Below are 55,192 nucleotides of genomic sequence, written 5' to 3'. Positions count from 1 at the left end.
GACCTCGTCGCGGCGCGCCTGGTCGCGCAGTACCACGGGGCGGCGCGGGCCGACCGGCCAGCCCTTGGCGGTGCGCCGGGTGGAGGCCGCGACCTCCCACCCGCCGGCCGGGGTGTCCCAGCGGCCCTCGGGGACGGCGACCTCCAGCCGTACCGGGGCGCCCTCTCCCGCCTCGCCGTCGGCGCGCAGCAGCCGCGCGCCGAGCCCGCGCAGCACCTCGTCCCGCGCCTGCTCGAAGGGCACCCCGCCGTCGGATTCCCGCACCTCGACGCGCAGCCACCGGCCGCGCCCGTAGCCTTCGCTGACCGACCAGTTGAACAGCTCGCGCCCGGCCTCGTCGTAGAAGAAAAGCGGCTCGAACTCGACGAGCACGGAGCGCGGCCGGCGCCGTACCGGCCCGATCATGCGGCGGTCCTGCGACCGCAGCACCACGGCCTTGGCCCGGACGAACTCCTCGAGCCGGGCCGCCTCTTCGCGGACCGCGGCGGCCTCCTCCCCGGGGACGTCGCGGGCCCGGTCGGCGGTCAGCTGCGCCACGATCCGCAGATAGTGCACGACGGCGCGGAGCTCGGTGTAGGGGTCGCTGCCCTGGTAGAGCGCGCCGTGGCCGTCCCGCCAGGTGCGCAGCGTCCAGGCGCCGGACCCGTTGTAGGCGCCGTCGCGGTCCAGGGCGGCGCCGACCGCCTCCTCGACGACGAGCGGGTCGCGCGGGGCGGGCAGCCGGGCGAGCAGGTCCAGCGCCTGGAGGCGTTCCTGTACGCCCCACAGGCGGCCGCGGCCGGACATGATGGCGTGCTGGGCGTCGAACCAGGTGGGCCCGCCGCCGCGGCCGAGGTCCTGCCCGGCCCAGTGCCAGCGGTCGTGCGCGCTCATCAGCGCGTGGTACGGGTCGGGGCCCAGGCCCTCGGCGCCCGCCACCAGGTGCTCGGGGCCCAGCCCGCGCAGCGCGGTGACCGGCACCGCGAGCCCGAGGTGGTCCTGGCGGTGCGTGCCCTTGACGATGCCGACCACCTCGCCGCGGTCGCATTCGACGAGCGGGCCGCCGGAGGCGCCGGGCGTGACCCGTACATCGCTGCCGAACTGCAGGCCCCGGGCGTCCCGGGCGCCGAACCGGACGGCGATGAAGGCGTCGGCGGGTCCGGCCGGTCCCGCGGCCGCACCGTTGTCGCGACCCGACTCACGTAGTACGCGTTCCCGCGCAGCCTCCGTCGCCGCCTGCGGGGACGCCAGGTGCTCGTCGTGCCCCCGGAAGATGTACGCGTCCTCCAGGAGCGCGGCCGGCTGGTCGCTGACCCAGGCGCAGGGGTGCTCGACGGCCGGGTCGAGCAGGCGGATCAGCGCGAGATCGGGACGGGCGGCGGCGGGCCCGGCCTCCGGGGCGGGCCGGCTCAGGTCGTACTCCAGCCGCCCGGCGAGCACCCGGCCGCCGACGGCGACCCCCAGGACGCCGTCCGGGCCGGTCCCGCGGCGCCGTCCGTCGTGCGGCACGGGTACATGGGCGCAGGTCAGCACCCAGCCGGGGGCGATCAGCACCCCGCTCCCCCACAGCCGGGCCTCCCCGGTGCCGGGGGCGGCGCACAGCGCCACGGTCGTGCGCCCGGCATGTTCGAGCAGCTGCGCGTATGCGGTCCGGTCGCCTCGTGCGGGGGCCGGACCGTCCGGGGCCGCCATCAGCGGCCCGAATCATCCGGCTCCCGGCGGTCGGTCGCCCGGCCGGGGCGTCCGGGGTCCCGGTGCCCGGGCGGCGGCGGGCCGTCCTCGCGCCGCCAGGTCAGCGTGATGGCGAGGTTGGCCTTCGCCTCGCCGTCCGCGAGCAGGGCGACGGCCTTACCGGGCTTGGCCGAGACCTCCACGCCGAAGGTCACGCTGGTCTCGTGCGGGGCGACCCGTGCGGTGGCGTCGCGGACGCTGGCGGCGACCCCCGCGACGACCTCGCGCAGGCCCTCGACCCGGGCGCCGAGCGCGTCCCAGGTGCCGACGTCCTCGAATTCGCCGTCTGTATCGTCCATGCCGTCCCGGCCGCCGAGGCCTGGGGCGTCCAGCCGGGAGACCCGGGCCCAGATCCCCGTACCGTCGGGCAGCTCGATGTACTGCGCGCGATCCTGCATCACGGCCTCCTGCTCCCCCTGAGCGGCAATTCCCCATTGCCGCGGGACCGTTGACGGACGATCAGGCTAGCCCGGGAGCGGCTGTGGCGCGAGAGGTCCGTGAGCCTGCCTATCCTGGCCGGGAATGTCCCGTACCCCTGCATGACCCCTGGTGGAGAGCGCGTGTATTTCACTGACCGTGGCATCGAGGAGCTGGAGAGCCGGCGCGGCGAGGAGGAGGTCACCCTCGGCTGGGTGGCCGATCAGCTGCGCACCTTCGTCGATCTGAACCCGGACTTCGAGGTCCCGGTGGAGCGGCTGGCCACCTGGCTGGCGCGGCTGGACGACGAGGACGACGAGTGACGGCAGGGCCGGCCGCCGGCGCTTGACTTCCCCTTTCCGCGATATATCGTGTCTCTCGAAGACACGATATGTTGCGTTGCGCGGACCCCGTGTGCGCACCTAGCCAGGGGAGGCCCGGTATGTCATCCCGGACCGAGTGGTCGATCTCCGCACCGGACACGCTGGAATTCACCGAGCCGGTGAACGCCCTGAACGTGCGCACGGCGGGCGGCACCGTGAACGTCGTCGGCACCCCGGACGGCGGCCCGGCCCGCCTGGAGGTCAGCGAGATCGACGGCGAACCGCTGACCGTGACGTACGAGGACGGCACCCTGACCGTCGCGTACGACGACCTCCCCTGGAAGGGCTTCCTGAAGTTCCTGGACCGCAAGGGCTGGCGGCACCGGGCCGTGGTCTCGGTGACCGTCCCGGCCGCCGCCCGCGTCGAGGTCGGGGTGGTCGGCGCGAGCGCGGTGGTCTCCGGGATCTCCGGGCGTACGGATCTGCGCGGCGTCTCCGGCGACAGCACCCTGGTCGGACTGAGCGGCGCGGTACGCGCGGAGACCGTATCGGGGAGCATCGAGGCCCAGGGCGTCACCGGCGACCTGCGGTTCCACTCCGTCTCGGGCGATCTGACGATGATCGACGGCGGGGGCGGCGGGGTGCGCGCCGACTCCGTCAGCGGGGACATGACGCTGGACCTGGACCCCGTCGCCAAGGGCGCGGACATCCAGCTGACGACGGTCTCCGGCGAGATCGCCATCCGCCTGGCGGACCCGGCCGACGCCAGGGTCGAGGCCAACACCACGACCGGCTCGGTCGCCAATGCCTTCGACGACCTGCGGGTCAGCGGCTGGGGCCCCCGGCAGATCACCGGCACGCTGGGCGCGGGCACCGGCAAGCTCAAGGCCACCACCGTCTCCGGCAGCCTCGCCCTGCTGCGCCGCCCCGCCTTCGAGGACTCCCCCGCCGGCCCGTCCACCGAGAAGAAGGGGCTCTGAGCATGCCTCCCGTCTTCGCCCACGGCCGCCTGCGCCTCTACCTCCTCAAGCTGCTCGACGAGGCCCCGCGGCACGGCTACGAGATCATCCGCCTCCTGGAGGAGCGCTTCCAGGGCCTGTACGCCCCCTCCGCCGGCACGGTCTACCCGCGGCTGGCCAAGCTGGAGGCCGAGGGCCTGGTCACGCACGCTACCGAGGGCGGCCGCAAGGTGTACTCCCTCACCGGTGCCGGCCGGGCCGAACTCGCCGACCGGGGAGGCGAGCTGGCCGACCTCGAGCTGGAGATCCGGGAGTCGGTCGCCGCGCTGGCCTCCGACATCCGGGAGGACGTGAGCGGTTCGGCACGGGATCTGCGCCACGAGATGCGGCAGGCCGCGCAGCGGGCCCGCGCGGGGGCCGGTGCGAAGGGCGCCGCGGACGGCACCGGGCGGCCGTACCCCGACCCCTCGGACTACTTCGACGGCGCGTTCGGCGACAAGGAGTCCTGGCGGCAGGCCAAGGAGGAGTTCCGGCGCGCCAAGGAGGAGTGGAAGGAACAGGCCCGCCGGGCCAAGGAGGAGAGCCGCCGGGCCCGCCAGGACGCGCAGCGCGCCCGTAAGCAGGCCAAGGACGCGCAGGCGTTCGCGCGCGAGGAGGTCCAGCGGGTCATCCGGCGGGTCCAGGAGCAGGCCCAGGAGCACGTACGGTCCGGGGACTGGTCGGGGGCGGTGCGCGAGGCGCTGTCCGAGGTCTCGCGGGAGGTCGGCCGCTACACGGGCGGCGCCTGGCCGGGGGCCTCCGACGCGGGCACCCGGGCGACGGCCGAACGCGCCGGGGCAGCCGATGCAGCCGACGCGGCCGGGCAGGACGCCGCGGCCGGGGCACCCCCGGCACCGGACTGGGCGGCCGAACCGGCGACCGGCGACCCGGCCCGCGACTTCGACCGCCTCCTGGACCGCTTCCGCGACGACCTCCGGGACGCGGCCCGCGACCACGGCATCACACCCGACCAGCTGACGGAGTCCCGCCGGCGGCTGGCCACGACGGCGGCCCACATCGGCGCGCTGCTGCGCACGCCGCCGGGGTAGGCGGCGCCGGGGGATCGGGAAGGGGCAGGGTGGGGTGGAGTGGGGGCGCGGCCGAAACCCCCGCTGCCCAACCACCCGCCGATCACCCAGAGTTAATTATCTCAGCCGGGATTCACGGCGCGTAATCGGGGAATTCCTTTCATCGCATGGTTCTGCCGGGTTCACCGTGGCCAGGACCGCGGCCGGCGCTCCGTCAGCTGTGTCAACTTCCCTGTTCGCGCGCATCGTGAAGGCCCAGAGGTACAGCGATGTCGGATTACCTTTCGGTCGCCCGCCGGATGTGGCATCGGATCGAGCCGCTGCACGCCACCCTCTATTTCGCCCCCGAGGCCCGCCAGGTGGCCTCGGACCTCGGTTATGACGTCGCCTCGCGCTGGCCCAGCTATTTCGCCTGGCGGACGGCGCCGCTGGGCGCCGCCGGACCGGAGCTGGTGGCGGCGACGTACTACAGCTTCAGCCCGCGGCTGATCGCCCGTCATGTCCCGGGGATCTGGACCACCGCCGATCCCGCCAAGGTGCTGGACGCGCGGCTGCTCGCCATGGACCGCGCGCTGACCGCCCTGATCGGCGACCGGCTGACCGGCGGCCAGCTCGCCGAGGCGGCCCGGCTGGCGCGCCAGGCCGCCGAGAACGCCGGGCCCGCGGCCCGCCCGCTGGCCGCCGCCAACCGCGATCTGCCCTGGCCCGACGCGCCGCATCTGGTCCTCTGGCAGGCCGCGACGGTGCTGCGCGAACACCGCGGCGACGGCCATCTGGCGGCGCTGCTGACCTTCGGCCTCGACCCCTGCGAGTCACTGGTGTCCTTCGCCGCGATCGGCGCGGTGCCGGCCGCCGACTTCACGGGACGCGGCTGGACCGCCCAGGAGTGGAGCGAGGCCCGTCACCGCCTCGTCGCCCGCGGCTGTATGACACCGGACGGCGGCGCGACCGACCGCGGCCGCAAGGAGCGCCAGGCCATCGAGCAGATGACGGACCGCCTCGCCGCCGGGCCCTGGCGCGCCCTGGGCCACTGCCGCGCGGAGCGGCTCGCCCAGCTCCTCAGGCCCGTCCTGAGCGCGGCCTTCGAGGCGGGCTATCTGCCCCGGCACAACACCCTGGGGATCGGGACGGTGAAGGTGGGGTACCCCTGAGCCGGGGCCTCCACCGATAGCACCCCTGGCGATCGGCGTCCGCGGTGCGCCGGCAGAACCCCCGGCTCGCTTCGCGTACGCGGATGCGTACCTCGGTCTCCCCTTGACCTCAAGCGCGCTTGAGGAGCAACGCTGCCCGTATGAACGCGAACACGGACCGGCCCCGCCCCCTCCCCACCGCCGACTTCCCCGGCTCTCCCGGGTTTCCCGACTTTCGACGCCCCGACGCCGCAACCGCGCTGGTCAGCTCGTGGATCCTGCCGGATCCCGGGCTCGCCCGGCCGGCCGCCGAGGCGATCCTCGACGGATGGGAGCACCAGTCACGCCCGGAAGCAATGCTCTCGCTCAGCGTCTTCCTGAGCACCGACGGCGGCCATCTCCTCAACTACGCGCAGTGGACCGGCGACGACGCCCACCGGGCCTGGGCCCGCACCCGGCGTCCCGCGGCCATCGACCGGATCGACGAGGCGCTCCCGGGCATCCGGCGGCCGGGCCTGGTGCGCTACCGGCGCTATCGCAGCTACGTCCCCGACCACACCGGCGGGCCCGCCGGCCGCCGCCCCGCCCTCCTGGTCACCCCCGCCTTCGCCACCACCGGCCCCGACGTCCAGCGCGCCCTCGCCGACACCCTCGCCGACGAGCTGACGCGCGCGCAGGTGCCGGGCCTGCTCGGCGCACACCTCCATCTGAGCCAGGACGGCGGCCGGGTGCTCAACGTCGCGGAGTGGACCGGCCTGCCCGCGTGGGAGGCGTTCGTGGCGAGCGAGGCGTCGGCGCGGCTGCGGGCGGCGGTCGCGGCCATGGACGGGGTGACGGCCGCCCCGGCCGTCCCCGATGCGCCGAGGGTGCCGGGTGAGCCGGGTGGGCCGGGCGTGACGCACTACCGGCTGCACAGAAGCCTGGTCAACGTCCCGGCCGGGGATCGGGACGATGCCCCGGTCAAGAGCCCTGCCCGCAGCGCCCCTTCACCCCAGGAAGCCTGACGGACATGTCCTGCCCCGAGCCCCCGGTCGGCGCGGCCGGGCGCTGGGCCGACCCCAGGATGCGGTCGAGGTGGTAGTCGACCGTGCGCCGCACCTCGGCCAGGGTCCGGCGGCCGTGCAGGACGTCCATGCCGAGCCCCGTGACGCCGGAGACCAGCAGATCCGCCTCGCGCTCGGGGTCGGGGACGGGCGCGGTGCCGGGCTCCGGCGCCGCCTGCCGGATCAGGCCGGCGACCAGCTGCTCCAGCGACCGGTCGTTGTGCAAAAAGACCTCGGCGAGCGCAGGGTCGGTCAGGCTGCGCACGTAGTACGCGACGAAGACCCGCAGCGCCATGCGCCGTTGCCCGTCGAGCGGCAGGAACTCCCCGAGGACGGCCCTGAGGACCGCACGCGGATCGGCGGGGTCGGGGAGCCGCTCGACCCGGGCGCGGGCGCGCCGGTCGTTCTCCTCGTGCAGCAGCCGCAGTGCCTCGACGAGCAGCCGCTGTTTGCTGCCGAAGGTGTACTGCACCACGCGCAGCGACACCCCGGCCTCGGCGGCCACCTCGCGCATGCTCGCGGATTCCAGGCCGCGACCGGCCGCGATGCGCCAGACCGCCTCGGCGATCTCCCGACGGCGGCGGTCCGCCACGGGCCCGGCCGCGGCCGTGGACTCCGGGGGTGCCGTGGGCTCCCTGCGCTTGTCCGCCGCCCCCGTCCGCTCCTTCCGCCGCTGTCTGTACGCCTTGGCCTGGCAGCTTCGTGAGCAGTAGGCGGGCGGGCGCCCCCGCTCGGCCGCCGGGAGCGGCGCTGCGCAGACCCGGCACCCGTCGACCCTCTTTTCGTCACGCATGGATCCACCTTACCGCGCTACGAAAGCGTGACGAATATCAGAAATGCGCCTACAGGTCAAGGCAATTGCTCGATTCGGCACGGATTCATTGATACAGTCGTATCCATCGCACTGCACAGCAGTGCGCACACCGACGCGCACCCCAACGGGAGGATTCGATCGTGGACGAGGGCTGGTACCGGCTGCTGTCCGTCCTGACGGGCTTCATGGGCTTCTGGCAGGGGCCGATGGCGATCTTCTATCGGCTTACCCAGGACGACACCGGCACCCCGATGCGGGCCGCCAACTACCTTGGCAGTCCCTGGTGTTACATCGTCGCGGTGGCCGTCGCCGCGGTCTGCACCGCGCTGCTGGCCGTACTCGACAAGGGCCGCAAGAAGGCGCTGGCACGCGACGAGCCGTCCGCGGACCGGAGCGTCAGCGCCCGCTGAGCAAGATCAGCGCCGCCACCCCGTCCGTCCGCACCCGGGCACCCTGCCGCCCCCGGGGGCCGGTGAGCAGCGCCGCATCGAACCGCTCCAGCCGCACCCCGGACGTTCCCGGTGCGCTCAGGTCCGTACGCCCCTCCACGGCGACCACCAGAGCGTCGCCCGGCGGCACCTCCCGCGTCCCCCGCACCATCTCCACCCCGGCCCCCGCCCGCCCCTCCCGCACCATCACATTGAGGTTGACGACCGGACCGTCCAGCAGACGGGAATCGGTGTCGGCGCCGCCGGGGAAGGCGAATGGGCGGAACCGGTCCGGGAGGAGGCAGCGGGTGCCGTCCACGGTCAGCTCCAGGCCGCCGCCGTCGACGACCGTGAGGATGCGCCGGATGCCGGGCAGCGGGGAGTACGGCCCGTCCCGGGTCACCTCGGCCAGGCTCACCCGCCAGTCGAAGGTGTCCCAGCCGGCGCCGGGCGGATGGGCGGCGATCTCGCGGGTCACCCCGCCGCCGTTGCTCCAGGGCGTGGCGGCGCGCCCGCTCGCCCGCAGGATCCGCATCTCGCCCGCGCCGCCCATCCGTCCGCGTCCGTCCCCGCCTCAGACCGTCAGCACGATCTTGCCGAACAGGTCGCCCTGCGCCATCTTCTCGAAGCCCTCGCGCGCCCGGTCCAGCGGCAGCGTCGAGTCGATGACCGGGCGGATGCCCTTGGCCGCGCAGAAGCTGAGGAGGGAGGCGAGTTCTTCCTTGGTGCCCATGGTGGAGCCGACGACCTTCAGCTCCAGGAAGAAGATCCGGTTCAGCTCACCGTTCTTCGGGGTGAAGCCGCTGGTGGCGCCGGAAATGACGAGCACGCCGCCGGGCTTGAGGGACTTGACGGAGTGCGACCAGGTGGCGGCGCCGACCGTCTCGATGACCGCGTCCACGCGCTGCGGCAGCCGCTCGCCGCTCGCGAACACCCCCTCGGCGCCCAGCTCCAGCGCGCGCTTGCGCTTGGCGTCGTCGCGGCTGGTGGCGAAGACCCGCAGTCCGGCGGCGGCACCGAGCACGATGGCGGCGGTCGCCACACCGCCGCCCGCGCCCTGGACCAGAACGCTGTCCCCGGGCCGTACACCGGCGTTGGTGAAGAGCATCCGGTACGCGGTGAGCCAGGCGGTGGGCAGACAGGCGGCGTCCTCGAAGGAGAGCTCCTTGGGCTTGGGCAGGACGTTCCAGGCGGGGACGGTGACCTGTTCGGCGAAGGTGCCCTGGTAGCGCTCGGTGAGGATGGAACGGGGTTCGCCGGGGCCGACGCCGTGGCCGCTCTGGCCGATGACGGAGTGCAGGACGACCTCGTTGCCGTCCGCGTCGATGCCGGCGGCGTCGCAGCCGAGGATCATCGGCAGGGAGTCCTCGGTGATGCCGACCCCGCGCAGCGTCCACAGGTCGTGGTGGTTGAGCGAGGCGGCCTTGACGTTGACGGTGGTCCAGCCGGGGCGGGCCTCGGGGGCCGGGCGTTCGCCCAGTTCGAGGCCGTTGAGGGGCTGGTCGCGGTCGATGCGGGCGGCGTAGGCAGCAAACATGATCCCAACGTAGGCCGCGGACGGGTGCCGCGGTACCGCGTACGGGTGTGACACGCACCGCGCCCGCACCGTCACGCCGACGGGCCGGGCCCGCACCCTTCGCAGGTGCGGGCCCGGCCCGTCGGCGTACGCACGTCCGCCGGATCAGCGGCGGGCGACGCCCTCCGCGCGCGCGGCGGCGGCGACGGCGGCGGTGACGGCCGGCGCGACGCGCTCGTCGAACGGCGAGGGGATGACGCAGTCGGCGCTGAGCTCATCGGCGACGACGGCGGCCAGCGCCTCGGCGGCGGCGAGCTTCATGCCCTCGGTGATCTGCGAGGCGCGCACCTGCATGGCGCCCGCGAAGATACCGGGGAAGGCCAGCACGTTGTTGATCTGGTTCGGGTAGTCGCTGCGCCCGGTGGCGACCACGGCCGCGTACTTGTGCGCGACGTCCGGGTGGATCTCCGGGGTGGGGTTGGCCATCGCGAAGACGAACGAGTTCTTCGCCATCTTCGCCACCGCCTCCTCGGGCACCGTGCCGCCGGAGACGCCGATGAAGACGTCCGCTCCGTCCAGGGCGTCGGCCAGCGAACCGGTCAGCTTCGCCTTGTTGGTGAAGCCGGCCAGCTCGCGCTTGACGTCGGTGAGGTCGCCGCGGTCCGCCGAGACGATGCCCTTGCGGTCGCACACCGCGACATCGCCGATGCCCGCCTCGATGAGGATCTTGGCGATGGCGACACCGGCCGCACCCGCGCCCGAGATGACCGCGCGCAGCTGCCCCAGCGAGCGGTCGGTGAGCTTGGCGGCGTTCCGCAGCGCGGCCAGGGTGACGACGGCGGTGCCGTGCTGGTCGTCGTGGAAGACCGGGATGTCGAGGCGCTCTTTGAGCTTCTCCTCGATCTCGAAGCACCGGGGCGCCGAGATGTCCTCGAGGTTGACGCCGCCGAAGGACGGTGCCAGCCGGACGACGGTCTCCACGATCTCGTCGGCGTCGGTGGTGGCGAGCGCGATCGGAACCGCGTCCACGCCGCCGAACTGCTTGAAGAGGATGGCCTTGCCCTCCATGACGGGGAGCGAGGCCTCCGGGCCGATGTCGCCCAGGCCCAGCACCGCGGTGCCGTCCGTGACGACGGCCACGACCTGGGACTTCCAGGTGTAGTCGTGCACGAGCTCGGGATGCTCGGCGATGGCGCTGCACACCTTGGCGACGCCCGGTGTGTACGCGAGGGACAGGTCGTCCTTGTCCCGGACCGGCACGGTCGCCTGGACGGCCATCTTGCCGCCTCGGTGGAGCGCGAAGGCCGGATCGAAGAAGCCTTCGTCCGTGGCGCCCGTGGCGCCCTCCGAGCCCGCGTCCGCGCCCGTCGTGCTGTCGCTGCGAGGATTGACGATCTCCGCTGCCACTTGTTCCAACCCCTTATTTCTTCGCAAATCAGTTGAGGGTGACCACTCCCTGGTAAGGGGTGGGCGGGCACCGCGTCCGTTCCCTGCGCAGCGGATGCCCACCGCGCGGGGGGAGGATCGGACGCCGGGCGCGCCGCACACGCGCCCTGAGCCCCGGATGAGGGGTGTAACGAACCTTTCTACCCGACGGGCGCGGGCGCCGACGAGTCAGATTCATTACCCTCGAGTACAAGGATCCGACATTAGCCGCGAAACATCTAAAGACGCCGAAGTGCCACCGGGAGATGTCCGGATGACGAGACGGCGCAGGTCGGGAGCGGTCGGCGGCACGGACCGCCCGTACCGGTTCACCCTTGGGCCATCCGGGCCACACGCCGGACCCACTCGTCCGTTATCCGATTTTGACCTCCGTAGGAGTCCGAATACCGGATCACGGATGGCAGGATTCCGACGCAACCGAGGTCGCGACGCTCAAAGGTGTGTGCCCGACCCTCCCCCACCGGCCCGCGCCAGACGGACACTCCCATCCGCAGGAGGATCAGCATGACCGCAAGTACCACCCGCCGCCCGGCCGCCGGCAGGTCACGTACGGCCGTCGCCTCGGTGGCCGCGGTCGTCGCCTCGATGCTGGTGCTCAGCGCCTGCGGCGACCAGACCAATGAGGCCATCGCCCGGCGCGAGGCGCAGAAGAGCCGCAATGTGCACGCACCGCTGTTCAAGATGCTGCCCAAGGACGTGCAGGACAAGGGCTTCCTCCAGGTCGGCTCGGACATGACGTACAAGCCGGTGGAGTTCCGCACCAACGGGAAGATCGCGGGTATCGACCCGGATCTGGCGGCCGCGGTGAGCAAGGAGCTGGGCATCAAGCTCAACTTCAACAACGCCACCTTCGACACCCTCATGGGCGGCCTGAAGTCCGAGCGCTACGACATCGCGATGTCGGCGATGACGGACACCAAGGACCGCCAGGAGGGCATCGACAGCAGCACCGGCAAGAAGATCGGTGCGGGCGTCGACTTCGTCGACTACCTCAATGTCGGTGTCTCGCTCTACACACAGAAGGGCAAGACCCAGGGCATCGACGGCTGGGAGACGATGTGCGGCAAGAAGCTCGCCGTACAGCGCGGTACGGTCTCGCACGACCTGGCCAACGAGAAGTCCAAGGAGTGCAAGAAGCACGGCTCGGAGGCCATCTCCATCGAGGCGTTCGACAACGACTCCGAGGCCCAGACCCGGCTGCGCACCGGCGGTGTGGACGCCGTCTCCAGCGACTACCCCGTCGCCGCGTACGCGGTGAACGTCTCCGGCGGCGGCAAGGATTTCGAGATGGTCGGCGGCGCACCGCTCAAGGCCGCCCCGTACGGCGTCGCGGTGCCCAAGGGCCACGCGAAGCTGCGTGACGCGATCCGGGCCGCAGTGGAACGCACGATCAAGAACGGCACGTACGCCAAGGTCCTGAAGAAGTGGGACGTCAAGGATGCCGCGGTCAAGAAGGTGGAGCTCAATGGCGGCTCCTGAGCCGCACTCCGCACCGCCTCCGGTCCGCACCTCCCGCCACACGCTGAAAGGCAACACCCGTGTCAGTTGACGTCGACAAGTCGGCCCAGCCGCCGGCAGACGCCCCGCCGCCCCAGCCCGAGCCCATCAAGGCCATTCCGGTCCGTCATTACGGGCGCTGGGTCGCGGCCCTCGTCGTCATCGCGCTGCTCGCGGCGCTCGGCCGCGCCTTCGCCACCGGTGACGTGAACTGGAATGCGATCCCCCAGTACATGTTCAACGGGGACATCCTCAAGGGCCTGCGGAACACCCTGCTGATCACCGTGCTGTCGATGATCATCGGCGTGGTGGGCGGCGTGATCCTGGCCGTGATGCGCCAGTCCAAGAACCCGGTGACGTCCACCGTCTCGTGGTTCTACATCTGGTTCTTCCGCGGTACGCCCGTCTACGTCCAGCTGTTCCTGTGGTTCAACCTCGGCCTGGTCTTCCACTACATCGACATCATGCCGATCTACAAGGACGAGTGGTCGGACTTCATGACCCCGTTCCTGTGCGCGCTGCTGGGCCTCGGGCTCAACGAGGCGGCGTACATGGCGGAGATCTGCCGGGCCGGTCTGAACGCCGTCGACGAGGGCCAGACCGAGGCGGCGCACGCGCTGGGCATGAGCCACGGCAAGACGCTGCGCCGGATCATCGTGCCGCAGGCGATGCGGGTGATCGTGCCGCCGACCGGCAACGAGGTCATCAACATGCTCAAGACCTCGTCCCTGGTCGTCGCCGTCCAGTACTACGACCTGCTGCAGGCCGCGCAGAACGTCGGACGCGACTCCGGCGTCGTCGTCGAGATGTTGATCCTCGCCGCCGCCTGGTACCTGATCGCCACCACCGTGCTGAGCATCGGGCAGTACTACCTCGAGCGCTACTACGCCCGCGGCGCCAGCCGCCAGCTTCCGCCCACTCCGCTCCAGCGCCTGAGGGCAAAGCTGGCCGGCGGCCTCAACCGCGCCGGAGGTGCCGCATGACCACCAGCAAGCTCACCGAGAACACCGCCGGCGAGTCCGGCGGCCCGATGGTCAAGGCCGAGGGCGTCCACAAGTCCTACGGCGCGGCACACATCCTCAAGGGCATCGACCTGGAGGTGCAGCCGCGGGAGGTCTTCTGCCTGATCGGCCCGTCCGGTTCCGGCAAGTCGACGTTCCTGCGGTGCATCAACCACCTGGAGAAGATCAACGCGGGCCGGCTGTCCGTGGACGGTGAACTGGTCGGCTACCGCGAGCACAAGGGCAAGCTGTACGAGCTGCGCGACAAGGAGGTCGCCGCCCGGCGCCGGGACATCGGCATGGTCTTCCAGCGCTTCAACCTCTTCCCGCACATGACGGCGATCGAGAACGTCATGGAGGCGCCGGTTCAGGTCAAGGGCGAGTCCAAGGCGAGCGCCCGGGAGCGCGCGGCCAAGCTGCTGGACCGGGTCGGCCTGGCCGACAAGGCCGGCAACTACCCCTCGCAGCTCTCCGGCGGCCAGCAGCAGCGGGTGGCGATCGCCCGCGCCCTGGCCATGGAGCCGAAGCTGATGCTCTTCGACGAGCCGACCTCGGCCCTGGACCCGGAGCTGGTCGGCGACGTCCTGGACGTCATGAAGGACCTGGCCGCCGACGGTATGACGATGATCGTCGTCACCCATGAGATGGGCTTCGCCCGGGAGGTCGGCGACTCGCTGGTCTTCATGGACAACGGCGTGGTGGTCGAGTCCGGGCATCCGCGCGAGGTCCTGGGCAATCCCCAGCACGAGCGGACGAAGTCGTTCCTGTCGAAGGTGCTGTAGCCCTGCGGCGTGGACGGTGATGCTGCGGCGGCGCTTCCCCGAGGGGGAGCGCCGCCGCGGCTTTTCCGTCCGTTCGCGCTACTTCAGCGCCAGCACCAGCGCGTCCGACGGCGACGCCCACACCGTCCGCGCCTCCGCGAAACCCGCCTCGCGCAGCACCTTCGCATGCCATCCCACCGACGGTGTGTCCCCGTCGGCGTGCTCCCCGTAGATCGCGAAGCGCTCGGCGGTCGGCTCGGCCAGCCGCGGGTCGGCGGCGGCCAGCTGCCACCACTCGGCCCAGTCGACGGCGCCGGCCGCCTTCGCCGCGTCCCTCCGCGCATGCCGGAACGCCCGCTCGGCGGCATTGATCCGCGGTGTGGACGGCTCGGGCATGTGGTCGGCGTTCATGAAGACCCCGCCGTCCCGTACGAGGGTGCCGAGCTGCCCGTAGAGCCCCCGCAGATCCTCGGTGTGCAGCCAGTGCAGCGCGGTGGCGGTGAGCACCGCGTCATAGGACCGGTGCGGCAGCTGCGACGTCCAGTGCGGGTCCTTGAGATCGGCTCGTACGAAGCGGCCCCGGGGCTCGTCGGCGAAGTACCCTTCCGCGATGGCCAGCAGCGCGGGATCCAGATCGACGCCCACACTCTCGGCCCCCGGGAACCGCCTGAGCAGCCGGTCGGAGATGCTGCCCGTGCCGCAGGCGAGGTCCAGCACCCGGGGGGCGGGCCCCACCAGTGCCTCGACCATGTCGAGCATGACCCGGAACCGCTCCTCGCGGTCGGGGAGGTACCACTCCTGCTGCCGGTCCCAACTGTTCTGCCAGGCCTGCCAGTCGGCGCCGACGACGGTCTCGCGCATCGCTTCTCCTCCAGCCCGTAATACCCTCGTAGTAGAGACACCTATTACTACGAGCATGCATCCGCACCTTATTCCCACCCCGTAAGGACTACAAGTGGAACTGGCCTATTACTCGGACTTTGCCGTGCGACTGGTCAACACCGAGCAGCCCTGGCGCGGTGGCGACACCCTCACCACCGTCGAGGCGGTACGCGAGCTCTTCGGACCGGCCGGGCAGAGCGCCCGGCGCGCGACGGACAGCGATGTCACCCGGCTGCGGGCGGTCCGCGCCCGGCTGCGCGCCGTCTTCGAGGCCGCCGACGGCGGCGACGAGGTCCTGGCCGTGGACCTCCTCAACGCCCTGATGATCGAGTTCCCGGTCAGCCCGCAGATCTCCGGCCACGAATACCGCGACGACAACGGCCGGCCCAACTGGCACATGCACATCGCCGACCACGCGGCCAACGCCACCGCGAGCTACGCCGCGACCGCCTGCATGGGCCTGGCGTTCCACCTCACCGAGCTCGGCGTCGACCGCCTCGGCATCTGCGAGGCCCGCCCGTGCCGCAACGCCTATCTCGACACCTCCACCAACCGCTCCCGGCGCTACTGCTCGGACCGCTGCGCCACCCGCGCCAACGTGGCCGCCTACCGCGCCCGCAAACGCCTGGAGAGCGAACGGTCCGCCCGCAGCAGCCGCACCGCGGAGAAGGCCCAGGAGAGCACCGCACCCGGCGAGCGCTGAATCCCGCGCGGCGGGCGCACCCGCAGCCGGGCGCGGGCGATGACCAGTTCATCCGGTACGGTCCCGAATTCCCGGCTGTCGTTCTCTACATACGGATTGTCGCCCCGCACCCACCAGCCGCCGTCCCGCCGCTCCACCGCGCGCTTGACGATCAGCAGGTCCTGACGGAACGGATGCCGCAGGACCACCACATCACCGGGCCGCACCGCCACGCCGTACTGCACCACCAACTGGTCGCCGGGCTGCAGCGTCGGCACCATCGACGGGTTGTAGACCTCGGCCAACCCGAACGCCCGCAGCGGCCCGCCGCGCGGCCGCCCGGCTCCTCCCGGCAGCTCCCGCTCCCGCTCCGGCCCGCGCTCATCCACCCGCTCCGGCATCCCGTACCTCCCGGTCCCGCCCCGGTCCGACCCTCACCGGTCCATCCTCCATCAGCCCCAGCCTGGCACTGGACTTTTGCCCTAAGACCCCCGGGGCGCCCACGAAAAGCCTTCCCGCACCGAGTAATCTCGCACCTGAGAAGACGATCACGAGGAAGGACTGAACATGCTTTCGCGCCTGTTCGCCCCCAAGGTCAAGGTCAGCGCCCACTGCGACCTTCCCTGCGGCGTGTACGACCCCGCCCAGGCCCGCATCGAGGCCGAGTCGGTCAAGGCCGTCCAGGAGAAGTACCAGGCCAACGAGGACGCGGACTTCCGCGCCCGCGCGATCCTCATCAAGGAGCAGCGCGCCGAGCTGGCCAAGCACCACGTCTCGGTGCTGTGGAGCGACTACTTCAAGCCCCCGCACTTCGAGAAGTACCCCCAGCTGCACACGCTGGTCAACGACACCCTCAAGGCCCTCAGCGCCGCCAAGGGCTCGAACGACCCGAAGACCGGCGAGAAGGCCCTGGAGCTCATCGCCGAGATCGACCGGATCTTCTGGGAGACCAAGAAGGCCTGACCTTCACGGCCGCGCTTCCGCACCCGGCCCGGCACCCGCCCGTCCCCGCGACGGGGGTGCCGGCCGGGTGCGGTGTGCTTTTGCCTAGCCTGGGGTGATGGACGATGGATATCCGTTTTTCGACGGCCGCAATCTCGCCTGGGAACTGGAGGGCTTCGGTGCCGACGAATGGCTCGTGGAGTCCGTTTCGCTGACGCGGGAGCAGTTTCTGCGCGTACGGCACCTTTTCGACCTCGGCGATGATGTGTGGATGATGCGCGGCGCCCATCCCCTCGGTCCCGGTATCCAGCGATCAGTGACGGACATTCTCGGCGCCGGTGCCGTCCGGTTCCAGGACGGAGTGGACTACTTTCTGGGCGCTCGTCAGGATCTGCCCGGCGGCGCGCTGTGGCGTCCGGCCGCCGGCACCGTCGCCCCCGGCCCCATCCCGCCTCCCTGACGTCGCGGCGGCGCGATGGGCACGTTCGACGGACTGGCCCCACGAGGTCCCGGCGACCATCAGGGCGGCGCCGGCCGCGGCCGGCCGAACGGCGTGACAAGGTCACCCGGTTACCGCTTTATGCCGGCTGCGTAAGTCCGGCCCACGCGTCATCGCCTGAAGTGCCGCCCCGCGCGCCGAGGCATCGGGCAACTCGCCCATTCCGGTGCGCGGTTGCCGCACCGCCGCGGGCGTCGCCGGCCGACGTATGTCCCCCGCTTTCGACACTCACACTCGACCAATAAGCAGGGGACCCACCAGTTTCGGCTCAATATCGGGGACCACCGTATCGGCCAGAAGTCACCGCCATCTGCGGTTCGATGACACCCCGAAGCGGCCCCTCCAAGCTGATCGTTGCAGGTCGCAGGCGGGGCCATTTCAGAGCATCGTTCAATCGGAAACCAACTGGGGATCATTTCCAGCCGTCATGGTGGTCCACATAACGTCACAGCCGGCCAGCAGCCAGGTGACGTGCGAGAAAACGCAGGGCCGAGCTGAATAGATTGATCACCAGAGGGGCAGGTAAGCACGCGAAGATCATGGTGCACACGCGGGGGGGCACAAGGAGGCCGAAGGCCCATGGACTGCAGAAGTGATGTGTGCACAGCTTGCCTTGGCGAAATATGACACAGCCTTAGCGGGCTTATCGGCAGCCGGGTAGATGTCCTGGCCAGTTGCGATGCCAGGCGAGGACGCTCGACCACGAAATCCTCATCACCTCTGGGACGGGTGCGCCGCTTTGGGTTGCCCCAGGTAAATGGGAAATGTCAACCTGGCGGAAAAAGGCAAGCCGTTCACGCAAAATGGAGAGGCCAGAATTATTGCTACCCCGCACCGGGGTGCACCAGGTCTTCGCATGCGAAAAACTTGACCGCGGCGAGAAAAATCGCCTTCCTCGCGAGGGGCGATTTCATGCTCACCGAAAGAATCCGGAGGGAAGCTCATGTCTTTCAAGAACATCTTCGGCAGTGGCGAAAGTGAAGCCAAGTCCGCCGAGGAGTCCGCTCAAAAGGTCTATGAAAAAATTCCGGGCGCCTGGCCCGAATCGGAAGGGGTCGATCCGGAGCTCTACGACGACATTCCTGAAGCTGCGCGTGACCCGAAGATCATGCGCGAGACGTCGCCTGAGGCGCTCAATATCATGAACAACTTCATCACCCCCCTGTTCAAGAACACCCAGACGGTAGCCGCCCAGCAGCGGGAAGCCAGCGAAAACCCCGAATCGACATCCGGTATGGCATCTTCGGCCAAGGATGAGGCATTCAAAAAGGTGGCGGTGGAGATCAGGGACGAAGATCAGCCAAAGGTCGGCGGCGAAGACCGGCCAAAGATCAGCGATGAGCAGCTGGAAGAATCGAGAAAGGATAACAATAAGTCGGCCAAAGACATCAAAAAGGGCTGACGAGTTCTCGTTCGGTCACGCCAGGCCGGAAACAGCTCACAATAATCACTGACAAATCGTTGAGTTCTGCTACGCAAGGAGGCCGAAGGGCATGGGCGCCACCAAAAACAATGTGAGTACAGCTCATCTTGGCGAAAGATTTATTCGCCACCCGCTGACCGGGCGAAACCTGAAGGAGCTCAAAATTGCCGACAGGGCCGCTGCCATCCTGGAGCGGGACAAGGAAAAACTGAAGAGGAAGGCCGAGCGGAAAGCAGCAGACGGCACGGACCGGTATATCTCCCCTACCGGGTTCTCCTTGAACAAGGGGCGATTCGGCGACTTTCCCGAAGGGGAGGGTACGGCACACCAGCGCGGGTGGCGCGCCTACATGACGGTGGGTGTACCGCTTGTCGAGGAGCGAGGCGACATCGCACAGCCGCCGCCGGACGTGATCTCCAAGCAAACGTATGTCAATCGAACCGACCCCAAACCCACCACATGGTCACACACTGTCGAATTCTCGATTTCGAACACGATCAGCTGGTCGCTCCAGGGGCAGGTGCAGCTCACTTTCGGGGCAAAAGCCATCGCATCACTGCAGCAGCAAGTGCAGAAGAGCATGGCGAAGAACCAATCCCAGAAGACCACCCTGAAGAACAGCAAAGACAATCAGGGCGTTGATACGGAGTCTCAGTCGCAAACGACAAGTACGACAACAGCCACGAGTACCGCCACGGGCACCGGGGAATTATCGGCACAGCTGATGCTCGGAATCACTGGCTCTGTCAGTGGTTCGTTGACCACTGCGTTCAAAACATCGTCCACGCTGAACGGGGAAGTTGGCAGCCGGGTAGACGTCCTGGCCACGCAGCGACGTCAGGTGCGGAGGTTCGACTACGAATTCCCTGTCTCCTTCGGCGGGTGGGTCGCTTTGCATTACCCCGAGCCGGTGGAAGTCAAGGAGACCCGCCCGGACGGCCCGCAGGCCAAGGAACCGAAGTATTCTGAGGTGCTTGCCTGGAAACTCGGCGAGGCCGGTACGGCTGCCGAGACTTTCGACTTGACCGATAAAGGCAAGCCGTATACACAAAAGGGGGAAGCCGAGGTCGTTTCTACCCTCGCCGGGGTGCACGAGGTCTTCGAGCTTGAAAAGCTCAATTTCGATATGAAGGATCACCCGCTGCACAAGGACGGCGGTGAAGAGCAAGCGGCCTCGAAAAAGGCTCCCGTCCAGGTCGCCACCGGGTTGGGGACGGCCGACGGCCTCGCGCTGGACCCGGCGAACAAAAAGGCGTACATCACCGACCGGTCCGGCGGCAAGCTGTACAAGGTGGATCTCGTCAGCGGCAACACGGACTGGGTCGTGGAGAAGCTGGGCGAAGTCAACGCTGTGGCGTTGGACCTGGAGGGTGACAAGGCCTACGTCGCCGAATACGGCGGCAAGGGTCTGTTCACGGTGAACCTGTCCGACCGCTCCATCTCCCCGGTCACGGTCGCCAAGGGCATGTACGCGTATGGCGTCGCGCTGGACCTGTCGGACAAAAAGGCCTATGTCACCGACGTCTACAACGGGCAGCTGGTCAAGATCGATCTGGCCAGCGAACCGGCGGCGAAGCAGCGTACCTGGGACGTGACGAGGGCCGCCGGAGTAGCGCTGAACGGGGGCAAGGCGTACGTCGGCCAGTATGACTCCAACGGGCTGTACGAGGTCGACCTGAAGGCGGAAGGCGGCACCCCGAAGGCCGTGGCCACCAAACTCGGGTACAGCGTCCGCGTGGCGCTGGATGGCGCGGCCAACGCCTACGTCTCCGACTCGAGCAGCGGCAAGCTGCATGAGGTCGTCGTGGCCGACGGCGAGGCCAAGGGCCTTCAGCGCGTGGTGGCCGACGGTCTCGGCACGGTCTGCGGCCTCGCACTGGACCGCGACAACGGCTGGATCTACGTCAGCAACCGGGAGGGCAAGCTGCTGCGGATCTCCGGCGTGTTGCCCGCCGCCTCGGCAAAGTCATAGCTCAGGGCGTTCTTTTGTAGGGCGTTCTTTTCGCGGGTGGGCGGGCATGGGCGCCTTGATCATGTGGGTTGTCGAGGCTCACGTGACCGAAGGGTTGCTCATGCCCGCCTGTGCCGTACCGTCGCAGGGCGCCCCGATCGACATCTCCGCCGGTGGCGAATCCTCGACCGGCCGTGTGCGGGCAGACGTCCCGGCGGTGTCCTTGTGCGGGGTGCCGCTCTCGTCCGCAGCGGCCTGCTCGTTCAGCGCGGTGCGGTGGGCACGTTCGACGGACTGGCCCCAGGAGGTCCCGGCGACCATCAGGGCGGCGCCGAGGGCGGTGAGGACGGTGAGCCGTTCGCCGCCGAGGCCGATGCCGGCCAGGACGGCCCAGACCGGTTCGGTGCCCAGGAGTAGGCCGGCCCGGCTGGCGGAGGTGCGCTGCACGGCCCAGGTCTGGGCGAGGAAGGCGAAAACGCTGCAGAACAGGGCGAGATAGAGCAGCTCGGCCCATACCGTGGGACCGGTGTGCAGCAGGTCCGGCAGGCCGCCCGCGGCCGGCACCAGGAACAGCGCGGAACCGATCACGGTCTGCACGGCCGTCAGGTGCAGCGGACGCAGCGCGCTGCCCGCGGTGAGCCGTCCGACAAGTGCGACGTGTCCCGCCCGTACCACCGCGGCGGCGAGCATCAGCAGATCGCCGCCGCCCGGCGTGCGGAAGCCGCTGCCGGACATCAGCAGTCCGACGGCCAGCGCGCACACGCCGGTGGCCGCGAAGAACCTCGGCGGCAGCCCGCCGCCGCGGCCCGCGCGGTCCAGCAGCGGGGTGAGCACGATGGTCAGGCTGATGAGGAGCCCCGCGTTGGCGGCGCTGGTGTGCGCGACGCCGTAGGTCTCCAGGACGAGGACGGCCGCCTGGGTCACCCCCAGCAGCGATCCGGCCCTGATCTCCGCGCGGGTGCAGCGCCCGGCCCCCCGGCGGCGGGCGACGGCGGCGACAACGGCCGCACAGGCAAGGGCGGAGAGCGCGTAGCGGACGAACAGCACCACCAGGACCGGGGTGGCCGAGGCGGCGGTCTTGGCAGCCAGGTAACTGGAGCCCCAGACGATCGCGACCAGCAGAAGTACCACGTCGGTACGGCGGGAATCAGGCACGGCCCTTACGCTGCACCACCGCGATCTTGAAGCCAAGTATGACTTTCTCAAGCAATGCTTTAGTTCTCCTTCATCGGTTTCCCTAGACTGGGGCGGTGGACGAGCGGCAGTTGCGGATTCTCCGGGAGCTCGGCGAGCTGGGGAGCGTCACCGCGGTCGCCGAGGCGCTGCTGGTGACGCCGTCGGCGATCTCCCAGCAACTGCGGCTGCTGCAGCGCTCGGTCCCCGTCCCGCTCACCGAACGCGACGGGCGGCGCCTGGTGCTCACCGCCGCCGGGCAGGCCCTGGCCGGTGCGGCGATCGAGGTGGAGGCCGCCCTGGCCCGCGCGCGGCACACCGTCGACGAGTTCGTCGACAGGCCGGACGACAGCGTGTCGGTGGCGGCCTTCCACAGTGCGGCCGCGGCGTTCTCCCCGCTGCTGCTCCGCGGCCTGGCCGCGCCGGGGTGCCCGCGGCTGACGCTCGCCGGCGAGGACGTCGCACAGGATCACTTCCCGCGGCTGACCCGGGATTACGACCTCGTCCTGGCCCACCGTCTCGACCACGCCCCGCCGTGGCCGTCCACCGTGACCGTCACCCCGCTGCTGCACGAGCCGCTCGACATCGCCGTACCGGCCGGCCATCCGCTGGCCGGCAAAGCGTCCCTGACTCCCCGCGACGTCGCCGACCAGCCCTGGATCACCGTCCACGACGGCTTCCCGCTGATGGCCACCATCGAGGCCATCGCCACCGCCGCCAACCGCCGGCTCGACATCAGGCACCGCATCAATGAATTCGCGGTGGTCGCCGAGGTGGTCGCCGCCGGCGGCGGACTCGCCCTGATGCCGCGCTGGACCGTGCCGCCGCACCCCGCGGTGGTCCTCAGGCCGCTCCGCGGCGTCCATGCCCGCCGGCACATCGACGCGCTCCACCGGCCCGAGCGCACCGCGCGCCGGGCCGTGCGGACGGTGCTGGCCGAACTGCGGCGCGCCGCCGCGGCGATCCGCGGCCGGGACGGCGGCACCGGGCGGGCGGAGCCGGCTACGTAGCGCTGGCCGGCACCGGCACCGGCAGCGGGCCGTCGTGCCGGACGAGCCAGTCGCGGTAGGCCTCGCTGGACCAGGCGATCTCCATGTAGGACGAGGTCAGATCGGCGAAGAGGGCGTCGGCCGGGGCGGCCGGGGTGCCGTCGGCGCGGCAGGCCATGAAGAGGCGTACGGCGAGCGGGTCGCCGTGCAGGGGGCGGACGGCCATACCGGGGCGGGAGCGGGCGGTCGGCTGGCAGGGGGTGACCACCTCGCCGGCCGTGACCAGGTCGACGGCGGTGAGGTAATCGCCGTGCACGACCCGGGGGGTGATCCCGGCGGCGGTCCAGATGCGGCGCAGGCCCGCCCATTCGCCGTCCACGGTCGGGTCGACCATCCACTGGTCGTCGGCGAGGTCCCGTACGTGGACCACGGCACGGGCGGCCGCGGGGTGACTTTCGGACAGGGCGATGAACTGCGGTTCCCGGGCTATGAGTTCATGCTCGACCAGGCCTTCGGGAACCCGCAGCGGGGCGCCCTCGACCTCGTGCACGAAGGCGACGTCCAGCTGGCCCGTCGCGACCATGTGCAGCAGCGCATTGGCGGAGACATCGGTCCTTATGGTGGTGTCCGTCTCCGGGAGGCGTACCCGCAGGCGGCGCAGCCAGCCCGCCACGGCGCGGCTGTTGGTGCTGCCGATGTGCAGCCGCGCACCCTGCTCGCGTACGGACGCGGAGGCGATCTCGTCGATCAGCGCGCGCATTTCCGCCACTATGGGGCGGGCCCGGCAGAGCACGGCATGGCCCAGCGGCGTGGGGCGGCTGCCGGTCGGTTCGCGGAAGAACAGCTGGCCGCCGAGGGCCTTCTCGATGCGTCGCAGCTGAGTCGTCAAGGAAGGCTGGGTCATCCCCAACTGCCGGGCCGCCTTGCGTACGCTGCCCGCATCGGCGATGGCACACAGTGCACGCAAATGCCTTACCTCGAGCTCCACGTTCCGGAGCATAAAACGTTCGGCATCGGTCACACCAGACTCTTAAACCTGCCCGAACTCGGTCAATTTTCGAGGGTATTGCCAGGGGTATTGCCTCAGGCTATCGCCACTTAACATCTCCGCCTCACGGGTGAACTCCGTCCAGACTCAACGGCACCAAGAAATCCGCAGGGCCCCGGTCGCCGCCCCACACGGCGACCGCGGCCCTCGGAAATTAAGGAGCCCCCCACATGAGATCTCCCAAGACGGCGCTGTCGGCAGCGCTCGGCCTGGGCCTCGCTGCCGCGCTCGCAGCCGCGGCGCCGGTTTCGGCAGCTTCCCCCTCCTCCCACCAGAGCACGCCGGCCTCCATCGCGGCGTACACCGGGTCGGCCGCCGAGAAGGCGGACACCAAGGCCTTCTTCGACGCCGTCATGAAGTCGGCCACGGCGAAGATGAAGGCGCACCCGGGCACGAAGTCGGTCACCGTGACCTACGACGCGAGTGCGGCCCCGACGTTCAAGAGCCAGATAGCCGAGAGCGCATCCATATGGAACGGCGCCGTGCAGAACGTGAAGCTGCAGGAAGGCAGCGGCGGCGACTTCCAGTACAAGGAGGGCGACGACCCGCGCGGTTCGTACGCCAGCACCGACGGCCACGGCAAGGGCTTCGTCTTCCTGGACTACAAGCAGAACCAGGAATACAACTCCACCCGCGTCGCGGCGCACGAGACCGGCCATGTGCTGGGTCTGCCGGACCACTACGAGGGTCCGTGCAGCGAGCTGATGTCCGGCGGCGGGCCCGGCACGTCCTGCCAGAACACCCAGCCGGACGCGAACGAGCGCGCCAAGGTGGACCAGCTCTGGGCCAACGGTCTGCGCGGCCTGAAGCACTGAACTGCCCACTGACCAGCTGCGACAGCGGCTGAGGCCACGGACTGCGGCCGTGGCTCCCGAGGGCCGGTACCTGGCGGCCGGCCCTCGGACTCCTGGCGGCGCGCCGGGAACGGGGGCGGCGCCGGCGGCAATGGCGGCGCCGGCGGCGATCGCGTTTCTCCCACGCGTTCGCGACGACAGCGGTGGGGCCCGGTGAGGTACTTCTCCCGGGCCCCAGTGCTTTGCCGTCACGGCACGGCGCCTTTTTCACGGCAGCGGGCGGGCCGGCCTGTCACGGCAACGGGCGGGTCCACGGCTCCAGTCGGGCCCCCGCACCGGCCGGCGGCCGCCAGCCCCACGAGCGGAACGCGGCCCGGGCCGGGGCGTTGTCCGCGGCCACCGGGGCGAGGGCCAGCGCGGCGTTGCTCCGGATCAGCAGCGTCTGCGCGAGGCGGGTGGCGACTCCCGTACGCCGGTGCGCGGGCAGCACCATCAGCCCGGCGAGCAGGAACAGCCGCCCCGCCGCGGCCGCTTGGCACACCTCGTCCGGCAGCTCGTCCGGCAGCCCGGCGGAACACGCCCGGAGCCAGTCGCCTTCCCGGTCGGCGGCATAGCCGTAACAGCAGCCGACCAGCGCCGGATCGCTGCCGATGACCATGTCGAAGCCGGGGCGCTGAATGTCGTACCCGGCGAACCGCCGCAGGAATTCCGCCCGGTCCGGGACGCCGTCGGCGGCGGGCCGACCGTGATGCGCCGCAGCGTGGAGATCGGCGACCGACTCCCGCTGGGTCTCGGCCTGCCACCTGGTCAGCCGCCGTAGGAACACCTCTGCCATGCCCCTCCCCCGTTCCACCGGTCAACCGCGCGCCGGATACGCGGAGAATACCCACGGGGCCCGGGGGTCCGGGGAGTGCCGGGTCAGCCCCACAGCATCCGCGCGCAGGCCAACCCCGCGAACGCGGCGCCCAGCCCGGCCGCCACACTTGCCGCCGCGTTGACCAGGGAGAAGAGGCGGGCCCCGTCCTGCGCCAGCCGCAGCGTCTCGTAGGAGAAGGTCGAGTATGTCGTCAGGGCACCGCACAGCCCGGTGCCGATGAGCAGCTGGACGTGCGGGGAGGCGACACCGACGGCCGCGGCGCCGGTCAGCAGGCCGAGGACCAGCGAGCCGACGACATTGACGGTGAACGTCCCCCAGGGGAAGACGCTGTCGTGCCGGGACTGCACAAAGCGGTCGGTGAGGAACCGCAGCGGCGCCCCGACCACCGCGCCGGCCACGACAAGAAGCCAGTTCACCCGCGCTCGCCCGCCGCCGTGTCCGCACCGCCGTCCGGCCGCCGCTCCGGAAAGGCGATCACCTCGCACGGTTCGACGGTCACCAGGCCCCGCTCCCCCACGAGTTCCGCCAGCCGCGGCAGAAAGCCCCGAACCCGATCCTCCGCGTCCACGACGATGACCGCGACGGGCAGGTCCTCGCTCAGGGACAGCAGCCGCTGGGTGTGGATGACGGACGAGGCGCCGAAGCCCTCGACGCCCCGGAAGACGCTCGCACCGGCCAGCCCGGCGGCGTGCGCGCGGTGCACGATCTCCGCGTGGAGCGGCTTGTGATGCCAGACCTCGTGCTCGCCGACGACCACCGTGAGCCGCAGCGCCGGACCTGCGGTCCGTGTCATGCCGGCCGCCCCCTTCGTCCGAGGAGTACGAGCAGTGCGCGGGTCAGGGCCGCCGCGCCCGCTACGGCCGCGAGCGCGGCGAACAGGGTGGCCGCCAGATAGGCCAGGGCCTGCGCGGCCCGCCGGGCGTCCACCAGGTGCGCGATGTCCACCGTGTAGGTCGAGAAGGTGGTGAAGCCGCCGAGGATGCCGGTGCCGAGGAACGGGCGCACCAGCCGGTGCGGCGACCACAGTTCGGTGATCAGCACCATCAGGACGCCCATCAGGGCACAGCCGACGGCGTTGACGGCGAGGATCGTCCAGGGGAAGGCGCCGGGGACCGTCGGCCACAGGACGGACGCCCCGTAGCGCGCCACGGCTCCGACCGCGCCGCCCGCGGCCACCACGCCGATCACCGGCCACTGGCCCCGCCACGGCGGGGGCACCGCTTCCGCACGGCGGGCTCGCCTGTCCATATGTCTCCCGAGATCATCGGCGTCCTCAGGCTAACCCCCGCCGTTTGACAGCGCGAAACATGGGATGTTCCCATCACCGGTGGAATCACACCGGGAGGACGACGCCCATGCCGCTGCACAGCACCGCCCGCACCAACCTCGTGGACCTGGTCATCGAGCAGATGGAGAGCCTGATCGCCGAGGGCGAGTGGGGGGTGGGGACGAAGATCCCCGCCGAACCGGTGCTCGTCGAGCAGCTCGGCGTGGGCCGGAACACCGTCCGCGAGGCGGTGCGCGCCCTGGTGCACACCGGGATGCTGGAGCCGCGTCAGGGCGACGGCACCTACGTCCGGGCCGGCAGCGGCTTCGGCGCCGCCGTCCAGCGCAGACTGCGACGGGCGGGCGACCTGGAGGCGTACGAGGTGCGCGCCTCGCTGGAGCGGGACGCCGCGCGCCATGCCGCGCTGCGCCGTACCGACGAGGACCTGGCCGCGCTGCGCGGTGCGCTGGCCGAGCGCAGCCGGGCGTGGGACAGCGGCGATGTGGCCGCCTTCATCGACGCCGATATGCGCTTTCACCGGGCGGTGGCCGCGGCCGCGCACAACGACGTACTCGCCGAGCTGTACGAGCATCTCAGCGACGCCCTGCGCGCGACGCTCCAGTCGGTCGTCAGCGCCCCCGTCCCCGACTCCGTGCGCAACCAGTACGCCTCGCACGAGGCCATCGTCGATGCCATCGAGGCACGGGACGCCGACGCCGCCGAACGGGCGGCGCTGGCGCACCTCACGGAGGCCATGGACGCGCTGCGCGGGTCCGGCGAGCAGCCGCGGCACGAGCAGAACCCGGGGGACGGCACCCATGCCTGACGGCGGAGCGAACGCCACCCAGGAGGCGGCGCCCCGCACCGCCCCGGCGGCCCCGTCGGCCGCCCCCTCCCCCACCGGCCGCCGCGCCCTCTGGCTCGGCATCGGCGTCATCCTGCTGGCCCTGAATCTGCGCCCGGCGCTGGTCGCCGTCTCCCCGCTTGCCGGGACGATCCGCTCGGAAAGCGGCATGTCGGCCGCGGCCACCAGCCTGCTCACCGCGCTGCCGCTGCTCTGCTTCGGGCTGCTGGCGCCGGTCGCGCCGCGGCTGGGGCGGCGGTTCGGGACGGAGCGGTCGCTGCTCGGCACCATGGCGCTGATCTGCGCCGGCACCGGGCTGCGGCTGCTGGACTCCGTGGCGGCGCTGTTCGCCGGGACGGTCGTGATCGGCGCGGGTATCGCCGTCGCCAATGTCCTGCTGCCCGGTCTGATCAAGCGGGACTTCCCGTCCCGCGCCGGGCTGATGACCGGTCTGTACTCGATGTCGCTGTTCGGCGGCGCCGCCCTCGCGGCCGGGATCACCGTCCCCGTGCAGCAGGCCACCGGACTCAACTGGCAGGCCACGCTGGCCTGCTGGGGCTCGCTCGCGGTGATCGCGCTGATCGTCTGGCTGCCGCGGGTACGGTCCCGTACAGGGGTGGCGGCCACCGCCCGGCAGACGGCCCGTCCGGTACGCGGCCTGTGGCGCGACCCGCTGGCCTGGCAGGTCACCGGCTACATGGGCCTGCAGTCGCTGAGCTATTACGCGGCCGCCGCCTGGCTGCCGACGATGCTCGAGGACGCCGGGATGAGTGCGGGTGACGCCGGGTGGATGCTGTCCTATTCCTCCCTCCTGGGCATCGCGGGCTCGTTCCTCGCCCCGGTCGTCGTCGGCCGCCGGCTGCGCGCCGGGGTGCTGGCGGCGCTGGGGGCGGTGCTGTGCGCGACGGCCTTCGCGGGGATGCTGGCCGCACCGGCGGGCGGCGCCTACATATGGATGACGCTGCTGGGCCTCGGCCAGGGCGCGGCCATCAGTCTGGCGCTGCTGTTCATCGTCCAGCGCGCCCCGGACGCCCGGCACACGGCCCAGCTCTCCAGCATGGCGCAGTGCTCCGGTTACATCCTGGCCGCCACCGGCCCGGCCGTCCTGGGCGCCGTCCATGACGCCTCCGGCAGCTGGACCGTCCCGCTGGCCGTACTGCTGGCGCTGCTGCTCCCGCAGATCGCGGCGGGGTGGGGCGCGGCGCGGCCCCGGCAGGTGGCGGGAAGGTAGCGGTTCCTCAGAGCCAGCCGTTCCGTTTGAAGCCGCGGTGGATGATCCGGCAGAGCGTGGCGATCAGCGCCATCACCAGCGGATACCCGAACACCCAGTGCTTCTCCGGCATGTATTCGAAGTTCATGCCGTAGACGCCGCAGACCATGGTCGGTACGGCCAGGATCGCGACCCAGGCGCTGATCTTGCGCATGTCCTCGTTCTGGGCGACGGTGACCTGGGCGAGATGGGCCTGAAGTATGGAGTTGAGCAGTTCGTCGAACGACGTGATCTGCTCGGTGACCCGGTCGAGGTGGTCGGCGACGTCCCGGAAGTAGGTCTTGATCCGGGGGTCGACCTGGCGCATCGGCTGGGTCGCCAGCTCCCGCATCGGCCGGTCCAGCGGGGCCACCGCGCGCTTGAGCTCCAGCAGTTCGCGCTTGAGCTGGTAGATCCGGCCGGCCCCGCCGCCGCCCCGTACGGAGAAGACCTCGCTCTCGACGTCGTCGATGTCCACCTGGACGGCGGCGGTGACATCGAGGTAGTCGTCCACGACGAGGTCGGCGACGGCGTGGAGTACGGCGGACGGGCCGAGCGCCAGCTGCTCGGGGTCGGACTCCAGCTGCTCGCGGAGCGGACCGAGCGAGCCGTGCCCGCCGTGCCGCACCGTGATCACGAAATCGGCGCCGGTGAAGACCATGATCTCGCCGGTCTCCACCACCTCGCTGGTGTCGGTGAGCCGGTCGTGGTCGACATAGCGGACCGTCTTGAAGACGGTGAAGAGCGAGTCGTCGTAATGCTCGAGCTTGGGGCGCTGATGGGCGTACACGGCGTCTTCGACGGCGAGCGGATGCAGTCCGAACAGCTCGACGATGCCGGCGAATTCCTTCTCGGACGGCTCGTGCAGCCCGATCCAGACGAAACCGCTGCCGGTTTCGCGGACCCGGCGTATCGCCACATCGGCCGGGTGGTTGCCGTCCTGCCGCACGCCGTCCACGTACACCGCGCAGTTCACGACAGCGGTACCGAGCGGCGAGCGCGCCGGGTGACTGAGGTCGACACCCCGGCTTCGCGGCTGCGGCAGCCGGACGGCCTTGCGGAGGTTGCTGATCATCGACACCCGGCCAGTATGCCGGGCGGCGCCCCGGGAGCGGTACGGCCGCGGACCGGTTTTTGCCGCCGGGCGGGCGGCCGTACCCGGTCCGCCCGCAGCCGGCGGTCGCCGCGTCATGCCGCCGGAGCGTCCGGTGTCCGTACCCGCTTCGGCAGCAGGAACAGCAGGCCGAAGACGATCACCAGACCGCCCGAGACCCACCAGAGGGAGTGGGTGGTGGCCTGGAGGAAGGCGGCGCCCGGCGCGGCTTGGGCGCCCGCACCGTCGGCGACGCCGAAGAACGCCACCGACGACAGGCCGAGGCCCAGCGCCATGCCCAGCTGGCCGGTGGTGTTGAAGATGCCGGAGGCGGAGCCGGAGTGCTCGGCGGGGACCTCGGAGAGCACCGAGTCGGTGATCGGGGCGACGATCAGTCCCATGCCCCCGCCCAGCAGGAGCATCGCGGGGATCATCTGCCAGGACTGCAGGGCGGTGCCGTAGTGCCCGGCGTCCCACAGGTAGAGCAGCGCTCCGGTCAGCATGATCAGCGCACCGGCCTGGAGGACCTTACGGCCGAAGCGCGGCACCAGCTTCTGGACGGACATTCCGGCCGCGGCCGAGCAGGCGAGCGAGAACGGCAGCCCGGTCAGTCCCGCGTGCAGCGGGCCCCAGCCCAGGCCGAGCTGCATATGGAGCGTCCAGATCAGGAAGAAGAGGCCGCTGGCGGCGCCGAAGGTGAGCTGTACGCCGACGCCGGCCGCGAAGGTCTTGAGCTGGAAGAGGGAGAGTTCGACCAGCGGCGAGCCGTCCTTGCGGGCCTTGGCGCGTTCGTAGCGGACGAAGACGGCGAGGACGAGCGGGCTCGCGGCCATCGACACGAAGCCCCACAGCGGCCAGCCGGACTCGCGGCCCTGGGTGAGCGGGTAGAGGAGCATCAGCAGGCCGAGGGTGGCGAGCGCGGTGCCGATGAGGTCGAGGCGGAGGGCGCGCGGAGCCCGGGACTCGGTGACGAAGCGGGCGCCGAGCAGGATGCCGGCGATCCCTACCGGCAGGTTGATCAGGAATATCGGGCGCCATTCCAGGCCGAGGAGATTGCCCTCGGTGAGCAGCGCGCCGATCAGCGGGCCGCAGACCGCGCCGAGGCCGATCACCGCGCCGAACATCCCGAAGACCTTGCCCCGCTCGTGTGCCGGGAAGCTGACGTGGATGATCGCCAGCACCTGCGGCACCATCAGCGCGGCCATGGCGCCCTGCAGCACCCGCGCGCCCACCAGCATCCCGGGACCGGCGGCGAGGCCGCACAGCGCGGAGGCGGCGGTGAAGCCGGCCATGCCGAGCAGGAAGAGCCTCTTGCGGCCGTAGATGTCGCCGAGGCGGCCGCCGGTGATCAGGCCGATGGCGAAGGCGAGGGCATAGCCCGCGGTGACCCACTGGAGGGCGCTGAAGGAGGCGCCGGTGTCCTGCCGGATGCTCGGGATGGCGATGTTGACGATGGTCGCGTCGATGAGGTCCATGGCGCTCGCGGTCAGGATGACGGCGAGGGCGATCCAGCGTCTGCGGTCGGCCGGGGCCGCGGGAGTTGCGGTGGGCGCGGGCGCCGCTTCGGCCGCCTCGGCGGGGGCGGGGGCGGTCGTGGTCATGCGTTCTCCTGGGAATGCGTGGGGAGCGGAAGGGATACGCGGCAGGCGCCCGGCTGACGTCGTGCGCGAATGCGTCACCGACACTAGAGCCCGTCTAGGACAGCACCGGTCCTATTTCCTCCTGCATCATCGACGGCATGAGTGAGACATCGGCACGACTGCTGAACCTCCTGTCCCTGCTCCAGACCCCGCGCGAATGGCCGGGCAGCGAGCTGGCCACGCGGCTGGGGGTCACCTCCCGGACGATCCGCCGCGATATCGAACGGCTGCGGGAGCTGGGCTATCCCGTGCACGCGACGATGGGCGCGGAGGGCGGCTACCGGCTGGCCGCGGGCACGGCCATGCCGCCGCTGCTGCTGGACGACGAGGAGGCGGTGGCCATCGCGGTGGGCCTGCGCTCGGCGGCCGGGCAGACCGTGGCGGGCGTCGAGGAGGCGTCCGTACGGGCGCTGGCCAAGCTGGAGCAGGTGCTCCCGGCCCGGCTGCGGCGGCGGGTGGGCACGCTCGGCAACGCCACCGTCCCGCTGCCGGCCGGCGGGGGCCCGACCGTCGACCCGGAGCAGCTGACCGTGCTCGCCGCGGCGATCACCAACCATGAGCGGGTGCGGTTCGCCTACCAGGCGGGCGCGGGCGAGCGGACCAAGCGCCTGGTGGAGCCGCACCGCCTGGTGGCGGCGGGGCGGCGCTGGTATCTGGTCGCGTACGACAACGACCGCGAGGACTGGCGGCTCTTCCGGGTGGACCGGCTGACCGGGGCGTTCCCGACGGGCGTACGGACCCCGCCGCGCGAGCTGCCCGCCGCCGATGCCGCGGCTTTCTTCCAGGAGCGCATGAAGGGCCTGGGTCCGGCGGCGCAGCGGGCGGTGGTGACGGTGTACGCCCCGGCCGGGGAGGTGGCCGCGCGGCTGGGCGGCCGGGCGGGCGAGGTGACGGCGATCGACGGGGAGTCCTGCCGGTGGCACAGCGCGCCGGATTCGCTGGAGTGGCTGGCAATGCGGCTGGTCATGCTGGGGCGGGAGTTCACGGTGCAGGAGCCGCCGGAGCTGGCCGGGTATCTGCGGGCGATGGGCGGGCGGGCGCTTCGGGGGGCGGGAGAGCCCGGAGGGGACGGGTGACGGGCAGGGCGTGGCGCGCTGGGCGTGACGGCCCGGAGGGGACGGGCCGGGGATGACGGAATACCCCTAGGGGGTATATGGTTCTGCGTACTGGACGCCGGGCGCCCCGCCATGGGCGTCCCCCGCTCGCGATGAGGAGTACGCATGACGGCCACCACCGCCGGAACAGCGAAGGCCCTCGGCACCCCGGTCAGGCTCGGCGGCTATGCGCTGCTGCTGCTCGTCGTTCTCGCCGCCGGCTTCGGCCTCGGCCGCGCGACCGGGGGCGGCGAGGACGCCCCGGCCCGGCCGGCCCCGCACGCGCCCGCCCAGCACCTGCAGCACTCGGAGGAGCAGTCATGACGACCGTGGCCGGAGAGCACCGCGTCGAGCTGGAGATCGGCGGGATGACCTGCGCCTCGTGCGCCGCCCGTATCGAGAAGAAGCTCAACCGCATGGAGGGGGTCACCGCCACCGTCAACTACGCCACCGAGAAGGCGCAGGTGGCGGTCGCGGAGGGCAGCGGCATCGGGACCGCGGACCTGATCGCCACCGTGGTGAAGACCGGGTACACCGCCGCGGTCCCCGAGCCGCCGGCCCCGGCGCCCGACGACCGGGGCGGCCGGGCGGCCGAGGGGGACCCCCTGGCCGCCCTCCGCCACCGCCTCCTCACCTCCCTGGCGCTCTCCCTCCCCGTCGTCCTGATGGCGATGGTCCCGGCGCTGCAGTTCACCAACTGGCAGTGGCTGTCCCTGACCCTGGCCGCCCCCGTGGTGGCCTATGGCGCCTGGCCGTTCCACAAGGCCGCCTGGACGAATCTGCGGCACGGCGCCGCCACGATGGACACCCTCATCTCGATGGGCACGCTGGCGGCGTTCGGCTGGTCGCTGTGGGCCCTGTTCTTCGGGACCGCGGGGATGCCCGGGATGACGCATCCCTTCGAGTTGACGATCGCCCGTACGGACAGCAGCGGCAGCATCTATCTGGAGGCGGCGGCCGGTGTCACCACCTTCATCCTGGCCGGGCGCTACTTCGAGGCCCGGTCGAAGCGGAAGGCGGGCGCGGCCCTGCGCGCGCTGCTCGAACTGGGCGCCAAGGACGTGGCCGTCCTGCGCGACGGCCGGGAAGTCCGCATCCCCACGGACGGGCTGGCGGTCGGGGACCGGTTCGTCGTACGGCCCGGGGAGAAGATCGCCACCGACGGGCTGGTGGTGGAGGGCGCCTCCGCCGTGGACGCGTCGATGCTCACCGGTGAGTCCGTCCCGGTGGAGGTCGCTCCCGGCGACACCGTCACCGGGGCCACGGTCAACGCGGGCGGCCGGCTCGTCGTCGAGGCCACCCGCATCGGTGCGGACACCCAGCTGGCCCGGATGGCCCGCCTGGTGGAGGACGCGCAGAACGGCAAGGCCGCGGCCCAGCGGCTCGCCGACCGGATCTCCGCGGTCTTCGTCCCGGTCGTGATCGCGCTGGCCGTCGGCACGCTCGGCTACTGGCTCGGCACCGGCGCGGGCGCGGTCGCCGCCTTCACCGCTGCCGTGGCCGTACTGATCATCGCCTGCCCGTGCGCCCTGGGCCTGGCCACGCCCACCGCGCTGATGGCCGGCACCGGCCGGGGCGCGCAGCTGGGCATCCTCCTCAAGGGGCCCGAGGTCCTGGAGTCCACCCGCAAGGTCGACACCATCGTCCTGGACAAGACCGGCACGGTCACCACCGGTGTGATGACGCTGACCGGCATCCACCTGGCCGACGGGGTGTCCCGTGACCGGGCGCTGCGGCTGGCCGGCGCGCTGGAGCACTCCTCGGAGCACCCCATCGCCCGCGCCATCGCCACCGCGGCCGAGGAGGCCGCCGGCCCGCTCCCCACGCCGGAGGACTTCGCGAACGTCCCGGGGCTCGGCGTCCAGGGCATCGTCGAGGGGCATGCCGTCCTGGTGGGCCGCGAGCGGCTGCTGACCGACTGGAGCCAGCAGCTGCCGCCCGCGCTGGCGGCGGCCAAGGCCGAGGCGGAGGCAGCGGGCCGCACCGCGGTCGCCGTCGGCTGGGACGGCGAGGCGCGGGCCGTCCTGGTCGTCTCCGACGCGGTGAAGCCCACCAGCGCCGAGGCGGTGCGGCGGCTGCGTGCCCTGGGGCTGACGCCCGTACTGCTCACCGGCGACAACAAGGCCGTCGCAGAGGCGGTGGCCAAGGAGGTCGGCATCGATGAGGTGATCGCCGAGGTGCTCCCCGAGGACAAGGTGGCCGTCATCGAGCGCCTACAGGGTGAGGGCCGCTCGGTCGCGATGGTCGGCGACGGGGTGAACGACGCGGCCGCCCTGGCCCGCGCCGACCTCGGACTGGCCATGGGCACCGGCACCGACGCCGCCATCGAGGCCGGTGACCTGACCCTCGTACGGGGCGATCTGCGCGCCGCGGCGGACGCCATCCGCCTCGCCCGCGCCACCCTCGGCACCATCCGCACCAATCTGTTCTGGGCCTTCGGCTACAACGTCGCGGCGCTGCCGCTGGCCGCCGCCGGCCTGCTGAACCCGATGATCGCGGGCGCCGCGATGGCCTTCTCGTCGGTCTTCGTCGTCGGGAACAGCCTGCGGCTGCGGCGCTTCCGGGCGCTGACGCCCGACACGGCGCCGGAGGCCATCGGCTGACACCGGGCGGCAGCAGATGGGCCCGTCCCCGGGGCCGCGGCCCCGGCAGCACCCCGCTGCCGGGGCCGCGCCGTACCGTGCGCCGCGCCCACAGGCGGAGCAATCCGCCCGGGTCCCCGCCGCGCTGCCGCTGGATCGGCGGACGGGCCCGCTGTCCCCCGGCCGGCCGCCCCCCGTGGACACGGGGCGGCGGTCGGATGTCTCCAGTTCTGACGGCGGAACATTGGCGGATCGCGCAACCGCCGGCCGGCACCGGCAGGTGAGACTGGTCGCCTACCCGCCCGCCCACGTACCTACAGGGGAACTCATGACGGGGTCACGCGTCCTGGCGCTCGGCCACTACCAGCCCTCCCGCGTGCTCACCAACGACGACCTCGCCGAGCTCGTCGACACCGATGACGCCTGGATCCGCAGCCGGGTGGGCATCCGTACCCGGCGGATCGCGGCCGCGGACGAGACGGTCGACTCGATGGCCGCCGAGGCCGCCGCGAAGGCGCTGGCCACGAGCGGACTGGCCCCGCACGAGATCGACCTCGTCCTGGTGGCCACCTGCACGGCCACCGACCGCAGCCCGAACGCCGCGGCCCGGGTCGCCGCCCGGCTCGGCCTGGACGCGCCCGCCACCATGGACATCAACGTCGTCTGCTCCGGCTTCACCCATGCGCTGGCCGCCGCCGACCACGCCATCCGGGCCGGTTCGGCGACGAATGCGCTGGTCATCGGGGCGGAGAAGTTCACCGATGTGGTCGACTGGACGGACCGTACGACCTGCGTCCTGGTCGGTGACGGGGCCGGGGCCGCGGTGGTCACCGCATCGGCGGAACCCGAGATCGGCCCGGTGCTGTGGGGTTCGGTCCCCCAGATGGGCAATGCGGTACGGATCGAGGGCGAGCCGGCCCGGTTCGCCCAGGAGGGCCAGACGGTCTACCGCTGGGCCACCACCCGACTCCCGGCCATCGCCCGCCAGGTCTGCGAACGCTCCGGCATCCTCCCCGAGGACCTGGCCGGCGTGGTGCTCCACCAGGCCAACCTCCGGATCATCGAGCCGGTCGCGGAGCGCATCGGAGCGATCAACGCCGTGGTCGCCAAGGACGTCGTCGACTCCGGCAACACCTCGGCCGCCTCGGTGCCGCTGGCCCTGGCCAAACTGGTCGAACGCCGCGAGATCCCCTCCGGCGCGCCCGTCCTTCTCTTTGCCTTCGGCGGCAATCTCTCGTATGCCGGGCAGGTCATCCGGTGCCCGTGAGAGCCATCAGGGCATGACGGAGGGGCGGGCGCCCGCGGCAGGCGCGGCAGTCACCCGCCCCACGGGAACACCGCCCCTCGCCCCAGGGCATCGACGCCCCGGAAGAGACGCGGCCTGGCTAGGGCCCGGGGTGCTCACGGAGATACTGCGCCCCGCACAGGAAGCCACCGAGCCCCCTCACCCCCACCGTCGGGAGGGGACGGACCGCAGGACGGAGTCCGGAGGGCCGGCACCGCGGCCGACAACCAACCCCCGCCCGCCGCAGGCGCAACGGCGAGAAGACACCACGGCGCCGCAGACAACAACGTACGGCCCAGGCAAAGCGCAGCGGACCGGCTAGAACACCGACCAACCCGTCAACGTCGTGAAGTGATCCAGGGCCGCCGCGCCCGCGACGGAGTTGCCCCGGGCATCCAACCCGGGGCTCCACACACACAGCGTGCAGCGCCCCGGGACCACGGCCACGATCCCGCCGCCGACGCCGCTCTTGGCGGGCAGCCCCACCCGGTAGGCGAACTCCCCCGCCGCGTCGTACGTCCCGCAGGTCAGCATCACCGCGTTGATCCGCTTGGCCTCGCGCGCCTCCAGGAGGCGGCTGCCGTCGGCGCGCAGCCCGTGGCGGGCCAGGAAGCCACCGGCGACGGCCAGATCGCGGCAGCTCATCTCGATCGAGCACTGCCAGAAGTAGTGCTCGATGACGCTGGGCACCGGGTTCTCCAGGTTGCCGAAGGACGCCATGAAATGCGCCAGCGCGGCATTGCGGTCGCCGTGGTCGGCCTCGGAGTCGGCCACCGCCTGGTCGAAGGCCAGATCCGGATTGCCGCTCTCCTCGCGCAGGAAGTGCAGCAGCGCGGTGCTGGCGTCACCGGTGAGGGTCAGCAGGCGGTCGGTGACTACCAGGGCGCCGGCGTTGATGAACGGATTGCGCGGGATGCCGTTCTCCGCCTCCAGCTGGACCAGCGAATTGAACGGCGTACCGGACGGCTCACGGCCCACCCGCCGCCAGATCTCGTCGTCGCCGCTGTGACTGCTGTGGCCCTGGGCCATCACCAGGGCCAGAGAGAACGTCTTGGAGATGGACTGAACGGAGAACGGCACCTCCCAGTCGCCGGCCCCGTACACCTTGCCGTCGATGTCGGCCACCGCGATCCCGAAGCGGTCCGCGGAGACCCTCTCGAGCGCGGGTATGTAGTCGGCGACCTGCCCCTGTCCCGCGTAGGGGCGGGCATGGGCCGCTACCTCTTCGATGACGGCCTGGTAGTCCATGAGGCACACGCTAACCCGGCGCAGGAGCGACCCCCATCGGAGCCCCCCGCCTGCGACTTCACCTCGCGGGCGGGATACGCCCGGTGCGGCGGCCGCTTGCGCCGTGCGGCCCATCCCGTGTCGCGCTCTTCGCGGATGTGCCCCAGCCTGGCACGGGAACCCTGCGGCCATCCGCGCCGTTGATTCCATTGACCGCTTTCATCCCTTACCGCACCTACGGAACCTACGGACTTCCTCACCGCACAGACGACACCGACGTCATGGAGGCAGCAATGACCGGGTTTATCGACCGGGCCAAGGAACAGGCACAGCGCGGACTGGCGGAGGGCAAGAAGAAGATCGACGAAGCACACGCACACCGAGCGGGGTCCGACCTGCTGAAGAAGCTCGGCGCCGCGTACTACGCCGAGCGCAGCGGCAGCGGCTCGCCCGAGGCGACCCGGGAAGCGCTCGGCAAGCTGGAGGCCCATGTCAACGCCCATGGGGACGGGTCCATCCACGGCTGACGCCGCCGGCATACGGCCGCGGTATACGGCCCGGGGCATACGGCTCCGGCATACGCCCCCGCCCGGCCGGAATCGCTCGCACACCCACCGAACAGCCGGTCCGTTTTATGCCGTTCCACTCCATCGGTCCTGACCCATCCCGTAGAAGCGAGGCATGAGGCGGTGCGCGGTCGGCGGCCGCCGCGTACCGATCGGAGCCGGTCATGGCCGTAGCGCTGTCTGCTGCCCGTTTTCTCGAAGCCCTGGAGGCGGAGGGACTGCGGGTCGTCGAGGTGGGCGACTGGAGGACGCACAACCGCGAGCACATGGGCCCCTGGGGTCCGGTGCACGGCATCGTGGTGCACCACACCGCGACGTCAGGCGCCGGGAGCACCGTACGGCTCTGCTACAACGGCCACCCCGACCTGCCGGGCCCGCTGTGCCACGGGGTGATCACCAAGGACGGCGCGGTCCACCTGGTCGGCTGCGGCCGCGCCAACCACGCCGGGCTGGGGGACGGCGACGTCCTGCGGGCGGTGATCGCGGAGAAGCGGCTGCCGCCGGCCGACAAGATCGACACGGACGGCAATCAGGTCTTCTACGGCTTCGAGTGCGAGAACCTCGGCGACGGCACGGACCCCTGGCCGCCTGCCCAGCTGGCGGCCCTGGAGAAGGCCGCGGCGGCGCTGTGCCGGGCGCACGGCTGGACCGAGCGCTCGGTGATCGGCCATCTGGAGTGGCAGCCCGGCAAGGTGGATCCCCGGGGCTTCACCATGGACGGGCTGCGCGGGCGGATCCGCGAACGCCTGAAGTGACCGCACGGGCGCACGGCCGCACCGCCACACGGCCTCGCGGTCCCCCCGGGGCACGGGACAATGGACGGCATGCCCCGCCCCGACCCCGCCGTGCTGCGCCCCCGTCTCCCCTCCCCCCTCCAGGAGATCGAGGACGATCCGTTCGCGCGCCGCGGCGTCCGGCTGCTGCTCAAGCGGGACGATCTGATCCACCCGGACCTGCCGGGCAACAAGTGGCGCAAGCTCGCGCCCAATCTGCGGGCCGCCGCCGCGGCCGGTGAGCGCGCGCTGCTGACCTTCGGCGGCGCGTACTCCAACCATCTGCGGGCCACCGCGGCGGCCGGCCGTCTCCTCGGCTTCGCCACCATCGGCGTGGTCCGCGGCGACGAGCTGGCCGCCGCCCCGCTCAACCCGTCGCTGGCCCGCTGCGCCGCCGACGGCATGCGGCTGCACTTCATCGACCGGTCCCGCTACCGCCGCAAGACCGACCCGGACGTGCTCGCCGGCCTGCACGACCGCTTCGGCGCCTTCCGCGTCATACCGGAGGGCGGCAGCAACTCCCTTGCGGCAGAAGGCTGTACGGAACTCGGGCGGGAGCTGCGCGGGGCCGCGGACACGGTTGCGGTGGCATGCGGGACGGGCGGCACCCTGGCGGGGCTCGCGGCGGGGCTCGGCCCGGACCAGCAGGCCGTCGGCATCCCCGTCCTCAGAGGCGGCGGCGACGGCCCGCACTTCCTCCAGGAGACGGTCGAGGAGCTCCAGCGCGCGGCCTTCGGCGGACCGCGCGGCGACTGGCGGCTGGACGACCGCTTCCACTGCGGCGGATACGCCCGCAGCACCCCCGCCCTGACCGCCTTCGCCGACGCCTTCGAGGACCGCCACGGCCTCCCTCTGGAACGCACCTACGTCGCCAAGCTGCTGTACGGGCTGACCACGCTGGCCGAGGAGGGCGCGTTCGCCCCGGGCAGCAGGGTGGCGGCCGTGATCACGGGTATGCCGTGACGGCACGGCGTACCGGGCGCTACGCCCGCTCCCGGTAGGCCGCCGCCTCCTCCAGGTCCAGCCGGCGCAGCAGCGTCCGCAGCATCTCGTCGTCGATGCGGCGGGCGTCGCGCAGTTCGACGAAGACCCGGCGCTCGGCGTCGATCATTTCGCGGGAGAGCCGGCGGTAGGTCTCGTCGGCGGATTCGCCGGTTTCCTCGTTGACGGTGCCGAGCCGTTCCCATACGGCGTTGCGGCGCCGCTCCAGGACGGTGCGCAGCCGGTCGGCGAGCGGTCCTGGCAGGGCGTTGCGCGGGTCCTCGAGGAGTGCGTCCAGCAGCGCCTCGGCGGCCCGGGAGGCGTCGTTCTGAGCCTGCGCCTCGGCGAGCGTCTCGGCCCGTTCGTCGCGGCCGGGCAGCTTGAGGGCGCGGATCAGCGGCGGCAGCGTCAGGCCCTGGACGACGAGGGTGGCGATGACGGTGGTGAAGGTCAGGAAGAGGACGAGGTTGCGGGCGGGGAAGGGCCCGCCGCTGTGCACGGCGGCGGGGATGGAGAACGCGATGGCCAGCGACACCACTCCGCGCATCCCGGCCCAGCCGACGATGACCGGCGCGGTCCAGTTCGTATCGGGTTCGCGGGTGCGGATCCGGGCCGACAGGGCGCGCGGCAGGTAGGTCGCGGGGAAGACCCAGACGAAGCGGGCGACGACCACGACGGCGAACACCACGGCCGCGTACCACAGGGCCTGGGCCGTGCTGAACTCTCCCAGGCCGCCCAGCACCACGGGCAGCTGCAGCCCGATCAGCGCGAAGACCGCGGACTCCAGGACGAAGGAGACGACCTTCCAGACGGCCTCCTCCTGGAGCCGGGTCTCGAAGTCGACCTGCCAGGAGCGGTGGCCCAGATAAAGGCCGACCACGACGACGGCGAGCACCCCGGAGGCGCCGACCTGTTCGGCGGCCGCGTACGCCGTGAACGGGATGAGGAGGGAGAGGGTGTTCTCCAGGAGGGCCTCGTCCCGCAGCCGGCGGCGCAGCCAGTGCAGCGGCACCATCAGGACGACGCCGATCCCGATGCCGCCGAGGGAGGCGATGGCGAACTCCCTGATGCCGTCGGCCCAGGTGGCGCCGACCCCGACAGCCGCGGCCAGCGCCACCTTGTAGGCCGTGATCGCGGTGGCGTCGTTGACCAGCGACTCGCCCTGCAGAATCGTGGTGATGCGGCTCGGCAGCCCGAGTTTGCGGGCGATGGCGGTGGCCGCGACGGCGTCCGGCGGGGCGACGACGGCGCCCAGTACCAGCGCCGCGGTCAGGGGAAGATCCGGGATGACCAGGTAGGCGGCGTAGCCCACCACCAAAGTTGCGAAGAGGACATATCCGAAGGACAGCAGCGCCACCGGCCGCAGATTGGCCCGTAGATCCAGGTACGAGCTGTCGAGCGCGGCGGTGTGCAGCAGCGGGGGCAACAGCAGCGGCAGCACGATGTGCGGGGCGAGGGTGTAGTCGGGGATGCCGGGGATGTACGAGGCCGCGAGCCCGGCGGTGACCAGCAGCAGCGGTGCGGCGACAGGGGTGCGCCGCGCCAGTCCGGCGACCGCCGCGCTCCCCGCGACCAGCAACAGCAGCGGCATCACATCCATGGTCCCCGTCCCGTCCCCGCGGCTCCACCGGCCCACGGCCTCCGTGGCCGTTCCGGCGATCTAACCTGGCCATCATGAGCGAGCGCAGCGAGCGAATCATGGAAAGGTGCGTGCCTCGCGAATGCGGGGCCGAGCGTAGCGAGGGATCGGCATGAGCGACTGCACGCATGTTCCCGGACTGCCGCGCGCCGAACCGACTCCGCTGAGCGCCACCTGCCTGGAGTGCCTGGCGGTCGGCAGCCACCCCGTGCAGCTGCGACTGTGCCTGGTCTGCGGCCACGTCGGCTGCTGCGATTCCTCGCCGTACCGGCATGCGACCGCGCACTACGCGGAAACCGGGCACCCGGTGATGCGGTCGTTCGAACCGGGCGACGACTGGCGCTGGTGCTTCGTCGACCAGCTCCTGGTATGAGCCCCGGGGGCCACGCCGCGCACACCTTTGGCCTTAGCCTTGCGGCATGATTCGCGAAGCGACGCCGGGCGACGTCCCCGCCATCCTGGCCATGATCGGCGAGCTGGCCGCGTACGAGCGCAGCGCGGAGGCCGCCCAGGCCACCGAGCCGCAGCTGAAGGAAGCACTTTTCGGGGACCACCCGGCGGCCTTCGCCTTGATCGCGGAGGCAGCCGGAGAGGCGGCTGCAGCCCCGGTGGGCTTTGCCCTGTGGTTCCGGAACTTCTCCACCTGGACGGGCACGCACGGTGTCTATCTGGAGGACCTCTACGTCCGGCCCGAGGCGCGCGGCGGCGGCCACGGAAAGGCGCTGCTGGCGGCCCTCGCCGAGATCTGCGTGGCGCGCGGCTACCAGCGTTTCGAGTGGTCCGTCCTGGATTGGAATGAACCCTCCATCGGCTTCTACCGGTCGATCGGCGCGCAGCCCATGGACGAATGGACGGTCTTCCGGCTCACCGGAGACGCCCTGCAGCACCTCGCCGCCACCGCGCGCGTCAACGGAGCGTAATCAGGGTGGATTTGACAGTGCAGCCCTCTAGCCACGGTCCGTACTCATGGCCGTACAATAGGTAACAGTGCGTGACGACTACGGCGCGGGGCGACCGCAGGCCGCGGCGCCACCGGACGGCAGCCGTGCTCCTTCCGGGCGACACCGGCCCGCAGATCGCGGTAGCGTCACAGCCGAACCATGTGCTGCGCCGGTTCGTTCTCCTTTCACACGACGGGAGAATGCGGCCGGTGTGGACGTCCCGAGACCCTCGGGGCATCCAGCATTCCAGCTCAACCAGCTTGTGCCACCTTGGAGGTGAGGGTGTCCCAGATCGCAGGCGAGCCCGGGACTCAGGACTTCGTGGAAGTCCGTCTGCCCGCTGCGGGTGCCTACCTGTCCGTGCTGCGTACGGCCACGGCCGGGCTCGCAGCCCGCTTGGACTTCACCCTCGACGAGATCGAGGATCTGCGCATCGCCGTCGACGAGGCCTGCGCGATCCTGCTGCAACAGGCCGTCCCCGGCAGTGTGCTCAGCTGCGTCTTCCGCCTGATCGACGACGCACTGCAGGTGACCGTGTCGGCTCCGACGACCGACGGCCGCGCCCCGGAGCGCGACACCTTCGCCTGGACGGTGCTCTCCGCGCTGGCCGGCAAGGTCGATTCCACCGTCGCCGAGGACCAGACGGTCACCATCAGCCTGTACAAGGAGCGCGGCGCCGGTCCCGGACCGTCATGACCGAACAGGGGGCCCCGTGAAAGATCTCGAACGCGGCACGCGGGTGGCGCCCGGTGCGGCCATCCCCGAGCAGCAGGCCCGGCCGCATCCGGTGGGCACGGACGACCACGGCGGCCGGTTGGACGCGGCGGAGCAGGCAGAGCGGGCGGACCACATGGACCAGAGCGAGCAGCAGGGGCAGCAGGCGGACCGGCTTGATCAGCCGGCCCCCGGCCTGAAGCCCCGGGCAGAACAGCATCCCGAAGAACGGCATCACCACGAGCCGCACGATCCCCAGGATCGCAGCGGCGCGCGGGCGATGTTCTACGAGCTGCGCAAACTCCCCGACGGCTCCCCGGAGCGCGCGGAGCTGCGCAACACCCTCGTACGGATGCACCTCCCGCTCGTCGAGCACCTGGCCCGCCGGTTCCGCAACCGCGGCGAGCCCCTCGACGATCTGACCCAGGTCGCCACGATCGGCCTGATCAAGTCGGTGGACCGCTTCGACCCGGAGCGCGGCGTGGAGTTCTCCACGTATGCCACGCCCACCGTGGTCGGGGAGATCAAGCGGCACTTCCGCGACAAGGGCTGGGCGGTCCGCGTCCCGCGCCGTCTCCAGGAGCTGCGGCTGTCGCTGACCACCGCGACCGCCGAGCTCTCCCAGCGCCATGGCCGGGCGCCGACGGTCCATGAGCTGGCCGAGCATCTGGCGATCTCCGAGGAAGAGGTCCTGGAGGGCCTGGAGTCGGCGAACGCGTACAGCACGCTCTCCCTGGACGTGCCGGACACCGACGACGAGTCCCCGGCCGTCGCCGACACCCTCGGCGCCGAGGACGAGGCGCTGGAGGGCGTGGAGTACCGCGAATCCCTCAAGCCGCTGCTGGAGGACCTCCCGCCGCGCGAGAAGAAGATCCTGCTGCTCCGCTTCTTCGGCAACATGACCCAGTCACAGATCGCCCAGGAGGTCGGCATCTCCCAGATGCACGTCTCCCGGCTCCTGGCCCGCACGCTCGCACAGCTGCGGGACAAGCTCCTCGTGGAGGAGTGAGCAGACCGTGAACGGGGGCGGGCGGGGTCCGTGTGGACCCCGCCCGCTCGGTCTTTGCGTACGGGCCCGGTCCGGCCGCTGTGCCGGGACTACGGCTCCCGCCCGCCGCGTTGCGGGCCCGCAGGGGGCCCTCGCAACCCTGAGGGAATCTGTTCGAACAACCCCTAGGGGACTTCGCGACTGCCGCGTCCCCTACGGCGTTTCCCGGGGCCCGATCCCCAGCGCCACCGTGGCCGTCGGATTGACCAGCAGGACCAGCACCACGACCGCCACGAGGGCGAGCCCGGCGCCGGCCGCGATCAGCACCCCGCCGCCCTTGATCAGCGTCCAGGCGACCGGCAGCGCCACGATCTGGGTGATCAGCGAGGGGCCGCGGCTCCAGCGGCGGCGCAGCCACAGCCCGCGCGCGGCGACGAGCGGCAGGGCGGCGAGCGCCAGCACGGTCAGCCCGCCCATCTCCGCCTGCTGCGGACTGTCCGGCGAACCGGCCAGCCCCATGATCAGCATGTACGTGCCCATGACGGCCAGCGCCAGGCCCTCGACCCCGGTGAGCGCCGCGGCGGCGGCGATCCGGGCGGGCCGCGGGCCGGCCGGCCCGGGTACGGCGGGAGCACCGGCGGCGCGGTCCGGTGACCGTTTCTGCTGGCCGCTCGCGGACGGCTTCTGCTTGCTGCTCACCCCAGCAGGGTAGCGCCGGCGGTGTACGGGGCGGGCCCGCCCGAACCCGGACGGGGCGTGAGACACGAAGCGGCAGGTCGGTACGCTGCTTCGTATGCGCGCACTCCTCGTGGTCAATCCCGCAGCAACCACCACCAGTGCCCGCACCCGTGAAGTGCTCGCCCACGCCCTCGCCAGCGACCTCAAGCTGGAGGTCGCCGAGACGAAGTACCGCGGCCACGCCCGTGACCTGGCCAGGGAGGCCGCCGAGGGCGGCGAGACGGACCTGGTCGTGGCCCTCGGCGGCGACGGCACGGTCAACGAGGTCGTCAACGGCCTGCTGACGAACGGACCCGATCCGGACTCCCACCCCCGGCTGGCCGTCGTCCCCGGTGGCTCCACCAATGTCTTCGCCCGCGCGCTCGGCCTGCCCAATGACGTCGTGGAGGCGACCGGCGCCCTTCTGGACGCGCTGCGCGACCGCAGCGAGCGCACCATCGGCCTGGGCCTGGCCTCCGGCACCCCGGGCAGCAAGGACGAGGGCGCGCCGCCCCGGTGGTTCACCTTCTGCGCGGGCTTCGGCTTCGACGCGGGTGTGGTGGGGCGGGTCGAGCAGCAGCGTGAACGCGGCAAGCGTTCGACGCATGCCCTGTATGTGCGGCAGTTCGTACGCCAGTACCTGGGCGAGCAGAACCGCCGGCGCGGCTCCATCACCCTCGAACGCCCGGGCGGCCGGGACGGCTCCACGGAGGTCGTCGAGGACCTGGTGATGTCCATAATCTGCAACACCGCCCCCTGGACCTACCTGGGCAATCGCCCGATCTACCCGTCCCCCCGGGCATCGTTCGACTCCGGACTGGATCTGTTCGCACTGGGCAAGCTCTCGGCCCCGGCAGTGGCCCGGTACGGGGCCCAGATGCTGACGTCAACACCACATCGCGGGCCCCGGGGCAAGCACGCGGTCTCACTCCATGACCTCACCGAGTTCACCTTGCATTCGCAGGCGCCACTGCCGTTTCAGATGGACGGGGACCACCTGGGGCTGCGTACGAGTGTGACGTTCACAGGCGTTCGCCGTGCACTGCGTGTGATTGTGTGAGCAGTAGGGACCAAAGTCCTTTCACTCGAACGTTTAGACTGCCTTCCACCCCCTGGAATGACGGCTGTGACCGAGGCGACACCAAGGAATCAAAAAAAACTTTCCGGAAGGGGTTGTATCCGCCGCCGAGGTTTGCGAGTCTCTTCATGGCGATCGGGACGGCCGCTTCACCGGCCCCCTTGAGAGCCCGAATCCTCCTCCTCATTCCACAGGACCGCACCAGTTCACAACTGGGGTTCGGCCCTTCCCTTGTGGAGGGATTCGTGAAAGCGTTCACATTCACAAGCAACGATCCCGTCACACGAGGAGATGGAGCAGCCATGGACTGGCGTCACCGCGCCGTTTGCCGCGAGGAAGACCCCGAGCTCTTCTTCCCCATCGGCAACACCGGTCCTGCGCTGCTGCAGATCGAGGAAGCCAAGGCCGTCTGCCGCCGCTGCCCCGTCATGGAGCAGTGCCTGCAGTGGGCGCTCGAGTCCGGCCAGGACTCCGGCGTCTGGGGTGGTCTGAGCGAGGACGAGCGCCGCGCGATGAAGCGCCGTGCAGCTCGCAACCGGGCGCGCAACGCCAGCGCCTGAGCCAGCCGCCCCGTGGCCCCCGAGCCGCAGCGCGCAGTACCCCCGATGCAGCCCCGGCGCTGAAAAGCCAGGTCGTTATCGCATCGCAATAGCTTTGAGCCCCGGACCGGATGGGTCCGGGGCTTGCTGCTGTTCGGGGGCCGTACGGGCGGCCGGTGCCGTTTCGTCCCGTATGGGAGTCAGTGCTGCTTCTCGGCCCGTACGGGCACATCGAGAAGGACCTGCGTGCCGCGGCCGGGCGCCTGCACCATGTCGAACGTGCCGCCCAACTCCCCCTCCACCAGGGTCCGTACGATCTGCAGCCCCAGGTTTCCTGCGCTCTGCGGGTCGAACCCCTCGGGCAGGCCGCACCCGTTGTCCTGCACGGTGACCAGCAGCCGCGGCTCCGCACGGGTGCCGCCGCGCACCGCGCCGACCTCGACGATGCCGCCTTCCGCCTGGTCGAAGGCGTGCTCCAGGGCGTTCTGCAGGATCTCGGTGAGCACCATGGACAGCGGGGTGGCGACCTCGGCGTCCAGGATCCCGAAGCGGCCGGTGCGCCGGGTGGTCACCTTTCCGGGGGAGATTTCGGCGACCATGGCCAGCACCCGGTCGGCGATCTCGTCGAACTGGACCCGTTCATCGAGGTTCTGCGACAGCGTCTCGTGCACGATCGCGATCGAACCGACCCGGCGGACCGCTTCGTTGAGCGCCTCGCGGCCCTGTACGGAATCCATCCGGCGGGCCTGCAAGCGCAACAATGCGGCAACGGTCTGGAGGTTGTTCTTCACCCGGTGGTGGATTTCCCGGATGGTGGCGTCCTTGGTGATCAGTTCCCGTTCGCGGCGGCGCAGTTCGGTGACGTCCCGCAGCAGCACCAGGGACCCGATGTGCGTTCCCTTCGGTTTGAGCGGGATGGCGCGCAGTTGAATCACGCCGTCATTGCCCTCGACCTCGAATTCCCGGGGCGCCCAGCCGCTGGCCAGTTTGACCAGGGCCTCGTCCACCGGGCCGCGGGCGGGCGCCAGTTCGGCGGTGGTCTGTCCGAGGTGGTGGCCGACCAGGTCGGCGGCGAGGCCGAGCCGGTGGTAGGCGGAGAGCGCGTTGGGGCTGGCGTACTGGACGACGCCGTCGGCGTCGAGCCGGATCAGGCCGTCGCCGGCGCGCGGCGAGGCATCCATGTCGACCTGCTGGCCGGGGAAGGGAAACGATCCTGCGGCGATCATCTGGGCCAGGTCGGAGGCGCTCTGCAGGTACGTGAGCTCCAGGCGGCTCGGCGTCCGTACGGTCAGCAGGTTCGTGTTACGGGCGATCACGCCGAGCACCCGCCCCTCGCGGCGGACCGGGATGGACTCGACCCGTACCGGCACCTCCTCACGCCACTCCGGGTCGCCCTCGCGCACGATGCGGCCCTCGTCCAGGGCGGAGTCCAGCATCGGCCGGCGGCCGCGCGGAACGAGGTGGCCGACCATGTCGTCCTGATAGGAGGTGGGGCCGGTGTTGGGGCGCATCTGGGCGACGGAGACGTAACGGGTGCCGTCCAGGGTGGGAACCCACAGCACAAGATCGGCGAAGGAGAGGTCGGAGAGCAGCTGCCACTCCGAGACCAGCAGATGCAGCCACTCGAGGTCGGAGTCGCTCAGAGCGGTGTGCTGGCGTACGAGATCCCTCATGGAGGGCACATATTGGAGCCTACCGGCGTAGGGTGTGCCTGTTGTTCCGGCGTATCTTCTGTCCGTTCCTGCTCGCCCTCTTGCCCGCCTGCTCTTTCGCGCGTATCTGTGGTCTTTGCCAGGGCATGGACAACCGAGAATGGTCTAGTCCACAATGTCGGGCGCAACACCTTTCTGGGGGATACTCCAGATCCTGATCCTCCGCTCTCCCCGCACAGGAGGGCGGAACGAGGCCCGAGGCGCTCTCTGCCCTGACTGCGCCGAGGCCTCCGATCGACCGGCCTTGGGCCGGGACCGTGCCCCTACCGCACACGGGGCAGATCCCGGCCGGCAAACGGGGTCGGCCGATGTCAGCTCCGGGCTGCGGTGCCGGACAGGTTGAGGGTCCTGTCCCGGCGCCGCGGCCCGCGGGTGCTTCAGGGGCGATCGGCCGTACGGGGCCGGGTGCGCCGGGCCTCGCCCCGCGTCTTCCCCGCCTTGGCTTCCGGCTCTTTCTCCGGGTCGTCCGCTGCCTTTCCCGTTCCCTCCGTCTCCCCCGCGCCCTCCCTCTCCGTCTGCGTCTCCGTCTCCGGCCAGGCCTTCATGGCCAGTTCCGCGATGGCTTCCAGCGTCGTGCGGTCCGCGCCGTCCCGTGCCTGCTGTGACATGCCCTGGATGACCGCCCCTGCGTAATGGGCAAGCGCGGCCGCGTCCGTGGTGGCGGGGAGCTCGCCGGAGGCAATGTCCGCCGTGATCGCCCGCTGGATGTCCCGGATGTTCGACAGCCTCATCTCCCGCAGGGAGGCGGCGACTTCGGCGGAGGCGGGGGCGGTGTTCTGGGCCGCGCTGATAACGAGGCAGCCGCGGGGGCGGCCGGGCAGCGTGTATTCGGCCGCGGCCTCGCGCAGCGCCCGTTCGACGCCGCGGCGGGCGGTCGGCTCCTCGGCCACGGCGCGGGGGAGAAAGCCGCCGTAGAGCCGTCCGTACTCGGCCACCGCCTCGTCGAACAGTGCGCGCTTGTCGCCGAAGGCCGCGTAGAGGCTGGGGGCACTGATGCCCATGGTGCGAGTGAGGTCGGAGATGGACGTGGCCTCGTAGCCCTGCTCCCAGAAGGACCGAATCGCCTGCTCGAGCGCCGTCTCCCGGTCGAAGGACCGGGGCCGGCCGCGCTGTTTCGTTTCCTTGCTCGCCATGGGGTGAATTTTATAGCGGCCGGTACGGAAGTCGTGTTAGCGTCTTTTTGTAGCGAGCGATATAGAAATCGCTCGGCGGAGGGGCGCTGCGCGTTGCGTGCGGGCGCGCCCTCGCGCCGGGCGGCGCATACGAGATGGGGAGGGGCACGGCCATGGGTGCACTCAGCGGCAGGACGGCACTGGTGACGGGCGGCGGCAGGGGGATCGGCCGGGCGATTTCGGAGCGGCTGGGGCGGGACGGGGCGCGGGTCGGCGTGCACTACGGACGCGACGAGGCGGCGGCCAAGGAGACGGTCGCCGCGATCGAGGCCGCGGGCGGCGAGGCCTTCGCGGTCCGGGCCGAGTTGGGGGTGCCGGGAGACGCCGAGGCGCTCTGGTCCGCGTTCGACGAGCAGGCCGACGGGGTGGACGTCCTGGTCAACAACGCCGGGATCAACAAAGCGGTGGACGGGACGCTGAAGCGGGTCGGGGAGGTGACGGAGGAAGATTTCGACCGCCTCTTCGCGGTCAACACCAAGGCGCCGTTCTTCATCGTGCAGCAGGGGCTGAGCCGACTGCGGGACGGCGGGCGGATCATCAACACCTCGACGGGGCTGACGCGTGGCGCGGCCAAGCCCGAGCTGATCGCCTACGCCATGAGCAAGGGCGCCGTCGATGTGTTCACCAGGACGCTCGCCAAGGACCTGGGACCGCGCGGGATCACGGTCAACGCCGTGGCGCCCGGCGCCGTCGACACGGATATGAACGCCGGCTGGCTGCGCGGTGCGGAGAACGCCGGGGCGCGTACGGCACTCGGGGAGATATCCCCGCTCGGGCGGGTGGCGGAGCCGGCCGACATCGGCGATGTCGTGGCCTTTCTCGCCTCGGACGACAGCCGCTGGGTGACGGGCCAGTGGATCGATGCGACGGGGGGTGTGCTGCTCTGACGCCGGCGCCGGATGCGTGACCGGACGGGTGGCCGGACGGGTGGCCGGGGGGACTGCCGGCGGGCTGCCGGGGGCGGCGAAACTTCCCCGCCATTCCCCCGCGGCACCCCGTCGTCCGTGCCCCGCTCTGCTAGATTGGTCTATACCACATAGCCCATTCTCCAGAACGGCAGGCCAAGCGTGGAAGTTGTCATCGTTCCGGACGCCGCGGCAGGCGGGGAGCTCATCGCGGAGGCCATCGCCACCCTGATGCGCCGCAAGCCGGATGCGCTGCTCGGTGTGGCCACCGGCTCGACCCCGTTGCCCGTGTACGAGGCGCTCTCGGCGAAGGTCCGGGCCTGCGTGGTGGACGCCTCGCGGGCCCGCATCTGCCAGCTCGACGAGTATGTGGGGCTGCCGGCCGGGCACCCGGAGTCCTACCGTTCGGTGGTGCTGCGCGAGGTGGTGGAGCCGCTGGGGCTGGACGAGGGCTCCTTCATGGGGCCGGACGGTACGGCGGAGGATGTCCAGGCCGCGTGCGAGGCGTACGACAAGGCGCTGAGCGAGGCGGGGGGTGTGGACCTGCAGCTGCTCGGCATCGGCACCGACGGGCACATCGGCTTCAACGAGCCGTGCTCGTCGCTCGCTTCCCGTACCCGGATCAAGACGCTCACCCGGCAGACCCGGGAGGACAACGCCCGCTTCTTCGACAGCCCGGAGGAGGTCCCGCACCACGTCATCACCCAGGGCATCGGCACCATCCTGGAGGCCCGGCACCTGGTCCTGCTCGCCACCGGCGAGGGCAAGGCCGACGCGGTGGCGCACGCGGTCGAGGGCCCGGTCGCCGCGCTGGTCCCGGCTTCGGCCCTGCAGCTCCACCCGCATGCGACGGTCGTCGTCGACGAGGCCGCGGCCTCCAAGCTGAAGCTCGCCGAATACTTCCGGGCCACGTATGCGGCGAAGCCGGAGTGGCAGGGGATCTAGACCCCGGCGCGCGGCTCGGCGGTGGGCGGTGTCTCTCGCCGGGCGGCGGTGTCCTCAGCTGTCGGCCGCGGTGCCGCCGACAGTCGGGCCCGTCATCCCCAACAGGGCCTCCGCCGCGGCCTGGCCGCACACCCGGGCCGCGCCGTGGGTGGCGATATGGATGGCGCCGGCGGGCGGGGACTGCGGAACGCCCATTTCCACCACTGCGGTGTCGGGGCGGGCCGCGGTGAGAGCCCGCAGGGCGTCGGCCATCCAGGGGTGGCGGTGGGCGTCGCGGACGACGGCGACGAGGCGGCGGCCGGCGGCGTCGGCCAGCAGGCCGTCGATCAGCGCGGGGGTCCCAACCGCAGCCGCCGCCTCCGCGGTGTAGGTGGCGGTGCGAGTGCCGGGGAGAAGGCGGGTGAGTTCGGCGGCGATGCCCCAGGGGGTGTCGTCACCTACCGCGATGTTGGCGAGGGGGGTGAAGGCGGCGACGTAGGCGGGGCCGGTCAGCGGCTCGTACGGGTCGTCGGCGGTGATGCGCAGGGCGCGGCGGGCGGCGCTCAGGCCGATGCCGGGTGCGGGCGCGGCCCCCACGACCGCGCCCGCACTCCGGGTCCAGCGCGCCAGGGCGCGCACCCGTGCCGCGGCGTCGGCGAGCCGCTTCTCCGGCAGCTCCCCGTCGCGCACCGCCCGCACCAGGGCGTCGCGCAGCCGCAGCACGGTGTCCTCGTCGGCCAGTCCGCCGCCCACACAAATGGCGTCCGCACCGGCCGCGATGGCCAGCACGCTGCCGTGCTCGATGCCGTAGGTGGCGGAGATCGCCTGCATCTCCATGCCGTCGGTGACGATGAGCCCGTCGAAGCCGAGACCGCCCTCGGCGGCCGGTGCGCGCAGCAGGCCGTGCAGGGCGGCGGGGCTGAGGGTGGCCGGGTGGTCGCCGTCCAGGGCGGGCAGCAGGATGTGCGCGCTCATCACCGCCTTGGTGCCGGCGGCGATGGCGGCCTGGAAGGGGATCAGCTCGCGTTGCCGGAGGGTGGGCAGGTCGGCGGTGATGCGCGGCAGGGCGTGGTGGGAGTCGACGGCGGTGTCGCCGTGGCCGGGGAAGTGTTTGGTGCAGGCGGCGACGCCGGCGGACTGGAGGCCCTCGACGTATGCGGCGGTGTGCCGGGCGACCCGCTGCGGGTCGGCGCCGAAAGACCGTACGCCGATGACCGGGTTGGCGGGGTTGGAGTTGACGTCGGCGGACGGCGCCCAGTTGAGGTTGATACCGCAGCCGGCCAGGCGGCGGCCCATTTCGCGGGCCACCTCGCGGGTCAGGGCGGTGTCGTCGACGGCGCCGAGCGCGAGGTTGCCGGGGAAGGCGGAGCCGCCGCGCACGTCGAGACGGGTGACATCGCCGCCCTCCTCGTCGATGGCGATGAGGAGGTCATCGCGTACGTCCCGCAACTGGGCGGAGAGAGCGGCCAGTTGGTCCGGGCTGTGCACATTGCGGCCGAAGAGGCCCACCGCGGCCAGGCCCTCGTCGAGGCGGCGGAGCAGCCAGCCGGGGGCGGTGGTGCCGGTGAAGCCGGGCTGGAGGACGGCGAGTGCATCGCGCGCGAGAGTGTCGGTGGAACGAATGGGGCGGAGAAAGACAGCCATGCGTTATCCCTTCACTGCGCCGGAGGTGAGACCACCGACCGCCTTGCGTTGCAGGAACAGGAAGAGGAGCAGGATCGGGACGGCGAAGAGGGAGGCGGCGGCCATGGTGGCGCCCCAGTCGTCCCCGAACCGGGTCTGGAACTGCGAGAGCCACAGCGGCAGGGTGCCCGCGCCGGGCTCCTTGTTGAGGACCAGTACGAGCGGGAATTCGTGCCAGGCGGTGATGAAGCCGAAGAGGGAGGTGGCCATCAGCCCGGGGGCGAGGAGCGGGAAGACGACCTTGAGGAAGGCCTGCCGGCGCGAGCAGCCGTCGACCATCGCGGACTCCTCCAGCTCCCTGGGCACCGCGGCGACATAGCCGCGCAGCGTCAGCAGGGTGAAGGGCAGCACCATCAGCATGTAGAAGCAGGTGAGCGGGACGAGGCTGTTGAGCATGTCCGCGTCGCGAACAATCAGATAGACCGAGATCACCATGACCTCCCAAGGCGCCATCTGGGCGACCATGAAGGTCAGCAGGATGCCCTTACGGCCCTTGAAGCGCATCCGGGTCAGGGCGAACGCCCCGCACAGCGCGATGACCAGAGACAGGGCGACGGCGAGGACGGTCACGACGACCGAGTTCCCGGCCAGGGTCCAGAAGTCGGGCGCGTGCACGGCCGTCGCGAAGTGCTCGAAGGTGCCGTGGAACGGGAACCACACCGGGTCCTCGCTGAGGATGTCCCGGGTCGGTTTGAAGGCCGTGTTGAACATCCAGTAGACGGGGAAGACAAAGCCGATGGCGAGCACGACCGCCGTGGCGTTGAGCCAGATACGGCCCGCGAGCGAGCGCTTCACAGCGCGGCCTCCTCGTGTTCCTCCTGCGCTTCCTGCCGGAGCGTCAGACGCAGGTAGTGCGCGGTCATGGCGAGCAGCACCACTATGGTGAGCAGGGAGATCGCGGCGCCCATGCCGAAGTGGAGATTGCCGACGCCTTCGGTGAAGGCGTAGATCGGCAGGGTTTCGGTGAGCCGGTCCGGGCCGCCCTGGTTGATCGCGAAGATCTGCGGAAACGCCTTGAAGACCCAGATGACTTCGAGGAACGTCGTGGCCAGGAAGAAGGGGCGCAGGAAGGGGAAGGTCACGGAGGCGAAGACCTGCCAGGTGCCGGCGCCGTCCATCCGGGCGGCCTCGTAGAGCTCCTTGGGGATGGTCGTGGTGGCGGCGTAGAGGTTGAGCGCCACGAAGGGCAGCGACTGCCAGACGATCATCACGGTGATGACGAAGAAGGTCGACAGCTGGGTGCCGACCCAGTCGTAGTCCGTCATCGCGTGCCAGCCGGCCGCGTCCAGCACCCAGTTGACGACGCCGTAGCGGGAGTCGAAGAGCCACTGGAAGACGGTGGTGGCGGCGATCACCGGCATCGCCCAGGCCAGCACCAGCGCGACGGACAGGGCCAGCCGCATCGTCTTGCCGAGCCGGGCCAGCAGCAGTCCGATCAGGGTGCCCAGGACCATGATCAGGACAACGTTGACGGCGGTGAAGACGACGGTGCGGAGGGTGACCCGCCAGAACTGCTCGCTGCCCAGGATCTCCCGGTAGTTGCCGGTCCCCACCCACTCGGTGAGGTGCTGGATCAGCTCCTTCATATTGAGGTTCTGGAAGGAGAGCACGAGGTTGCGCACCATCGGCCAGCCCAGGAAGACCGCGGTCGCGAGCAGGGCGGGGAGCAGCAGCAGATACGGGGCGCCCCGCCCTCTCCTGGAGCCTCGGCCGCAGGGCGGCGCACCGCCCTTGCCGGTCCGCGCGGCGGCCTGGTCCGTTGCGGCCGCCGCGCCGTCGAGCTGCACTGCCATGGGCTCCTGCTCCCCCTCGTTCCGCTCGGATGCACCGGATGTGCGCGTACGGGGCCGGGGACGGCCGGCCCCGTACGCCGCCGGTGGCGGTTATTCCTTGGCGAGCCGCGCGTTGATCTCGGATTCGACGGCCTTGGCGGCGTCGGCCGGGGACTTACCGTTCAGCACGGCCGTCATATAGCTCTTGATCGGATTCGGTACGTTCTCCACCGCGGCCCACTGGGGAATGAGGGGAGTCGTACCGCCGGACTTTTCCGCGGCGGGTGCGGCGGCGGCCGCGGCCGGGTTCTCCTTGGCGGCCGTGGCCAGGTCCGGGGACTTCGGCGTCCAGCCGGCCTCCTTGACCATCCGGGCGTCGTTCTCCTTCGACAGGGCGATCTTCAGGAATTCCTTGGCGAGTTCCTGGTTCTTGCC

57 protein-coding genes and 1 pseudogene (2 of these 58 only partly in view) are annotated in these 55,192 nt (G+C 71.2%); 33 read left to right on the top strand and 25 right to left on the bottom strand.

Annotated features, from left to right (window positions below; genetic code table 11):
* Positions 1-1,671 carry the 5' portion of a VMAP-C domain-containing protein gene (locus ADL29_RS01765; RefSeq protein WP_053922003.1) on the bottom strand. Its footprint begins 480 nt before the window's first position, so 1,671 of the gene's 2,151 nt are visible here — the first part of the coding sequence; its start codon is at positions 1,669-1,671; the stop codon falls past the left edge of the window.
* Positions 1,671-2,108: a CU044_2847 family protein gene (locus ADL29_RS01760; protein ID WP_053922002.1), complete on the bottom strand. Its 438-nt coding sequence runs from the start codon at positions 2,106-2,108 to the stop codon at positions 1,671-1,673. Before ADL29_RS01760 ends, ADL29_RS01765 begins: the two co-directional genes overlap by 1 nt.
* 162 nt (positions 2,109-2,270) lie before the next feature.
* Between ADL29_RS01760 and ADL29_RS01755 the strand changes: the two genes are divergently transcribed.
* From ADL29_RS01755 to ADL29_RS01735, 5 genes are all read left to right on the top strand, one after another.
* Entirely contained in the window at positions 2,271-2,450 is a 180-nt protein-coding gene (locus ADL29_RS01755; RefSeq protein ID WP_046926026.1) for a DUF6104 family protein, read from the top strand.
* A gap of 119 nt (positions 2,451-2,569) precedes the next feature.
* Complete coding sequence (locus ADL29_RS01750; RefSeq protein WP_053922001.1) at positions 2,570-3,430, top strand: DUF4097 family beta strand repeat-containing protein; 861 nt, start codon at positions 2,570-2,572, stop codon at positions 3,428-3,430.
* Positions 3,431-3,432: 2 nt separating this feature from the next.
* Positions 3,433-4,497 (top strand): PadR family transcriptional regulator, encoded by a 1,065-nt coding sequence (locus ADL29_RS01745; protein ID WP_053922000.1) that lies wholly within the window; start codon positions 3,433-3,435, stop codon positions 4,495-4,497.
* Positions 4,498-4,745: 248 nt separating this feature from the next.
* Positions 4,746-5,627: an SCO6745 family protein gene (locus ADL29_RS01740; protein ID WP_053921999.1), complete on the top strand. Its 882-nt coding sequence runs from the start codon at positions 4,746-4,748 to the stop codon at positions 5,625-5,627.
* Positions 5,628-5,767: 140 nt separating this feature from the next.
* The gene (locus tag ADL29_RS01735) at positions 5,768-6,610 is read left to right on the top strand and encodes an antibiotic biosynthesis monooxygenase (protein WP_063788368.1); all 843 of its coding nucleotides are present in this window, start codon (positions 5,768-5,770) and stop codon (positions 6,608-6,610) included.
* Here the strand turns inward: ADL29_RS01735 and ADL29_RS01730 are convergent.
* A complete protein-coding gene (locus ADL29_RS01730; RefSeq protein ID WP_078970651.1) occupies positions 6,567-7,442 on the bottom strand; it encodes a TetR/AcrR family transcriptional regulator in 876 nt (291 codons plus the stop codon). The two genes, ADL29_RS01735 and ADL29_RS01730, sit on opposite strands and share 44 nt — an antisense overlap.
* 161 nt (positions 7,443-7,603) lie before the next feature.
* Here ADL29_RS01730 and ADL29_RS01725 point away from each other — a divergent pair, with 161 nt between their 5' ends.
* Entirely contained in the window at positions 7,604-7,873 is a 270-nt protein-coding gene (locus ADL29_RS01725) for a hypothetical protein (protein ID WP_053921998.1), read from the top strand.
* Here ADL29_RS01725 and ADL29_RS01720 read toward each other — a convergent pair.
* The 3 genes from ADL29_RS01720 to ADL29_RS01710 form a co-directional block, all read right to left on the bottom strand.
* Positions 7,860-8,444: a HutD/Ves family protein gene (locus ADL29_RS01720; RefSeq protein WP_245689093.1), complete on the bottom strand. Its 585-nt coding sequence runs from the start codon at positions 8,442-8,444 to the stop codon at positions 7,860-7,862. The genes ADL29_RS01725 and ADL29_RS01720 overlap by 14 nt on opposite strands.
* A gap of 21 nt (positions 8,445-8,465) precedes the next feature.
* Positions 8,466-9,428 (bottom strand): zinc-binding dehydrogenase, encoded by a 963-nt coding sequence (locus ADL29_RS01715; protein WP_053921997.1) that lies wholly within the window; start codon positions 9,426-9,428, stop codon positions 8,466-8,468.
* 144 nt (positions 9,429-9,572) lie between these two features.
* Positions 9,573-10,814, bottom strand: coding sequence for an NAD(P)-dependent malic enzyme (locus tag ADL29_RS01710; protein ID WP_053921996.1), 1,242 nt, complete (start codon positions 10,812-10,814; stop codon positions 9,573-9,575).
* A gap of 543 nt (positions 10,815-11,357) precedes the next feature.
* On the opposite strand from ADL29_RS01710, the gene ADL29_RS01705 reads away from it, so the two are divergent.
* Genes ADL29_RS01705 through ADL29_RS01695 form a run of 3 tightly spaced genes read left to right on the top strand, consistent with a single transcriptional unit; the run spans position 11,358 to position 14,133 of the window.
* Positions 11,358-12,332, top strand: a complete 975-nt coding sequence (locus ADL29_RS01705; protein WP_053921995.1) for an ABC transporter substrate-binding protein — start codon at positions 11,358-11,360, stop codon at positions 12,330-12,332.
* Positions 12,333-12,391: 59 nt separating this feature from the next.
* A complete protein-coding gene (locus ADL29_RS01700) occupies positions 12,392-13,333 on the top strand; it encodes an amino acid ABC transporter permease (protein WP_053921994.1) in 942 nt (313 codons plus the stop codon).
* 47 nt (positions 13,334-13,380) lie between these two features.
* Positions 13,381-14,133 carry an amino acid ABC transporter ATP-binding protein gene (locus ADL29_RS01695; RefSeq protein WP_046930793.1) on the top strand — a complete coding sequence of 251 codons (753 nt, stop codon included), beginning with the start codon at positions 13,381-13,383 and terminating at the stop codon, positions 14,131-14,133.
* Between the two features lie 78 nt (positions 14,134-14,211).
* On the opposite strand, the gene ADL29_RS01690 is transcribed toward ADL29_RS01695, so the two are convergent.
* Entirely contained in the window at positions 14,212-14,973 is a 762-nt protein-coding gene (locus ADL29_RS01690; protein ID WP_053921993.1) for a class I SAM-dependent methyltransferase, read from the bottom strand.
* A gap of 94 nt (positions 14,974-15,067) precedes the next feature.
* Between ADL29_RS01690 and ADL29_RS01685 the strand changes: the two genes are divergently transcribed.
* The gene (locus ADL29_RS01685) at positions 15,068-15,697 is read left to right on the top strand and encodes a CGNR zinc finger domain-containing protein (protein WP_053921992.1); all 630 of its coding nucleotides are present in this window, start codon (positions 15,068-15,070) and stop codon (positions 15,695-15,697) included.
* On the opposite strand, the gene sodX is transcribed toward ADL29_RS01685, so the two are convergent.
* A complete protein-coding gene (sodX, locus tag ADL29_RS01680; RefSeq protein WP_053921991.1) occupies positions 15,601-16,077 on the bottom strand; it encodes a nickel-type superoxide dismutase maturation protease in 477 nt (158 codons plus the stop codon). The two genes, ADL29_RS01685 and sodX, sit on opposite strands and share 97 nt — an antisense overlap.
* A gap of 166 nt (positions 16,078-16,243) precedes the next feature.
* Between sodX and sodN the strand changes: the two genes are divergently transcribed.
* The 4 genes from sodN to ADL29_RS01660 all read left to right on the top strand — a co-directional run bounded on the left by sodN (position 16,244) and on the right by ADL29_RS01660 (position 20,512).
* Positions 16,244-16,639: a superoxide dismutase, Ni gene (gene sodN / locus ADL29_RS01675; protein WP_046926042.1), complete on the top strand. Its 396-nt coding sequence runs from the start codon at positions 16,244-16,246 to the stop codon at positions 16,637-16,639.
* Positions 16,640-16,736: 97 nt separating this feature from the next.
* A complete protein-coding gene (locus ADL29_RS01670) occupies positions 16,737-17,078 on the top strand; it encodes a hypothetical protein (protein WP_053921990.1) in 342 nt (113 codons plus the stop codon).
* A gap of 982 nt (positions 17,079-18,060) precedes the next feature.
* A complete protein-coding gene (locus ADL29_RS01665) occupies positions 18,061-18,519 on the top strand; it encodes a hypothetical protein (protein WP_053921989.1) in 459 nt (152 codons plus the stop codon).
* Between the two features lie 91 nt (positions 18,520-18,610).
* Complete coding sequence (locus ADL29_RS01660; RefSeq protein ID WP_053921988.1) at positions 18,611-20,512, top strand: YncE family protein; 1,902 nt, start codon at positions 18,611-18,613, stop codon at positions 20,510-20,512.
* A 78-nt stretch (positions 20,513-20,590) separates the two neighbouring features.
* Here ADL29_RS01660 and ADL29_RS01655 read toward each other — a convergent pair whose 3' ends face one another.
* Positions 20,591-21,646: a DMT family transporter gene (locus ADL29_RS01655; RefSeq protein WP_078970650.1), complete on the bottom strand. Its 1,056-nt coding sequence runs from the start codon at positions 21,644-21,646 to the stop codon at positions 20,591-20,593.
* 95 nt (positions 21,647-21,741) lie between these two features.
* Here ADL29_RS01655 and ADL29_RS01650 point away from each other — a divergent pair, with 95 nt between their 5' ends.
* Entirely contained in the window at positions 21,742-22,674 is a 933-nt protein-coding gene (locus tag ADL29_RS01650) for a LysR family transcriptional regulator (protein WP_053921987.1), read from the top strand.
* Here ADL29_RS01650 and ADL29_RS01645 read toward each other — a convergent pair.
* Positions 22,667-23,653 (bottom strand): LysR family transcriptional regulator, encoded by a 987-nt coding sequence (locus ADL29_RS01645; RefSeq protein WP_053921986.1) that lies wholly within the window; start codon positions 23,651-23,653, stop codon positions 22,667-22,669. The two genes, ADL29_RS01650 and ADL29_RS01645, sit on opposite strands and share 8 nt — an antisense overlap.
* A 218-nt stretch (positions 23,654-23,871) precedes the next feature.
* On the opposite strand from ADL29_RS01645, the gene snpA reads away from it, so the two are divergent.
* Positions 23,872-24,516 carry a snapalysin gene (snpA, locus tag ADL29_RS01640; protein ID WP_053921985.1) on the top strand — a complete coding sequence of 215 codons (645 nt, stop codon included), beginning with the start codon at positions 23,872-23,874 and terminating at the stop codon, positions 24,514-24,516.
* A gap of 271 nt (positions 24,517-24,787) precedes the next feature.
* Here the strand turns inward: snpA and ADL29_RS01635 are convergent, their stop codons facing one another.
* The 4 genes from ADL29_RS01635 to ADL29_RS01620 all read right to left on the bottom strand — a co-directional run bounded on the left by ADL29_RS01635 (position 24,788) and on the right by ADL29_RS01620 (position 26,620).
* Complete coding sequence (locus ADL29_RS01635; RefSeq protein WP_053921984.1) at positions 24,788-25,330, bottom strand: GNAT family N-acetyltransferase; 543 nt, start codon at positions 25,328-25,330, stop codon at positions 24,788-24,790.
* A gap of 83 nt (positions 25,331-25,413) precedes the next feature.
* Positions 25,414-25,788 (bottom strand): fluoride efflux transporter CrcB, encoded by a 375-nt coding sequence (crcB, locus tag ADL29_RS01630; protein WP_053921983.1) that lies wholly within the window; start codon positions 25,786-25,788, stop codon positions 25,414-25,416.
* Positions 25,785-26,165, bottom strand: coding sequence for a DUF190 domain-containing protein (locus ADL29_RS01625; RefSeq protein ID WP_053921982.1), 381 nt, complete (start codon positions 26,163-26,165; stop codon positions 25,785-25,787). Before ADL29_RS01625 ends, crcB begins: the two co-directional genes overlap by 4 nt.
* Entirely contained in the window at positions 26,162-26,620 is a 459-nt protein-coding gene (locus ADL29_RS01620; RefSeq protein ID WP_078970649.1) for a fluoride efflux transporter FluC, read from the bottom strand. Before ADL29_RS01620 ends, ADL29_RS01625 begins: the two co-directional genes overlap by 4 nt.
* A 107-nt stretch (positions 26,621-26,727) precedes the next feature.
* Here ADL29_RS01620 and ADL29_RS01615 point away from each other — a divergent pair, with 107 nt between their 5' ends.
* Both ADL29_RS01615 and ADL29_RS01610 read left to right on the top strand, forming a co-directional pair.
* Positions 26,728-27,465, top strand: a complete 738-nt coding sequence (locus ADL29_RS01615; protein ID WP_053921980.1) for a FadR/GntR family transcriptional regulator — start codon at positions 26,728-26,730, stop codon at positions 27,463-27,465.
* Positions 27,458-28,714 carry a CynX/NimT family MFS transporter gene (locus tag ADL29_RS01610; protein ID WP_053921979.1) on the top strand — a complete coding sequence of 419 codons (1,257 nt, stop codon included), beginning with the start codon at positions 27,458-27,460 and terminating at the stop codon, positions 28,712-28,714. The genes ADL29_RS01615 and ADL29_RS01610 overlap by 8 nt, the downstream gene beginning before the upstream one ends.
* A gap of 7 nt (positions 28,715-28,721) precedes the next feature.
* Here the strand turns inward: ADL29_RS01610 and ADL29_RS01605 are convergent, their stop codons facing one another.
* Together ADL29_RS01605 and ADL29_RS01600 are read right to left on the bottom strand one after the other, a co-directional pair.
* Entirely contained in the window at positions 28,722-29,807 is a 1,086-nt protein-coding gene (locus ADL29_RS01605) for a magnesium and cobalt transport protein CorA (protein ID WP_053921978.1), read from the bottom strand.
* 113 nt (positions 29,808-29,920) lie between these two features.
* Positions 29,921-31,426, bottom strand: a complete 1,506-nt coding sequence (locus tag ADL29_RS01600; protein WP_053921977.1) for an MFS transporter — start codon at positions 31,424-31,426, stop codon at positions 29,921-29,923.
* A gap of 137 nt (positions 31,427-31,563) precedes the next feature.
* On the opposite strand from ADL29_RS01600, the gene ADL29_RS01595 reads away from it, so the two are divergent.
* From ADL29_RS01595 to ADL29_RS01580, 4 genes are all read left to right on the top strand, one after another.
* Positions 31,564-32,541 carry a helix-turn-helix transcriptional regulator gene (locus ADL29_RS01595; protein WP_053921976.1) on the top strand — a complete coding sequence of 326 codons (978 nt, stop codon included), beginning with the start codon at positions 31,564-31,566 and terminating at the stop codon, positions 32,539-32,541.
* A 144-nt stretch (positions 32,542-32,685) separates the two neighbouring features.
* Positions 32,686-32,883: a hypothetical protein gene (locus tag ADL29_RS01590; RefSeq protein WP_053921975.1), complete on the top strand. Its 198-nt coding sequence runs from the start codon at positions 32,686-32,688 to the stop codon at positions 32,881-32,883.
* Positions 32,880-35,162 (top strand): heavy metal translocating P-type ATPase, encoded by a 2,283-nt coding sequence (locus tag ADL29_RS01585; RefSeq protein WP_053921974.1) that lies wholly within the window; start codon positions 32,880-32,882, stop codon positions 35,160-35,162. Before ADL29_RS01590 ends, ADL29_RS01585 begins: the two co-directional genes overlap by 4 nt.
* Before the next feature lie 307 nt (positions 35,163-35,469).
* Entirely contained in the window at positions 35,470-36,408 is a 939-nt protein-coding gene (locus tag ADL29_RS01580) for a beta-ketoacyl-ACP synthase III (RefSeq protein ID WP_046926057.1), read from the top strand.
* Between the two features lie 336 nt (positions 36,409-36,744).
* On the opposite strand, the gene ADL29_RS01575 is transcribed toward ADL29_RS01580, so the two are convergent.
* Positions 36,745-37,674, bottom strand: coding sequence for a glutaminase (locus ADL29_RS01575; RefSeq protein WP_046926059.1), 930 nt, complete (start codon positions 37,672-37,674; stop codon positions 36,745-36,747).
* A gap of 272 nt (positions 37,675-37,946) precedes the next feature.
* Here ADL29_RS01575 and ADL29_RS01570 point away from each other — a divergent pair, with 272 nt between their 5' ends.
* From ADL29_RS01570 to ADL29_RS01560, 3 genes are all read left to right on the top strand, one after another.
* Positions 37,947-38,180, top strand: coding sequence for a hypothetical protein (locus ADL29_RS01570; protein WP_053921973.1), 234 nt, complete (start codon positions 37,947-37,949; stop codon positions 38,178-38,180).
* 203 nt (positions 38,181-38,383) lie between these two features.
* Positions 38,384-38,974 (top strand): N-acetylmuramoyl-L-alanine amidase, encoded by a 591-nt coding sequence (locus ADL29_RS01565; protein WP_053921972.1) that lies wholly within the window; start codon positions 38,384-38,386, stop codon positions 38,972-38,974.
* Between the two features lie 69 nt (positions 38,975-39,043).
* On the top strand, positions 39,044-39,955 hold the full coding sequence (locus tag ADL29_RS01560; protein ID WP_053922221.1) for a 1-aminocyclopropane-1-carboxylate deaminase/D-cysteine desulfhydrase: 912 nt from the start codon (positions 39,044-39,046) through the stop codon (positions 39,953-39,955).
* A 19-nt stretch (positions 39,956-39,974) separates the two neighbouring features.
* Here the strand turns inward: ADL29_RS01560 and ADL29_RS01555 are convergent, their stop codons facing one another.
* Positions 39,975-41,573 (bottom strand): Na+/H+ antiporter, encoded by a 1,599-nt coding sequence (locus ADL29_RS01555; RefSeq protein WP_053921971.1) that lies wholly within the window; start codon positions 41,571-41,573, stop codon positions 39,975-39,977.
* Positions 41,574-41,724: 151 nt separating this feature from the next.
* Between ADL29_RS01555 and ADL29_RS01550 the strand changes: the two genes are divergently transcribed.
* The 4 genes from ADL29_RS01550 (at position 41,725) to ADL29_RS01535 (ending at position 44,276) form a co-directional block, all read left to right on the top strand.
* Entirely contained in the window at positions 41,725-41,985 is a 261-nt protein-coding gene (locus ADL29_RS01550) for a UBP-type zinc finger domain-containing protein (RefSeq protein WP_053921970.1), read from the top strand.
* A gap of 46 nt (positions 41,986-42,031) precedes the next feature.
* Entirely contained in the window at positions 42,032-42,532 is a 501-nt protein-coding gene (locus tag ADL29_RS01545; RefSeq protein ID WP_053921969.1) for a GNAT family N-acetyltransferase, read from the top strand.
* Between the two features lie 303 nt (positions 42,533-42,835).
* On the top strand, positions 42,836-43,249 hold the full coding sequence (locus tag ADL29_RS01540) for an ATP-binding protein (protein ID WP_006603191.1): 414 nt from the start codon (positions 42,836-42,838) through the stop codon (positions 43,247-43,249).
* Positions 43,250-43,292: 43 nt separating this feature from the next.
* A complete protein-coding gene (locus tag ADL29_RS01535) occupies positions 43,293-44,276 on the top strand; it encodes an RNA polymerase sigma factor SigF (protein WP_053922220.1) in 984 nt (327 codons plus the stop codon).
* A gap of 192 nt (positions 44,277-44,468) precedes the next feature.
* On the opposite strand, the gene ADL29_RS01530 is transcribed toward ADL29_RS01535, so the two are convergent.
* Positions 44,469-44,954, bottom strand: coding sequence for a hypothetical protein (locus tag ADL29_RS01530; RefSeq protein WP_053921968.1), 486 nt, complete (start codon positions 44,952-44,954; stop codon positions 44,469-44,471).
* Positions 44,955-45,048: 94 nt separating this feature from the next.
* On the opposite strand from ADL29_RS01530, the gene ADL29_RS01525 reads away from it, so the two are divergent.
* Together ADL29_RS01525 and ADL29_RS01520 are read left to right on the top strand one after the other, a co-directional pair.
* Positions 45,049-46,032 (top strand): diacylglycerol/lipid kinase family protein, encoded by a 984-nt coding sequence (locus ADL29_RS01525; protein WP_053921967.1) that lies wholly within the window; start codon positions 45,049-45,051, stop codon positions 46,030-46,032.
* Between the two features lie 320 nt (positions 46,033-46,352).
* On the top strand, positions 46,353-46,610 hold the full coding sequence (locus tag ADL29_RS01520; protein WP_003983230.1) for a WhiB family transcriptional regulator: 258 nt from the start codon (positions 46,353-46,355) through the stop codon (positions 46,608-46,610).
* A gap of 179 nt (positions 46,611-46,789) precedes the next feature.
* Here ADL29_RS01520 and ADL29_RS01515 read toward each other — a convergent pair whose 3' ends face one another.
* Both ADL29_RS01515 and ADL29_RS01510 read right to left on the bottom strand, forming a co-directional pair.
* Positions 46,790-48,262, bottom strand: coding sequence for a PAS domain-containing sensor histidine kinase (locus ADL29_RS01515; protein WP_053921966.1), 1,473 nt, complete (start codon positions 48,260-48,262; stop codon positions 46,790-46,792).
* A gap of 566 nt (positions 48,263-48,828) precedes the next feature.
* Positions 48,829-49,434, bottom strand: a pseudogene (locus ADL29_RS01510) (TetR/AcrR family transcriptional regulator); the annotation flags it as partial.
* Positions 49,435-49,586: 152 nt separating this feature from the next.
* Here ADL29_RS01510 and ADL29_RS01505 point away from each other — a divergent pair.
* A complete protein-coding gene (locus tag ADL29_RS01505; RefSeq protein ID WP_053921965.1) occupies positions 49,587-50,360 on the top strand; it encodes an SDR family oxidoreductase in 774 nt (257 codons plus the stop codon).
* Between the two features lie 180 nt (positions 50,361-50,540).
* Positions 50,541-51,323, top strand: coding sequence for a glucosamine-6-phosphate deaminase (gene nagB / locus ADL29_RS01500; RefSeq protein WP_053921964.1), 783 nt, complete (start codon positions 50,541-50,543; stop codon positions 51,321-51,323).
* Positions 51,324-51,377: 54 nt separating this feature from the next.
* On the opposite strand, the gene ADL29_RS01495 is transcribed toward nagB, so the two are convergent.
* From ADL29_RS01495 to ADL29_RS01480, 4 genes are all read right to left on the bottom strand, one after another.
* Positions 51,378-52,946, bottom strand: coding sequence for a glycoside hydrolase family 3 protein (locus ADL29_RS01495; RefSeq protein WP_053921963.1), 1,569 nt, complete (start codon positions 52,944-52,946; stop codon positions 51,378-51,380).
* Between the two features lie 3 nt (positions 52,947-52,949).
* A complete protein-coding gene (locus ADL29_RS01490; RefSeq protein WP_053921962.1) occupies positions 52,950-53,780 on the bottom strand; it encodes a carbohydrate ABC transporter permease in 831 nt (276 codons plus the stop codon).
* Entirely contained in the window at positions 53,777-54,778 is a 1,002-nt protein-coding gene (locus ADL29_RS01485) for a carbohydrate ABC transporter permease (RefSeq protein ID WP_053921961.1), read from the bottom strand. Before ADL29_RS01485 ends, ADL29_RS01490 begins: the two co-directional genes overlap by 4 nt.
* A gap of 90 nt (positions 54,779-54,868) precedes the next feature.
* A protein-coding gene (locus ADL29_RS01480; RefSeq protein ID WP_053921960.1) for an extracellular solute-binding protein crosses the window boundary here: on the bottom strand, positions 54,869-55,192 show its 3' portion. The gene runs 933 nt beyond the window's last position; the window shows 324 of its 1,257 coding nt (coding positions 934-1,257); the start codon falls outside the window, past its right edge; its stop codon occupies positions 54,869-54,871.

This window comes from Streptomyces chattanoogensis (assembly GCF_001294335.1).
GTDB classification, from domain to species: Bacteria; Actinomycetota; Actinomycetes; order Streptomycetales; family Streptomycetaceae; genus Streptomyces; species Streptomyces chattanoogensis.
This window is presented reverse-complemented; position numbering and strand designations above follow the sequence as displayed.

Coding starts and splice junctions, on each gene's coding strand:
- snpA (WP_053921985.1), top strand. CDS start 23,872: ATGAGATCTCCCAAGACGGCGCTGTCGGCAGCGCTCGGCCTGGGCCTC.
- ADL29_RS01605 (WP_053921978.1), bottom strand. CDS start 29,807: ATGATCAGCAACCTCCGCAAGGCCGTCCGGCTGCCGCAGCCGCGAAGC.
- ADL29_RS01575 (WP_046926059.1), bottom strand. CDS start 37,674: ATGGACTACCAGGCCGTCATCGAAGAGGTAGCGGCCCATGCCCGCCCC.
- ADL29_RS01595 (WP_053921976.1), top strand. CDS start 31,564: ATGAGTGAGACATCGGCACGACTGCTGAACCTCCTGTCCCTGCTCCAG.
- ADL29_RS01615 (WP_053921980.1), top strand. CDS start 26,728: ATGCCGCTGCACAGCACCGCCCGCACCAACCTCGTGGACCTGGTCATC.
- ADL29_RS01555 (WP_053921971.1), bottom strand. CDS start 41,573: ATGGATGTGATGCCGCTGCTGTTGCTGGTCGCGGGGAGCGCGGCGGTC.
- ADL29_RS01580 (WP_046926057.1), top strand. CDS start 35,470: ATGACGGGGTCACGCGTCCTGGCGCTCGGCCACTACCAGCCCTCCCGC.
- ADL29_RS01660 (WP_053921988.1), top strand. CDS start 18,611: ATGGGCGCCACCAAAAACAATGTGAGTACAGCTCATCTTGGCGAAAGA.
- ADL29_RS01560 (WP_053922221.1), top strand. CDS start 39,044: ATGCCCCGCCCCGACCCCGCCGTGCTGCGCCCCCGTCTCCCCTCCCCC.
- ADL29_RS01720 (WP_245689093.1), bottom strand. CDS start 8,444: ATGGGCGGCGCGGGCGAGATGCGGATCCTGCGGGCGAGCGGGCGCGCC.
- ADL29_RS01600 (WP_053921977.1), bottom strand. CDS start 31,426: ATGACCACGACCGCCCCCGCCCCCGCCGAGGCGGCCGAAGCGGCGCCC.
- sodX (WP_053921991.1), bottom strand. CDS start 16,077: ATGCCGGAGCGGGTGGATGAGCGCGGGCCGGAGCGGGAGCGGGAGCTG.
- ADL29_RS01670 (WP_053921990.1), top strand. CDS start 16,737: ATGGACGATGGATATCCGTTTTTCGACGGCCGCAATCTCGCCTGGGAA.
- ADL29_RS01585 (WP_053921974.1), top strand. CDS start 32,880: ATGACGACCGTGGCCGGAGAGCACCGCGTCGAGCTGGAGATCGGCGGG.
- sodN (WP_046926042.1), top strand. CDS start 16,244: ATGCTTTCGCGCCTGTTCGCCCCCAAGGTCAAGGTCAGCGCCCACTGC.
- ADL29_RS01745 (WP_053922000.1), top strand. CDS start 3,433: ATGCCTCCCGTCTTCGCCCACGGCCGCCTGCGCCTCTACCTCCTCAAG.
- ADL29_RS01525 (WP_053921967.1), top strand. CDS start 45,049: ATGCGCGCACTCCTCGTGGTCAATCCCGCAGCAACCACCACCAGTGCC.
- ADL29_RS01740 (WP_053921999.1), top strand. CDS start 4,746: ATGTCGGATTACCTTTCGGTCGCCCGCCGGATGTGGCATCGGATCGAG.
- ADL29_RS01520 (WP_003983230.1), top strand. CDS start 46,353: ATGGACTGGCGTCACCGCGCCGTTTGCCGCGAGGAAGACCCCGAGCTC.
- ADL29_RS01695 (WP_046930793.1), top strand. CDS start 13,381: ATGGTCAAGGCCGAGGGCGTCCACAAGTCCTACGGCGCGGCACACATC.
- ADL29_RS01565 (WP_053921972.1), top strand. CDS start 38,384: ATGGCCGTAGCGCTGTCTGCTGCCCGTTTTCTCGAAGCCCTGGAGGCG.
- ADL29_RS01665 (WP_053921989.1), top strand. CDS start 18,061: ATGTCTTTCAAGAACATCTTCGGCAGTGGCGAAAGTGAAGCCAAGTCC.
- ADL29_RS01550 (WP_053921970.1), top strand. CDS start 41,725: ATGAGCGACTGCACGCATGTTCCCGGACTGCCGCGCGCCGAACCGACT.
- ADL29_RS01545 (WP_053921969.1), top strand. CDS start 42,032: ATGATTCGCGAAGCGACGCCGGGCGACGTCCCCGCCATCCTGGCCATG.
- ADL29_RS01750 (WP_053922001.1), top strand. CDS start 2,570: ATGTCATCCCGGACCGAGTGGTCGATCTCCGCACCGGACACGCTGGAA.
- ADL29_RS01610 (WP_053921979.1), top strand. CDS start 27,458: ATGCCTGACGGCGGAGCGAACGCCACCCAGGAGGCGGCGCCCCGCACC.
- ADL29_RS01505 (WP_053921965.1), top strand. CDS start 49,587: ATGGGTGCACTCAGCGGCAGGACGGCACTGGTGACGGGCGGCGGCAGG.
- ADL29_RS01715 (WP_053921997.1), bottom strand. CDS start 9,428: ATGTTTGCTGCCTACGCCGCCCGCATCGACCGCGACCAGCCCCTCAAC.
- ADL29_RS01760 (WP_053922002.1), bottom strand. CDS start 2,108: ATGCAGGATCGCGCGCAGTACATCGAGCTGCCCGACGGTACGGGGATC.
- ADL29_RS01705 (WP_053921995.1), top strand. CDS start 11,358: ATGACCGCAAGTACCACCCGCCGCCCGGCCGCCGGCAGGTCACGTACG.
- ADL29_RS01735 (WP_063788368.1), top strand. CDS start 5,768: ATGAACGCGAACACGGACCGGCCCCGCCCCCTCCCCACCGCCGACTTC.
- ADL29_RS01515 (WP_053921966.1), bottom strand. CDS start 48,262: ATGAGGGATCTCGTACGCCAGCACACCGCTCTGAGCGACTCCGACCTC.
- ADL29_RS01590 (WP_053921975.1), top strand. CDS start 32,686: ATGACGGCCACCACCGCCGGAACAGCGAAGGCCCTCGGCACCCCGGTC.
- ADL29_RS01495 (WP_053921963.1), bottom strand. CDS start 52,946: ATGGCTGTCTTTCTCCGCCCCATTCGTTCCACCGACACTCTCGCGCGC.
- ADL29_RS01730 (WP_078970651.1), bottom strand. CDS start 7,442: ATGCGTGACGAAAAGAGGGTCGACGGGTGCCGGGTCTGCGCAGCGCCG.
- ADL29_RS01690 (WP_053921993.1), bottom strand. CDS start 14,973: ATGCGCGAGACCGTCGTCGGCGCCGACTGGCAGGCCTGGCAGAACAGT.
- ADL29_RS01485 (WP_053921961.1), bottom strand. CDS start 54,778: ATGGCAGTGCAGCTCGACGGCGCGGCGGCCGCAACGGACCAGGCCGCC.
- ADL29_RS01635 (WP_053921984.1), bottom strand. CDS start 25,330: ATGGCAGAGGTGTTCCTACGGCGGCTGACCAGGTGGCAGGCCGAGACC.
- ADL29_RS01570 (WP_053921973.1), top strand. CDS start 37,947: ATGACCGGGTTTATCGACCGGGCCAAGGAACAGGCACAGCGCGGACTG.
- ADL29_RS01620 (WP_078970649.1), bottom strand. CDS start 26,620: ATGGACAGGCGAGCCCGCCGTGCGGAAGCGGTGCCCCCGCCGTGGCGG.
- ADL29_RS01645 (WP_053921986.1), bottom strand. CDS start 23,653: ATGCTCCGGAACGTGGAGCTCGAGGTAAGGCATTTGCGTGCACTGTGT.
- ADL29_RS01625 (WP_053921982.1), bottom strand. CDS start 26,165: ATGACACGGACCGCAGGTCCGGCGCTGCGGCTCACGGTGGTCGTCGGC.